Raw genomic sequence first — 57671 nt, 5'->3', positions numbered from 1 at the left:
CGCCGAACCCGGATCGAGCTGGTCAAGGATCCACAGACGCTGCTGCGCCGACGACAGCGGGATGCGTGCGGGACGTTCGCGGCGGGTGATGCCCTGGCGCTTCGTGCCTTGGCGTGCGAGCTGCTGCATCAGCAGTGCGCGCTTCTCCGGCGAGAGGCCGGCCAGGCGGTCGTTCATGTCGCTCATCGGTCGTTCCCTGTCCTTGCGGTGTCGGCCAGCAGGCGGTCGCTGGCTTCCTCATCACTCAACCCTTCCAGGCTCGCGAGCAACGCGTCCAGGTCATCGCCTTCCAGATGCAGCTGTTCGCGCTCCACGGCGATGCGTGCGGCGAGTTGTTCCAGCGTGGGGGCTTCGAACAGGGCCCGCAGCGGCAGTTCTACGGCGAAGGCCTGGTCGATGCGCGCGAGCAGCTGCGTAGCCAGCAGCGAATGGCCGCCGGCATCGAAGAAGTTGTCGCGCACATCCACGGTGGTGGTGCCGAGCAGCTGCTGCCACAGCTGCGCGAGCGTGACTTCTTCCGGTGTGCGCGGCGCGATCGATTCGCGATCGTTGCCGGCGCTGGTTTCCGGCACCGGTAACGCGCGCCGGTCGACCTTGCCGTTGGGCGTGAGCGGGAAACGCTCCAGCACCACGAAGGCGCTGGGCACCATGTAGTCGGGCAGTGCAGCCTTGAGGTGGTCGCGCAGGGCGGCTGCCGTGGGTGCAGTCGTCGTCGGCGCGGAGCCGTCGGCGGTGACGTAGGCCACCAGTCGCTTGTCGCCTGGGCGATCTTCGCGGCAATGCACGACAGCCTGGGTCACGCCGGGATACAGCGCGAGCACGGATTCGATTTCGCCCAGCTCGATGCGGAAACCACGCAGCTTGACCTGGTGGTCGATGCGGCCGATCACCTCGATGGTGCCGTCGCGACGCCACAGCGCCAGGTCGCCGGTGCGGTACAGCCGCGCGCCGGGTTGCGAGGAGAACGGATCGGAAATGAATTTCTCTTCGGTGAGGTCCGGGCGACCGCAATACCCGCGCGCCAGACCCGTGCCGCCGATCAGCAGTTCGCCGGGAACACCGATCGGCATCAACTGCATGTGGCGGTCGACGATGTGGATCTGCGTGTTGTCGACGGGCTTGCCGACCAGGATCGGACCTTCGCCGGCATGGACCTGGCACAACGCGGAGTAGACCGTGGTCTCGGTCGGACCGTAGAGGTTCCACACCTCGTTCGCGCAGGGCAGAAGGCGGTCGGCGAGTTCGCGCGGCAGCGCTTCGCCGGTGGAGATGATCCTGCGCAGGCCCGGCGTCCCGCGCCAGCCCACTTCCAGCAGCATGCGCCAGGTGGCCGGCGTGGCCTGCATGACCGTGAAACGGCTCGCATCGACGAGGCGACGCAGGCGCAGTCCGTCGCGAGCGGTATCGCGATCGACGAGCGCGATGCGTGCGCCGACAGTGAGCGGCAACACCAGTTCGAACAGCGCGATGTCGAAGGATAGGGTGCTGATCGCGCACACCGTGTCGCCCGCCGCGACGCCGGGTTGGCGCGCGACCGAGCGCAGCAGGTTGACCGCCGCCTGGTGCTGGATCTCCACGCCCTTGGGCTTTCCGGTCGAACCGGAAGTGAAGATCACGTAGGCGAGATCGTCGGCGCGCGCACCGCCGTCGGGCGTGGCGTGGGCCGTGTCGCCGAGGACCGCATTCGCGTCGGCCAGCACCACGCGGGAAACGCCGGCGGCGCGGAAGCTTTCCGGCAGCGCATCGGCGAGTTCGCGCTGCGTCACAAGCACACGTGCTTCCGACATCTCCAGCATGTAGGCGAGGCGGTCGGCGGGGTAGGCCGGATCAAGCGGCACGTAACCACCACCGGCCTTGAGGATGGCAAGCAGGCCAACCACCATTTCCACGCTGCGTTCGACGTACAGGCCGACCAGCGCACCGGCGCTGACGCCCGCGTCGCGCAATTCGTGCGCGAGCGCATTGGCGCGCTGGTCCAGTTCGCGGTAGCTCAGCTGGCGTCCGGCGAATTCCAGCGCCACGGCATCGGGCGTGCGCGCGACCTGCGCGGCGATGAATTCCGACAGCGTGCGCTCCTGCGGCAGCTCGCGCTGTGTTGCATCGTTCCACGATGCCAGTTCCTCGCGCTCGGCCCGGGTGAGCAGCGGCAATGTCGCCACGCGTGCGTCGGCATCAGCAGCGACCGCTTCCAGCAACGTGAGCAGGTGGCCGCCGAAGCGCTCGATGGTGGTCTCATCGAACAGGTCGGTGCTGTAGGTGAACTTCACTTCGCGCGGCGCCTGCTGGTTCACCGCGAAGCTGATGTCGGCAGGCGTGGTGCCGGGTGCGAGTTCGACCAGGTCGAGAAATTGCGATTGCAGGCCGGTCAGCCGCGTCTCGTGCCCAGGGTAGTTCTGGAAGAAATACATCGCCTGCGCGAGTGGCGTGTGGCTGGCCGAACGCGGCAGGCGCAGGCCTTCCAGCACGCGGTCCAGCGGCGCATCGGCGTTGTCCATCGCGTCGAGCATGTCGCGGCGAACCTGGTCGAGCAGCGCCGCGAAGCTCGCGTCGCCATCGATCCGCGCGCGCATCGCCAGGGTGTTCACGAAGAAACCAGCGACCTGTTCCAGTTCGATCCGCGCGCGCCCGGCAACACCCATGGCGACGACGACATCGTCCTGGCCGGTGTAGCGCGCCAACAGCGCCTGGTAGGCGGCGAGGAAGACCATGGACAGCGTCGCATTGCGTTCGCGCGCTACGGTCTCCAGGCGTTGATAGAGCGCTTCGGGCACGTACGTGCGCCAGATCGCGCCGTTGAAACCCTGCACCGCCGGACGAGCGCGATCGCAGGGAAGGTCGAGCGTGGCGGGGGCGCCTTCAAGGTGCTGCAGCCAGTGGTCGAGCTGCGGCTGCAGGTTTTCACCACCGAAGGTGTCCTGCTGCCACAAGGCCACGTCGGCGACCTGGAGGCCTGGCGCCGGAAGCACGGTGTGCAGCGACTGTTCCGGTGTGCCCGATTGCAGTGCGTTGTAGAGCGATTGCAGTTCGCCCAGCAGTACCGACGCACCCCAGCCGTCCATCGCAATGTGGTGGAAGGTCAGCAGCAGCACGTGCAGCGGCGCGCCGGTTTCGCCTGCGCCGGCGTCGATCAGGCTGGCCCGCAGCATCGCGTCGCGAGCCAGGTCGAAGGGGCGCCGGGCTTCATCGCGTGCCAGGGACAGCGCGGCAGTGCGCCGCGCGGTGGGCGTGGCGCCACTGACGACATGCTGCGACCAGGGAAGCCCGACGCGATCCAGGATGAACTGCGAAGGTTCGCCCTGGATGCTGCGGAATACCGTGCGCAGGCTTTCGTGGCGATCGACCAGGCACTGCAGTGCGGCCTGGAGGTGGCCGGCGTCAGGCGTCCCTTCCAGCCACAGGCCAACGGGTACGTTGTAGGTATTCAGGCCGGGCGAGAACTGGTCCAGCAGCCACAGCCGGCGCTGGCCGAAGGTTACGGGGATGCGGTCGGGGCGCGGACGCGGCTGGATCCGGTTTTGTCCGGATCGCTGGCGGGCGGCGATCTGGCGCAGGAGCTCGCGTTTGGCAGGCGAAAGAACAGCAATGCGCTGGTCGATATCACTCATTTCGATCTACATCCCTGTAAGAAAAACCGACCCGTCAGGAGCGGCGAACGAACTCAGCCGACTTCCCTGACGACTTCCAATTACGGCGAAAACACCTGATCACCGGCCAACGATGATCAAAATAATTACTTCAACCCATCCAATCGGGTACCAGTCCGTACGCGATGCGGGGCGGATGGTACGGGGGAATAGTGTCATGGGAGTGTGACATATTTGGATTTCATTCAGGAAGCTGGTGGGCCCCTCTCGTGTGTGACGAAGGGCTCAATATGGGGGCAAGGAGGCCGGCGGTGGGAGTGGATACTTCGAAGTTGACATATTTTTCGGCGGAGATTGCCGATTTTGTGCGTCGAAGCTGGTCCGGCATGCGCGGGATGGGAGTCCGGTCGGCGATCCTGTCGCAGTTTCGCAGCAGGCCCGTCAGGCGCGCGGTGCCCCACGAGAGGGATGCCGCCGGTCGTCGGGATTGCAGCCAGACCGCCCGCCTTCCCATTGACCCCAGGAACGGGTTCCTGCCAACCGGAAGTGGCTTCACTCGGGTAACGCAAACCCTGCGGATTCCCGACTCCCGGGCCCGGTGGCGACGCTTGCAAGGTGGGGTCCGGCCCCGGATCCATCGCCGGCGCCCGGTGTGGACGTACGCCGCGGCAGGTTGCGGGCGGCAAGGTCGCTGGCATAAGGTGCTGCCCCGCTGCCGGCAAATGGAGGCAGCCGGGTTTTGCAGTAGCAACCTTCCCACCGCTCGATGCCGCCCAACCGGGTGAAGTCGAGCGCGCGGATCGGGGCGGTCGCATCAAAAGCGGAAACACGGCGCGATCCCGCGTCGAATCAAGGAAGAAAAGATGACTGCTGGTCACGGACGCCTCCACGCGCCCCGCAATCGCTTCGAGTCGTGCCGTGAGCAACGGCGGCATCTGCCGTGCCCGTCACGGCGCGCCCGCATGCGCCGCGGCGCAGACAACTGAACCACGACGTCACCCAGCGAAAGGAATACGCGCGTGGTCTTCAACTCCCTGACCTTCATCCTGTTCTTCGTCGTTGTGCTCGCCCTGCACAACGCGCCGCTGCCGTGGCGGATCAAGAAGTTCAATCTGCTCGTCGCGAGCTACCTCTTCTATGCCGCATGGAATCCGCCGTTCCTGCTGCTGCTGATCGCCTCCACCGTGGTGGACTGGGCGGTCGCCCGCCAGCTGCACCGTGAAACGCAACCGGGCCGACGCAAGGCGTGGCTGCTCATCTCGCTGGTGGTGAACCTGGGTTGCCTGGCGTTCTTCAAGTACGGCGAGTTCCTGACCCAGAACTGGCAGGCGCTGATGGCGCTGATCGGCGTGAAGTACGTGGCGCCGGAGTGGAACATCCTGCTGCCGGTCGGCATCTCGTTCTATACGTTCCATTCGATGTCGTACACGCTCGACATCTACTGGAAGCGCGTGCAGCCGATTCCGAAACTGTTCGACTTCGCCCTATTCGTCGCGTTCTTCACCCAGCTCGTCGCTGGCCCGATCCTGCGCACGTCCGACCTGGTGCCGCAGTTCGCGCGTCCGCGCACTGCCACGCGCGACCAGTTCTGCTGGGGCCTGATGCTGATGACGCTGGGCCTGTTCGAGAAAGTGGTGATCGCCGACGGCGCTTTCGCGCCCGCCGCCGACCTGGTCTTCGGCAACGGCGCGCCGGTGGGCGCGATGGATGCGTGGGTCGGGACACTGGCGTTCTCCGGACAGATCTTCTGCGACTTCGCCGGCTATTCGACTACTGCCATAGGCGCAGCGATGTGCCTGGGCTTCAGCATTCCCAACAACTTCAACTCGCCCTACGGCGCGATTGGCTTTTCGGATTTCTGGCGCCGCTGGCACATCAGCCTGTCGACGTGGCTGCGTGATTACCTCTACATCCCGCTAGGCGGCAACAAGAAGGGCCCGCGCCGCACCTACATCAACCTGATGCTGACGATGCTCCTCGGCGGCCTGTGGCACGGCGCCAACTGGACCTTCGTGGTGTGGGGTGGCTTGCACGGCGCATTCCTCGCCGTCGAGCGCTGGTTGAAGGAAGCTACCGCGCACTGGCGCCTACCCACTGGCGTGGCGTTCCAGCTGTTGCTCATGGTGGTGACCTACATGCTGGTGAATATCGCGTGGGTGTTCTTCCGCGCCGATAGCGTGACCACCGCCATCGGCATCCTCGGCGGCATGATCGGCCTGCACGGCGACGCCACGCCGGTGCTGCCGACGGTAAAGATCATCGAGACGCTACTGTGCGTCGGTGTGCTGTTCGGCGTCCACGCCTACATGCGCAACCGCACCGTCGAGGATGTGGTCGCCAGTGCGCAGCGCTCGCTGCTGCTGCCGGCGACCTGGGCGGCGATGGTGTTCGCTGTCGTGATTACCCAGGGATCGGGCGATGCCTTCATCTATTTCCAGTTCTGACCTCTTCGATCCGCGCAAGGAGCATTCGCGATGACGCAGGCCATGGAAGGAACCGCGACGCATCCTGTCGCGACGGATGCGCCGGCGCACGCCGCCGCGATGCCGGTCGAGGAGCATCGCCTCGACAAAGGCCTCGTCCGTCGCGTCCCGGCGATCGCCTGGCTGCGCACGCTGGTCGTGGCGGTTTCGACCGCGTTCGTCCTGCTGCTGGGTTGGGAAATGGCGATGCGCCACCTGGGCCTGCGTGCGGGCGATCTGGATGACGGTCGCGAATACTGGGTGGAGGAGCGTCGCAAGGTCGACGAGGGCCCGCGTGATGCGGTGGTGCTGATCGGCGACTCGCGCATCCTGTTCGACACCGACCTGGACAAGTGGCAGGCGCTGACCGGACGCCGCCCGATCCAGCTCGCGCTGATGGGATCGAATGCGCAGCCGGTATTGCACGACCTGGCCATGGACGAGCACTTCGCCGGCCTTCTGGTGGTCGGCACCGCGGAGTTCTCGTATTTCAACGATGGCGCCGGCACCGCGGCGGACGCGCTCGACTACAACCAGAAGCAGTCGCCGTCGCAGAAGGTCGGCCACGCGCTGTACAAGTTCGCCTCGCGTCACCTGGCCTTCCTCGACAGCAACGCGACACTGTTCACCCTGCTTGAACGCCGCGACTGGCCCGAGCGCGAGGGCGTCTGGGGGCCGTACAACGACGTGTGGAAGCTCGGCGAAGTCCACGACGATCGCCAGACGCACCTGTGGTCCCAGCTGGAAACCGATCCTTACCTGCGCGAACACGCGCGCCGCGTCTGGCAGAGCATCTACGGTGGCGACGTCGTGACGAAGGAGATGGTCGACAAGGTCATCGCGCAGGCGAAACCCGATGTCGACCGCATCCGCGCCCGCGGCGGCGAAGTGGTGTGGGTGCGCCCGCCGTCCGCGGGCCCGATCCTCGCCACCGAGCAGCAGCGCTTCCCGCGTGCCCAGGCGTGGGATCGCGTGGTGCAGGCGACAGCGTCCACCGGCGTCTACTTCGCCGACTACCCGCAGATGCGGCAGCTGTCGGTTCCCGACTGGTCGCATCTGTCGCACGCATCCGCGGTCGACTTCACCGACGCCTACGTGCACGTGCTGCTCGACCGCGTCGACTGGCTCAAGGACCACAGCCGCGACTGGATCGCGGCCGCGGCCAACGCCCGTGTCCCTGCGCAAGCGGCCCGCGCCGACGCGGAACCGAAAAATTCGTTGGGCAGCATGAAGGCATGCGCCAGCGGCATCCAGTCATATCCCGATGGAACACCGGCCTCGCTGGTGCGGGAAAACATCCACATTTCCGGCACCTCGCGTCATGGCGAAGGTTGCCCGGCTTCGAAGGAACACGAGGGAACATGATGCGCCAGCCAACCTGGGTACGAATCGCCGCCGCTACCGCAGGTGGCCTGACCATCGTGATGCTCGCGGCGTGCGGCGAAAGCCGTTCGCAGGAGGATTCGACGCCGCCGCCGACGCCGGTTGGTGTGGTGACGCTGAAACACCAGCCGGTCACGCTCACGCGTGAGTTGCCTGGGCGCGTGCGTGCGTCGCTGGTGGCGGAAGTGCGGCCACAGGTGGGCGGCATCATCCGCCGCCAGCTCTTTGTCGAAGGCGGTTACGTCAAGGCGGGGCAGGCGCTGTACGAACTGGATGACGCCAGCTACCGCGCCGACTTCGAGAGCGCGCAGGCCGGCCTGCGCAAGGCGCAGGCGACCGCGCATGCCGCGCAACTTGCCGCGCGCCGTGCGCGCGAGCTGGCCGCCAGCAAGCTGCTGAGCGCGCAGGACAACGACAGCGCCATTGCGGCCGAGGCGCAGGCCGCGGCCGAAGTCGGCGTGGCGCGCGCCGCGGTGGACAGTGCGCGGGTCAATCTCGATCGTGCGCGCATCGTGGCGCCGATCAGCGGCCGCATCGGCAAGTCCAGCGTGACCGAAGGCGCGCTGGTCACGGCCAACCAGGACCAGGCGCTGGCGCTGATCCAGCAGCTCGATCCGATGTACGTCGAAGTGAACCAGCCGAGCAGCAACTGGCTCGAACTCAAGCAGGCGATCGAAGCCGGTCGCGTGCGCACCGATGCCGCCGGCGCCGCGGTGACGCTGGTGCTGGAGAACGGGACCACCTACAGCCGAGAAGGCAAGCTGCAGTTCACCGATGTCACCGTCGACCAGGGCACGGGCAACTTCCTGCTGCGCGCGGTCGTCCCCAATCCGGATTCGCTGCTGCTGCCGGGCATGTACGTGCGCGCGGTCGTCAGCGAGGGCGTCTCGCCCGAAGCCGTGCTCGCGCCACAACGTGGCATCACCCGCGATCCGCGTGGCAACGCGACCGCACTGGTCGTCGGCAAGGACGGCAAGGCCGCCACGCGTGACGTGCAGGTCTCGCGCACGATCGGCGACCAATGGCTGGTCGAAGCGGGCCTCGCTGCGGGTGACCGCGTGATCGTCGAAGGCGTGCAGAACGTGCAGCCCGGCGCCCCGGTGCAGGCAACGGAGCAGGGCGCCAAGCCCGTCGCTGCCGCCGCCGGCGCAGCCCCCTGATCCGGACGGCCGCACATGTCACATTTCTTCATCCGACGACCGATCCTCGCGTGCGTGATCGCGATCATGATCATGCTGGTGGGCATCGTCGCGCTCACGCGGTTGCCGGTGTCGCGCTATCCCGACATCGCCCCACCTTCCGTTGATATCTCCGCGTCGTATCCGGGCGCATCGGCCAGGACGGTCGAGGATTCGGTCACCCAGATCATCGAACAGTCCATTACCGGGCTCGACGGCCTGCGCGACATCATTTCCACCAGCGATCACAACGGCAACGTGGTGATCACCGCGACCTTCGGCAACGGCGTCGATCCCGACACCGCCCAGGTGCAGGTGCAGAACCGCCTGCAGCAGGCGATTCCGCTGCTGCCACAGATCGTGCAGCAGCAGGGCATCTCCGCGTCGAAAGCCAGCAGCGCGCGCCAGGCCGTGGTGGGGTTCGTGTCGGAAGACGGCAGCCTCAGCGCCGGCGACATCGACGATTACGTCGCCACCAACGTGTTCGATCCGCTGAGCCGCGTGCCGGGCGTGGGCACGGTGCAGTTGTTCGGTTCGCGCCACGCGATGCGCATCTGGCTCGACGCCGACAAGCTCAACGCCTACGGCCTGACGCCCGCGGACATCACCAGCGCGGTGCAGGCGCAGAACGCGCAGGCGTCGATCGGCCAGATCGGCGACCTGCCATCGGTGCCGGGCCAGCAGCTCAACGCATCGGTGGTCGCGCTGGGACGCCTGTCCACGCCCGAGCAGTTCCGCAACGTCGTCCTGCGCAGCGGCGACGACAACGGCGCGACCCTGCGCCTGGGCGACGTCGCCCGCGTCGAGCTGGGCCAGGCCGACTACAGCACCTCCGCGCGCTACAACGGCAAGCCGGTGTCGGGCCTGGGCCTCACCCTGGCCAAGGGCGCGAACGCGCTGGAGATGGTGGGCGGCGTCAAGGCGTTGCTGGAGAAGCTGAAACCGCAGATGCCGCGCGGCCTGAAGGCAGTGATTCCGTACGACACCACGCCGTACGTGCGCAAGTCGATCAAGGGCGTGGTCGAAACATTGCTGGCCGCCATCGTGCTGGTGTTCGCGGTCATGTTCCTGTTCCTGCAGAACCTGCGCGCCACGCTGATTCCCACCATCGCCGTGCCGGTAGTGCTGCTGGGCACGTTTGCGGTGCTGTCGGTGGCGGGACTGTCGATCAACATGCTGACCATGTTCGCGGTGGTGCTCGCGATCGGCCTGCTGGTGGACGACGCGATCGTGGTGGTGGAGAACGTCGAGCGGCTGATGCGCGAAGAGGGCCTGTCGCCCGCGGAAGCCACGCGCCGCTCGATGAGCCAGATCACCGGCGCGCTGGTCGGCATCGCCACCGTACTGTCGGTGGTGTTCATTCCGATGTCGTTCCTGCAGGGATCGGTCGGCGTGATCTACCGGCAGTTCTCCATCACGATTGTTTCCGCGATGGTGTTGTCGGTGATCGTCGCGATCGTGCTGACGCCGGCCCTGTGCGCGCTGCTGCTCAAGCCCGTGGACAAGCATGCCCACGCACCGCAGCGCGGCTTCTTCCACTGGTTCAACACGAAGTTCGATCGCGCCAGTCAGCGGTACCAGGGCATCGTGGCGCACATGCTGGGTCGCCCGGCGCGCTATCTCGCGGTGTATGTCGCGCTGGCGTCGCTCATGGGCCTGTTGTTCCTGCGGCTGCCCACCGCGTTCCTGCCGGACGAGGACCAGGGCTTCCTGTTCACCCTCGCACAGGGGCCGGTCGGTGCGACCAAGGAGCGCACGGCCAAGGCCCTGGAGCAGGTGGAGGATTACTTCCTCAACAAGGAAAAGGACGTCGTCGCCTCGACGTTCACCGTTGCCGGATTCAGCTTCTCCGGACCCGGACAGAACGCAGGCTTCGGTTTCGTCGAACTGAAGGACTGGAGCGAGCGTCGCCGCGCGGAGCAGAGCGTCGGCGCGCTGCAGGAGCGAGCCGGTGGCGCGCTCGGGGAGATCCGCGACGCGCAGGTGTTCGCCTTCGCGCCGCCGCCGGTGCTCGAACTGGGCATCGCCACGGGCTTCGACTTCTATCTGCAGGACAACTACGGCCAGGGCCACGCGGCGTTGTCCGCGGCGCGGGACAAGTTCACCGAGCTGGCATCCAAGAGCCCGTTGCTGGCCAACGTGCGCGCCAATTCCCAGGACGATACGCCGCAGCTGCACCTGGACATCGATCCGCAGAAGGTCGCCGCGCAGGGTCTGTCGATGGACGACGTCGGCGAGACGCTGTCGATCGCGTGGGGCGGGCGTTACATCGACGACTTCGTCGACCGCGGTCGCATCAAGCGCGTGATCGTGCAGGCCGACGCGCCTTATCGCATGACGCCGGAAGACTTCGGTCGCTGGTCGGTGCGCAACAACCGCGGACAGATGGTGTCGGTGGCGTCCTTCGCGCATCCGCGCTGGGAATACGGTCCGCCGCAACTGGGTCGCTACAACGGTTTCTCGGCGGTCAACTTCAATGGCGAGGGCGCGCCGGGCGTGAGTACCGGCGCGGCGATGGCGGAAGTGGAACGCCTTGTCGCGGAGCTGCCGCCGGGCTTCTCGGCGGAGTTCACCGGCCAGTCCTACCAGGAGCGCAAGGCCGGCCAGCAGACGCCACTGCTGTATGCGGTGTCGCTGATCGTGGTGTTCCTGTGCCTGGCCGCGTTGTACGAGAGCTGGTCGATTCCCACCGCGATCATGCTGGCGGTGCCGCTGGGCATCATCGGTGCGGTGATCGCCACGGTCGTGCGCGGCCTGGAGCGCGACGTGTACTTCCAGGTGGCGATGCTGACGACGATAGGCCTGACGTCGAAGAACGCGATCCTGATCGTTGAATTCGCCCGCGAGAATCTTGCGCGCGGGCTGTCGCTCACCGATGCCACGCTCGCCGCGGTGCGCGGTCGCCTGCGTCCGATCCTGATGACCTCGCTCGCCTTCGGCTTCGGTGTGTTGCCGCTCGCGGTAGCCACCGGCGCCGGTGCCGGCGCGCAGCGTGCGATCGGCACCGGCGTGTTCGGCGGCATGCTCGCCGGCACGTTCCTCGGCATCTTCTTCATCCCGCTGCTGTTCGTGGTGGTGGAGCGGCTGTTCCGGAAGTTCGCCCGCGCGCCGCGTGGTCGCGCGGGTGAACTCGCCGCGGATGCCGTCGACTGAACGCTCGCTCCCCGTTTTTCATGCCACCGCATTTCCCATCAGCAAGGAGCTACCCATGCATTACCTGAGCAAGACCGTGATCGTGTCGGCGTGTGCGGTCGGCCTGTTCGGCGCTGCGGCCATTTCGCACGCCGCTACCATCTCGCATGCGGCCAAATTCGATCGCCTGTACGCGTTTGGCGACAGCTATTCCGACAGCGGCGCGGGCTACCTGGACGGCAACGGCCCCACCGCTGTCGCCTATCTGGCGAAGCAGCTGGACATCCCCTTCACCCACTCGAAGGATCCCAGCGCGAATTCGCAGGGCATCAACTTCGCCGTGACGGCGGCGCCGAGCGGCTCCAACGAAGGCAAGAAGATCGGCGACCTGACGCTGGTCGTTGGCATGCAGAACCAGGTGGAGGATTTCGTGGCGCGCGTGAAGCGCAAGGACATCACCTTCAACCCCGACACCACGCTGTTCTTCATCGAAGGTGGCCTCAACGACAGCGAAGGTCCGGCGAAGGAAACCACCGACAACCTCACCCGCCAGATCGAGCTGCTGAAGAGCGTTGGCGCGCGCCATGTATCGCTCTCGCTGCTGCCGACGAAGATCCCGACCTTCACCGCCGTGGGCGAGAAGCTCAATCCGGCCTACCGCGAGCTGGTCCCGGCCCTGGGCAAGAAGCTGAAGATCGACCTGCAGCTCAACGATTTCGGCGCGTACCTGGACGACATCATCCAGAACCCGGCGAAGTACGGCATCGTCAACACCGACAAGGCCTGTGCAGGCCGCGCGCTGTTCGGTGAAGACACCACGCCGTGCGCCACGCCCGATGCCTACTTCTACTTCCACGGCGACCATCCGTCGACCGCGGTGAACCGCATCGTCGGCGAGAAGCTGCACGCCGAGATCGTGGCGGAAAAGCGCTGATCAATGTGTCCGGCCCGACTCCCGGGCCTGATGATGCGACCCTCCCCTGCAAGCGGGGGAGGGTAGTGGGCTGCTACTTGCCGAAGCCGCCGGGGCTACCCGGAGTTACGGGCACTTCGAAAAACTGCTGTTACGTCGGTCATTTCCGCGAAGCGGCGCTGATTCACAACAGCCGAAGACTGGTCATCCAGTGCCGCTGCCGCCAACAACCTGGAGTCACTGGGTCCCCGCTTTCGCGGGGATGACGGCGAGAACTTCGGGTTCCTGGACGCGCACTTACTTCTCGAAGCTCAACCGCGCATCGCCCGAGAACGACTCCAGGCGGATCTCGCCGTCGCCACTGCCATAGGTGTGCTCGAAGCTGGAGCCGGGGCCGTGCTTGGGGCGATCGATCTGGGTACCGGGCGCGGACAGGTCGCCACTGAAACTCTTGCCGCTGACCTGCGCCGACAGCGTGGCGGGCACGCGCAGGTCGAGGCTGCCGCTGACGCTTTCCAGGCTGATGCGGCCGTGCGGCGCCAATGCGGTGGTGACGTTCATCTCGCCCGATACCGTATTGCCGGAGAGCTTGCGAAGGCTGCTTTCGTGCACCGCCACGTCGACGTCGCCCGATACGGTTTCCACGCTGACTTCGCCGTCGAGGCGGCCACGCAGCTGGATGTCGCCGCTGACGCTTTCGGTACGCACGCTGGAACTGTTGAGGGTCAGGCGCAGGTCGCCGCTGACGCTGTCGATGCGGGCATCCTTCGGCGCGCCGATGACGTCGATGTCGCCGCTGACGCTGTCGATGGACAGGTCCGCGGGCGCAACGCCGTTGACATCGACGTCGGCGGAGACCGCATCGACCTCGAGATCCGCGCGTCGCGGCACCATCAGCTTCAACTGCGACGGCTCGCTCTTGTCGCTGCCAGTGAAAAAGCCCATGCCGCCGCTCTTCGGGTACTTCACTTTAACGACCAGATGATTGCGGTCGCCGCTGATTTCCAGCTTCTCCACGCCGGCGCCGAGGCTACCTTCGATCTTCACTTCGTCGCGGTCCCATGCGGTCACGTCGATGCGACCTTTCACGTTTTCCACTTGGAGGTGTCCGCTCGCGTCGAGTGGCCGGGTTTCGTTGATCGGCGTCGCCGCCTGCGCAGGAATTGCGAAAAGCGCGGCGGCAACTGCGATGGCGAGGCGGGCGTGGGTACGGGTCATGATGTTCTCCACTGATGCGTCTTCAGTAATCAGCTGTAGGCCACGCGCTGTGCAAGCGCGAGGCGATGGGCGTAAGTGCGGCGCAGCTGTTCGAGCAGTCGCACCGAATCGGGGTTGTGGGCCAGCGCTTCGCGGATCGTCGCGACATCGCGATCGAGTTCGGCGACGGTGGTTTCCAGGCTGGCCGGCACCGGTGCCTGCATCTCGTCCAGCGCGGCCTGGTACTCGGCAGTGAGTCCCTGCGCTTCGCGCTGCACGAAGGTGGATGCCTGTGCGTTGTCGGCGGCGGGGGCCGTCATCGTGTCGTCGGAGCGTTGACTCCAGACGACCGTGCCGACAACCAGCGCCAGGCTGGCCGCCATCGCAAGTGGCCTGAACGCCATCGGCATGAGCCGGCGCGACGCATGGGGTGCCGCAGGCACCGTCGTGGAAGCTGATTGCGCGGACAGGCGCGTGGCGATGCCGATCCACAGTTCTCGGTCCGGCTCCACGTCGCGGCGCAGTGCGCGCAGCTGCCAGCGCAACGCGTCGGGCAGGCGCGCGTCGTCGTCGGAATGGGCGTCGTGATCGTGCATGCCGTTGTCGTTGGTGCCATGGGTGTTCATGCGTGTGCCTCCAACCGCGACCGCAACAAAGTGCGGGCACGATGCAATTGCGCTTTCGAGCTGCCGACGGCCATGCCCAGCTGCGCGGCGATCTCTTCGTGCTGCCAGCCCTCCACGTCGTACAGCACCAGCACCGCGCGGGCGCGCGGCGGCAGGCTGGCAACGGCGCGTTCCAGGTCCATCGACAGCGCGGTGGTGTGGCCGGCCGAATCGGTGGTGCCGACCAGGTCGAAGACCTCGTCATCGCCGTCGCCTTCGTCCTGGGGCCGGCTCTTGCGGCTGCGCAGGTCCATCAGTGCGGTGTTGACCGCCAGCCGGTGCAGCCAGGTGCCGAATGCGGACTCGAACCGGAACGCCGGCAGCGCCTGCCAGGCGCGGACGAAGGCGTCCTGGGTCAGGTCCTCCGCCCGCGATCCCTTGCCGCCGACCAGCCGGCTGATCACGCCGTGGACCCGGCCGGCGTGGCGGCGGTATAGCGCTTCGAAGGCCGCCACCTCGCCCCGTGACGCCGCGCCGACCAGGGTGTGGTCGTCGTCGGCCCCGGTGGGCGGGGTGTCGTCGGAGGGAGTCGTGGTGGTCACGGCGGCGAGCATAGCCATACAGATGCGGCGGCGGCCTCGGCGGTTTAAGGCGGAGTCGGGCTTGGGTGTGTGGATCGGACACGGTCGGGCCCGGGCATGGCGTTTGCCGTGACGTCCGGCGGTGGCGCCGCGCCGCTTTTCGGCAGAGCATTGATTCTGAAGCGAATCTTCAGCGCGATCGGCCGGGACGCTGTGGTCGCATGGCCGCAGCCCTTGAAATGCCCCGAACCGGCACGATTGCTCTGGGTTCTGACCCGAACTCCGTTCGTTCCTGAACGGATTTCGACCCACTTTGGATCCATCAATGCAACAGTCTGGAACTCCCCGGGGCTTTAGCAGTCCCAGGACCCGACTGCTAAGATCACATCCATGACCCAGAACTCCTCCACCGCCCTCGTCGCCAATAACCTGCCGATTCCAGCCTTCAACGGCTTGGCGGCATTGGGTTCGCTGGAAGCCTACGTCGGCGCCGTGCACCAGATCCCGGTCCTCACCGCCGAGGACGAGCAGGCGCTCGCCCGCCGCTTCCGCGATGAAGAAGACCTCGACGCCGCCCGCGACCTGGTGCACTCGCACCTGCGCTTCGTCGTCCACGTGGCCCGCGGCTACAACGGCTACGGCCTGCAGCTGGGCGACCTGATCCAGGAAGGCAACATCGGCCTGATGAAGGCGGTCAAGCGCTTCGATCCCGAACAGGGCGTGCGCCTGGTCTCCTTCGCGGTGCATTGGATCCGCGCCGAGATGCACGAGTTCATCCTCAAGAACTGGCGCATCGTGAAGGTCGCCACGACCAAGGCGCAGCGCAAGCTGTTCTTCAACCTGCGCAAGTCCAAGACCCGCCTGGGCTGGATGAACGCCGAGGAAGTGCGCGCCGTCGCCGCCGACCTCAATGTCTCCGAACGCGAAGTGCTGGAGATGGAATCGCGCCTGTCCGGTCGCGACATCGGTTTCGACGCGCCCACCGACGAGGACAACGAACACGCCCCGCCGTCGCCGGCCGCCTACCTGCGCGCCGAAGCCGAGGACCCCGCCCAGGCCTACGAACGCGCCGATGGCGAGGACAACCAGCTCGAGCTGCTGCGCGAAGGCCTCGCGGGCCTGGATGCGCGCTCGCGCGACATCATCAAGCGCCGCTGGCTCGACGCCGACAGCAAGATCACGCTGCAGGAACTGGCCGACGAATACGGCGTCTCCGCCGAACGCATCCGCCAGGTCGAGGCGAACGCGCTGAAGAAGATGAAGGCGCTGTTCGCGGCGTAAGCATTGCTCCAGCGATGAATTGAAACGGCCCGGGAAACCGGGCCGTTTTCGTTTCTCCGGGCCTGTCGCGAGTCAGCGCACGACGCAGAAGCAAGGAACCGCCGTCAGTGCTCGCGCGCCCGCGCCACCGGCAGGTGCCAGCCATGGCGGATCGCCATGAAGCGCAGCCCGAAGCACAGCAACGCGCCGATCGCCAGCACTGGCACGTCAGGCAGCTGCCACGCCTTGCCCAGCACCACCACGCCCGCGCCGGCCAGCGCCGCGACCGCATAGAGTTCCGCCTGCAGCACCACCGGCGTGCGCGCCACCAGCACGTCGCGCGCGATGCCACCGCCGATGCCGCTGAGCATGCCCAGCACCGTCGCACTCACCGGCCCCAATCCGAACGCCAGCGCCTTGGTCGCGCCGGACACGGCGAACAGCGCCAGTCCGGCGGCATCGAACACCTGCACCGGATTGCGCATGCGTTCGACCTGCCCGTAGCGGTAGAACGTGAGCAGTCCGGCCAGGCACGAGACACCCAGGTAGCGCCAGTCGCCGAGCGCCGCGGGCGGCGTCGCGCCGATCAGCACGTCGCGCACGATCCCGCCCGAGTTGGCCGCGGCGAACGACAGCACCAGCACGCCGAACAGATCGAGTCGGTGACGCACGCCGACCGTTGCTCCGCTGATGGCGAAGACGAAGGTGCCGATGAAGTCGAGGGCAAGCAGCAGGGTGTCCATGGGTGGCGTCGGTGGTTGTGGCGTCGACAGGATGGCAGTGGGCAAGGCGTCAGGGAATTCCGACCGGGCCGGCACGATTCATCGGCTACCTGGACGAAGCCTGCGTCGCGTCTCGCGCGGTCGCTGCGGGGTTGCGGGCCCACCGGAAGGCGCAAGGAGATTCCTGAAAGGCTGACGTGCCTTTGCGCAAGGGCGAAAAAGAGATTCCGGAAGGCTGACGAGTCCTTCCGGAAGGGAGAAATGCGATTCCGGAAGGCCGGCGAATCCTTCTCTAAGAGTCAGAACGGATTCCGGAAGGCTGGTAAGTCCTTCCGGAAGGGTGAAAAGAGATTCCGGAACGCTGACGAGTCCTTCCGGAAGGGTTGGAACGGATTGCGGAAGGCCGGCAACTCCTTCCGGAAGGGAGAAATGCGATTCCGGAAGGGTGATGAGTCTTTCGGGCGGGGCAAAAGATGATTCCGGTCGCCCCGCGCACATGGCTGGCGGCCTGCCCGGGACTTATCCGGCGTCGTCGCCGTCGCCCAGGATGATCCGCGCGTGCCGCTGGTAGCTCCAGTACGCCCACGTCCAGTTGATCATCACGATCAGGCGGTTGCGGAAACCGATCAGGAACGCGATGTGGATCAGCAGCCAGAACCACCACGCCAGCAATCCCGACAGGCGCAACCGGCCCAGGTGCACGACGGCGGCCATGCGGCCGATCGTGGCGAGGTTGCCGAAGTCGCGATAACGGAATGGCGTTCCCGCCTTGCCCTGCAGCCGTGCGCGGATCGCGCCGGCGACGTGCGCACCCATCTGCTTCGCGGCGGGCGCGACGCCGGGTACCGGCGTGTCGCCGCTGCGCACGCTGGCGAGGTCGCCGGCGATGAACACGTCGGCGTGACCGGGCACGCTGAGATCGGCTTCCACCCGCACGCGGCCGGCGCGATCGCGCGGCGCGTCGAGCAACGCACCCAGCGGCGAAGCGGCCACGCCCGCGGCCCATAGCACCGTGCGCGCGGCGACGCGCTGCGTGCCCAGCGTGTAACCCTCGCCATCGATCGCCGCGACCGGTGTGCCGGTGACGACTTCCACGCCCAGCTTCGCCAGTTGCGCGCGCGCCTTGTCCGAGAGCGATTCCGGGAACGTGGACAGCACCCGCGGGCCGGCTTCGACCAGTCGCACCTTCGCTTCGGCCGGATCGATGTGGCGGAACTCGTTGCGCAGCGTGTGGCGCGCGATCTCCGCCAGCGTGCCGGCCAGTTCCACGCCGGTGGGGCCGCCGCCAACGACGGCGAAGTTCAGCCACGCCGCGCGTTCCTCGGTGCTGCCGGCCGCTTCGGCGCGCTCGAAGGCGAGCAGCAGGCGACGTCGTATCGCCAGGGCATCGTCGAGCGTCTTCAGTCCGGGCGCGTGCGCGGCCCAGTCGTCGTGGCCGAAGTACGCGTGCGTCGCGCCGCTCGCGAGCAGCAGGTAGTCGTAGTCGATGCGTTCGCCGTCGGCGAGGGTGACGTGGCGCGCGGCGGTGTCGATGCCGGTGACGTCGCCCAGTCGCACGTCCACGTTGCGTTGCCCGCGCAGGATGTGGCGCAACGGCGCGGCGATATCGGGCGCCGACAATCCCGCCGTGGCGACCTGGTAGAGCAGTGGCTGGAACAGGTGGTGGTTGTGGCGGTCGACGAGGGTGATGCGGACCCGGTCGCGTGCCAGTGCACGCGTGGCCCACAATCCCGCGAAGCCGCCGCCGACGATCACTACATGCTGCTGGGAAGCCGGCGGAAGATCCATGGCGACATTGTCCCAGAGTGGCGCGCGCGGGTCATGGGCCGGGCGGGCAGGTCGCGCAACGACCGGTACGCGTGCGGATTGGCTATGGCACGGAAATCGGCGAGGCTGCTCCAGTGGATGCCTCCCAGCTGGGTGTCCAGTACGGCGTCCAACAGGGGAGATAACGGATGAGTGCGCAACCGGCCGCCATGGAGGGCGCGTTGCCGACGCGACGGCAGGCAGTGGTCTTTGCGGGCAAGGCGTGGCTGCTGCGTGTTCAACGCGCCGTCCGCGATGCAGTCGACGCGAAGCGACCACGCCGGCACGCGCGTGGCGATGTGCTGGGTTGCGCCCCGGTGCTGGCCGAATTCGAGGCCGCCCTGTGGCCGCGCGAGGACAGCGACGCCGCCTTCGTGGCGGGCAAGATCCACAACCTGCGCGTGGCGCTGCGTTCCCTGCATGGGATTGAAATGCCAGCAGGCGCGGTATTCGGTTTCTGGCGACACGTCGGACGAGCGACACGCCGTCGCGGCTACGTGGTCGGACGCGAACTACGCGAAGGCTGCCTGATCCCGTCCGTCGGTGGAGGCCTGTGCCTGCTGTCGAACGCGATCCACGACTGCGCGGTACGCGCGGGGTTGCAGGTGACGGAGCGGCATCGCCATTCGCGCGTGTTGCCCGGATCGCTGGCGCAGCACGATCGCGATGCCACCGTGTTCTGGAATTACATCGACCTGCGCCTGTGCGCGCCGTTCGCGTGGCGGCTGGAGGTGACGATGGACGCGCGCCGGCTACGCGTGCGCATCCGCGGCGAGCATCCGCGCGGCGCGGTGGCGATGCCAGTGGCGTTGTCGGCGCGCAACGGCGAGGCGGATGCGGTCAACGACTGCCATTCCTGTGGCCAGGATGAATGCCATCGCCGTGTCGGGCCGCAGCCGGATGCCACCACGCGGTTGTGGTGGCTGTCGTCGTCGTGGCCGGAATTCGACGCGTATCTGGCGAGCGAGCGTGTGGACGGTGATCGCGTGATCGGCGCAGGCGGCGAACGCCTGCCATTGCGCACTGGCTGGCGTCGCTGGCGCGAAGCCTTGCTGTGGCGCATCGCGCGCTGGCGTGGCGATGCACTGCCGCAGGTCATGTACGCGCAAGCGCGACGCGAGGCGCGGCTGTTGGCCGCGCGCTTGCGGCCGTCGGACGTGCACGTGGTGGTGCCGCAGCATTTGTTGCCTTTCCTGTGGGGCGATGGCCACCTGGCCGGCCGGCGCTTTGACGTGCTGATGACCGCGCTGCCGATGCCGATGCTGCAGGAACAGCTGGATGCGGCGATGACGCGGCATCGCGGCTGCCATTCGCTCGGCGACTTCCGCGCGCCGGCGGACCTCGTCGACGCGGAAAGTGAAGCGCTGGCCGCTGCCGATGCATGGTTGAGCCCGCATGTCCAGGTGTGCGCCGCAGCCGGCGCGAAGGCGGTGCGGTTGCCGTGGGTGCTGCCTGATGTGTCCGCGCCGCGCGCGCCGCGTGGCCAACGTCCGCGCGTGTTCCTGGCGTCGTCGCCGCTGGCGCGCAAGGGCGTATTCGAGCTGCTTGCGGCGCTGGATGAGGAGGACGTGGAGATCCTGCTGCCGCCGGGCGATGGCGAACCGGTGCTTGAACCCGGTCGCGCGTCGCTGCGGCGCGTTGCGACGTACAACCAGGGCCTCGCGCAGGCCGACGTGGTGGTGTTGCCCGCGTGGGTCGAACACCAGCCGCGCGCGCTACTGGCGGCGATCGCGGCCGGCGTGCCTGTCGTTGCGACGGGCGCATGCGGATTGCCCGATGACCTGGCGTGGCGACGCGTGGTGGCGGGGGATATCCACGGTTTGCGCGACGCGATCCTGGATGGTGTTGCGCCGCCAAGGTAAGCGCCTGGCGGGAGAGCCGGAGGAGGCGCGGCGTGCTGAGGTTCTCGCGGCGTTGCCCGCGCAGCCTGTCGATGTGCGTTAACCAGTCCAGGCGTCGCGGCATTGGGGGAACGAATGCGTACCGGGATCGTGCTTGGAGCGGTGCTGTTGTGGGGCGGCAGTGTCGTGCACGCCGCGGAGCCGCGCGAATGGCCCCAGGGGCAGGCCGCGTTCCGCAATGATCCGCGCTGGCTCGGTGGGGACGGCGCATCTTCGGTCGATCTCGGCGACGGTCGGGTGCTGTGGCTGTTCGGCGACAGCTTCGTCGCCCCCGCTGCTGGCGCGACCCGGCGCGAATCGACGATGGTGCGCAACAGTGTCGCGATCCAGCGCGGCCACGACCTGGCATCGGCCCCGTTGCAGTTCGCCTGGCGTAGCCGCGAAGGCAGGCCGGATGCGTTCTTCCCTTCGATCAACGATGCGTGGTTCTGGCCGGTCAGCGCGCGGGTCGAAGGCAAGGCGCTGCTCATCGCGTTGCTGCAGGTGCAGGCGAGCGGGCAGGGGCTGGGTTTCGCGATCACCGGGACGCGGATCGTGCGCGTCGCCGATTTCTCCGCGGCGCCCGACGCCTGGGTGCTGGCGCCGGTGACGCTGCCGGAGGGTGGCGCCGGATTGGCGATCGGCGGCGGCGGACTGGTTCGCGACGGACGCCACGTGGTGGCGGTGTCGGTGCGCGAGGACGGCTCACACGACGTGGTGCTGCTGCGCTGGAAGCGGCGCGACTTCGCACGCGGCCGGCTCGCGACGCCGGCGTGGTGGGACGGTCGTGGCTGGACGAAAACGCGCATACCCCAGGCAGTGATGCGCGATGTGCAGACCGAGTTCAGCGTGTCGTTCGACGCGCGTTGCCGGCGCTGGCTTGCAGTCAGCACCCGGGGTTTCGGCGCGGCGGATGTGGTCGTGCGCACCGCGCCGCGTCTGACCGGTCCCTGGTCGGCGCCGGTCCTGCTCTATCGGCCGCCGGAATCGGCGGACCACGACCTGATGACCTATCAGGGAAAGGCGCACCCGGAACAGTTCGGGCCGGCACTGACGCTTACCTACATGGTCAACCATGCCGCGTTTGCCGGGCTGCTTGCCGACACCGATCGCCGCATCTACTACCCGCGCGTGCTGCGGTGGCAACCGCAATGCGCGACGCGGCGCCTGACGACCACTGAGCTGCAACCGTAGGGCGGGTCTCGACCCGCCATCGTGGATCCGGTGCGTGTGTGAGAGGCGACGAAGGACAGCCGCGATGGGCGTTGCCACGGCGGGTGAATACCCGACCTGATCAATAGAGATCCATCGGATCCACATCCAGCGACCAGCGCACGCGCCGCGCTTCGGGCGATGCGTGAATGACCGGCAGCGCCGCATCCAGCGCCGCGTGCAACGCACGGCGTTCGGGCGACGACAGCAGCAGTTGCGCGCGCTGGTAACCGGCGCGGCGCGGCATCGGTGCGGGCAACGGCCCGTGCAGTTCGACGGCCTGGCCGTCGCGCTGCAGTTCCGCGCGGGCGGCGCTTAGGAACGCATGCGCCGCCTCGACCTGCTGCGCTTCCGCGCGCAGCAACGCCATGTGTGCGAAGGGTGGGAAGCCGGCGGCCTCGCGCTGGGCCAGTTCGGCGTCGGCAAAGGCGTGGTAGCCGCCGTTGAGCAGCGTCTCGAGCAGCGGGTGCTGCGGATGGTGGGTCTGCAGCAGCACTTCGCCCGGGCGCGAGGCACGACCGGCGCGCCCGGCGACCTGGATCAGCAGCTGCGCGAGTTTTTCCGGCGCGCGGAAGTCGGCGCTGAACAATCCTTCGTCCACGCCGACGACGGCGACCAGCGCGAGGTTCGGCAGGTCGTGGCCCTTGGCCAGCATCTGCGTGCCGACCAGCACGCCTGGCGCATCGCCGAAATCGCGCAGCTGCTGTTCCAGCGCGTCGCGACGCTGCGTGGTGCCGCGGTCGATGCGCACCACCGGCACGTCGGGGAAACGTTTGGCCAGCGCCTCCTCGATACGCTCGGTGCCGGCGCCCTGCGACTGCAGCGCCAGCCCGCCGCAATCCGGGCAGGCATCCGGAGCGGGCCGGCGCGCGCCGCAGTGGTGGCATTGCAGGCGGCGTCCGCCGGCGTGCACGGTCATCGGTGTGCCCTGCAACGGCGTGCTGCAACGCGTGCATTGCGCGCTCCAGCCGCAGTCGTGGCACAGCAGCACGGGGGCGTAGCCGCGCCGGTTCTTGAAGACGAGCGCCTGCCCGCCACTGCGCAACGTCGCGGCGACGGCGTCGAACAGTTCCGGCGACAGTCCGGCATCGAGCGGGCGCTTGCGCACGTCGCACACGCGCACGCGCGGCGGCTGCGCCACGCCCGCACGCTGGCGCAGCCGCAGGTGGGCGTAGCGGCCGGCCTGCGCGTTGCGCAGCGACTCCAGCGACGGTGTCGCGCTGCCCAGTACGATGGGGACGCCGAGCGACTTCGCCCGCACCAGGGCGAAATCGCGGGCGTGGTAACGCAGGCCGTCGAGCTGCTTGAAGCTGCCGTCGTGTTCCTCGTCGATCACGATCAGTCCGGCCTGCGGCAGCGGCAGGAACACCGCCGAACGCGTGCCCACGACCACGCGCGCCTGGCCACGTACGCAGGCAGCCCAGGTGCGCGCGCGCTCGCCATCGGACAGGCCCGAGTGCAGCGCGTGCACCGGCACGCCCAGGCGCTCGCGGAAGCGCCGCAGCGTCTGCGGGGTCAGGCCGATCTCCGGCACCAGCACCAGCGCCTGCCGGCCGCGCGCGAGGCAGTCGGCAATCGCGTGCAGGTAGACCTCGGTCTTGCCGCTGCCGGTGATGCCGTCGAGCAGGATCGGGGCGAAGGTGTCGCGGACGGACAGGATCGTGTCGATGGCGGCCTGCTGCTCGTCGTTCGGCCGCGGCGCGGTGGACGTCGCCAGCGCGGCGACGTGTGTGCCGCTGTCGGCCGGCTCGACTACCACCCGCTCGACCAGCTCGCGCTTGAGCAGGGCGCGCGCAGCGCTGCGCCAGTCTTCCAGCGTGCTCGCCAGGGCGTCCTCGTCGACGGCGCCACCGCGCAGGACTTCGGCCAGCTGGCGCGGGCGGCCGCGCAGGCGTTCGCGACCGGTCTGGCCGGCTTGCGTCAGCTGCCACGCCCAGCGGTCGGTGTCGGCCAGCGGTTCTCCCTGGCGCAGCGGCGCGGGCAGCGCGGCTGCGAAGACCTCGCCCAGCGGCGCGTGGGTGTAGCGGGCGAGCCAGCGCAGGGACTCCAGCAGCTCGCCGTGGAACAGCGGTTGGGCGTCCAGCGACTCGGCGGTCTTCAGTTCGCCAGTGCCGGTGGCGTCGCCCAGGCCGGCGATCACTCCGACCAGCGCGCGCGGGCCGAACGGGACCCGCACCCGGCAGCCGATGTCCGCCGCCGTGGCGACCGTGCCCGCCGGCGGGCGGTAGTCGAACAGGCGTGGCAGCGGAACGGGCAGTGCGACGCGCCAGGTGGCGTCGCCCGCGGCGGCGGGATCGGTCATCGGCAGCAGTGTAGGGGCGGGGTAGCGGGCGCGGGCCGAACGGGCTGCCCAGTGGCGGGCCTGGAGGGAGTCGGCTCCACCGTCATTGCTTCATTGCAGTTGCACGTCATTGTTCCGCGATTTCTGATCAAGGCGATGCAACTGTCGGAAATGAAAGGGAAATCCGGCTTATCCACACCAACTGTGGATAAGTCTGTGGAAGTCGCCGCCACAGAACTGCGCAAACGGCTGAACCTGAGCGCTTTTGACGCGTTGGCGAAAAAAGTGCCAACGCCTAAATTACTTGTTTTATCAATAAGTTAAGCGTGAAACATGGGTGTGGCATCGGCTCAAAAAAAGATCAAACGACCCCGGGTGACGGATTTCTTACTGCTGTGCACAACCGATTTGGCCCGGACCCGCATCACGCTTGGGCGGAACAGCAAATCGCGGGGTGTCAAGGGGGAATTTCCCCGGGCGGGCCCGGGGAAAATGACGCTCGGTGTCAATCCCTCGATCTGGACTGAATACGTATTCAGTCGGCCGATCAGTCCAGCGGACGCAGTACCCGGCGCGTCGCCCGGAAACGCTCGCCGAACCTCGCCACGCCATCGGCCCGCAGGCGTGGGGCGTGGTCGCGGAAGTAGGCCTCCAGCGCGTCCATGCCGATCAGGTGGTACTGCATGCTCAAGCTGGCGCGCCCGGCCGCGGCGGGCGGGTCGGCGACTTCAAGGATCGTCGCGCCGGTGAAGCCGGGCAGGGCCAGGATCTCCTCGACGTGGCCCGCCAGCCAGGCCAGGTAGTCGGCGCGGATGGCTTCGTCCAGGTCGACGTTGACCTCGTAGGTCACGCCGGGGCCGGTCGCGGCGCTCAATGCGTGATCCCCGCGAGGATCGCGAACAGCGTCGCGAACGTCACCAGCACCAGGTAGACGCTGCCGATGACCGCGTAGCGCAGCGTGGTCACCAGCCAGCGCTGGCCGTAGACGCGCTTCTGGGTCAGCAACAGGTACACCGGGATCCACAGCCAGAGCCCGATCATGAGCACGGTGATGGCGATATCCAGCGAAGGCAGGGCATCGGCCAGCGAACTGAGCAGGAACAGCGCCAGCAGCGTGATCAGCAGGTAGGCGTGGCTGTAGAGCGCGACCACCAGGTGCTCCAGGTAGCCGCGCCCGGTGCCCAGGTAGCAGACCTTCAGCAGCAGCGCGAACACCGGCATCAGCAGGAACAGCGTGGTCGGCACCGCGCCGAGGAAGGCCTCCAGGTAGGCGTCCGGATCGCCTTCCATGTGGCGGATGTTGTCCTGCATGCGCCCGATCTTGCGGTTGACCCAGCGGTTGACGAAGCCGGGCAGCCACTTGGCCTCGAGCGGGTTGGTCTTTTCGTTCCACGGCTTGCCGTCGTGGGAGAAGACCACGTTGCCCTCCTGGTCCAACGGGCTGTTGGCGTAGGACGGGTCGGGCGCGGCTGTTTCCTTCTGCGCGGGCGATGTCGCCTTGGATGGCGGGGCGTTGCCGGCGTGAGCGTCGACGGGAGTGTCGACGTGCGCGCCCTGGGGGTGCTTCTTCGCCTCGCGAAGATCGGCGATACGCGTCGCGGCGCTGCCTTCGATGCGAGCGCGCAGCGCGATCAGGCTGGCATCCACGCCGGGGGCCTTTGCGGCTTCGTGCTCACGGACGGCGAGCTTGGCCAGCGCTTTGTCGCGGATGCGGATCACTTCGGCCTCGGACTGCGCCTGGCTGATCGCCGAATCGCCTTCGAAGCGGATGGCGTTGTTGTCCAGGTGCACGGTGAGCCGCGCGACGAAGAAGGTCAGCACGCTCAGGATCAGGAACAGCCGCACCGGCGGCAGGTAGCGCACGCGCTGGCCGGCAAGGTAGTTGAGCGCGACGCGGCCGGGCGCCAGCAGGTCGCGCAGGGTGCGGAAGACGCGGCCGTCGAGGTGCCAGAACGACTCGAACACTTCTTCCAGCGCGTGGCCGAAATGACGCGTCGGGCTGTGCACCGACTGCCCGCAGGCATGGCAGTAGTGGCCCTGCAGGCGGGTGCCGCAGTTCTCGCAGTTCCCGCTGTTGTCGGGTGCGGGTGCGGCTGCGTGCGGCTCGTCCGTTTCGGACATTGTGCTGATCCTGCAAATCTGCCGGCGTTGGCAGGCCGCTAAGATAGCGAGCCGTCGTGACCCGGCGCCAGCGCGCGACATCGGCCCGCGGCTCAGTCAGGCCACCGGACTGTTGCTGCCGCGCCCACGGCCGATAACCGCAGGTCACGGACACAGCCAGGTTCTCGCTCGTCGAGATGGCACGTTGCTGTATGGAGCTTCCGTTTTCCCATGTCCATCGAAACCACGTTGCCGGCCCTGCCGCGCCTGTCCAGCGAAGTGCGCACCACCGCGGTGCTCGCGGCGCCACTGGTGGCCGGGCATGTGTCGACCGGCATGATTGGTTTCGTCGACAGCGTGATCGCCGGCCACCACGGCACCGCGACACTGGCGGCAGTGGCGGTCGGCACGGCGCTGTTCTGGCTGCCGATGATGATTCCGATGGGCACGCTGATGTCGCTGCCGCCGGCAGTGTCGCAACTGGATGGCGCCGGACGTCGCAACGAAATCGGTCCGCTGTTCCGCCAGGCCCTGTACCTGGCGGCGACGCTGGGCGTGGTGTTGTTCGGGTTCCTGACGGTGATCGTGCACGCGCTGGCACCGATGGGGATTGCCGCGGAGATCCGTCCGGGTGCCATCGCTTTCCTGCACGGCATCCGTTGGGGCGTGCCCGGGCTGACGCTGTACCTGACCATGCGCTACCTCAGCGACGGCCTGCACTGGACGCTGCCGACGATGCTGCTCGGCTTCGGCGGCCTGCTGGTGCTGGTGCCATTGGGCTACGCGATGACTTACGGCGTCGGTGGTTTTCCCGAGCTGGGCGCCGGCGGCCTGGGCGTGGCCTCCGCGATCATGATGTGGTCGCAGGCGATCGTGTTCGCGCTGTACCTGTCGCGCGCGCGGCGGTTCGCCGACCTGCAGCTGTTCGTGCGTTTCGATCGCCTGCACGGCCCGACCCTGCGCACGCTGCTGCGCACCGGCCTGCCGATCGGGGTGACGGTGACGATGGAAGGCGGATTGTTCATCGCTACCGCGCTACTGATCGGTCGCCTGGGCGACGTGCCGGTCGCCGCCCACCAGATCGCGATCAATGTCTCTAGCCTGTGTTTCATGGTGCCGATGGGACTGGCCGAAGCCACCACCGTGCGCATCGGCCACGCGATGGGTCGCAACGATCCCGCCGGACTGCGTCGCGCCGCCATGGCCGGCTACGCGATCGTGCTGGGCACCCAGGCGCTGTCGGCGCTGGCGCTGATGCTGGGCAACGACTTCATCGTGGGTTTCTACACGGCGGACGCGACCGTGGCCGGGCTGGCGGCGGGGTTGCTGCTGTACGCGGCGGCGTTCCAGTTCCCCGACGGCGTACAGGTGCTTTCTGCCGGCGCGCTGCGCGGCCTCAAGGACACCCGCATGCCGATGCTGCTCGCCGCGCTGGCGTACTGGGGCGTGGGAATGCCGGTCGGCGCCGGGCTCGGCCTGGGGCTCGGCTGGGGCCCGAAGGGCATGTGGGTCGGCCTGATTGCGGGCCTCAGCGTGGCGGCGGTGCTGCTGTGCGCGCGGTTCTGGCGATCCAGCGGCAAGGTGCCCGGTGCGGTGTAGGGACGGGCTTGGCCTGGTGCCCCGGCGCCACCATCTGTACGACAGGCACGCCCGAGCCGCTGATCCGTTTGCCGCTTGAGGTCACGATGACCTGTGGCGGGTGAAACCGTGACGGCGGGCGGGTAACCTGCCGTCATCGCTCCGGAGTCCCCGTACATGAATACCGTTTCCCGTCGCGGCCCCGTCGCCGAGTTCTTCATCGGCCTGTGGAATGCGATGAATTTCACCCGCCGGCTGATCCTCAACTTCGTGTTCTTCGGCCTGCTGCTGCTGTTCCTGATGTTCGTGCTGTCGCTGCTGTTCGGCGGCGGTGCCCGACCCATCGTCGACCAGACCGCGCTTGTGATTGAACCGCGCGGCCCGCTGGTCGAGCAGTTCAGCCTCGATCCGGCCACGCGCGCATTCAACCAGGTCACCGGCAAGCGCGATGGCGAGGAAATCCAGCTGCGCGATCTGCTGCGCGTACTCGACGCCGCGAAGAACGACAAGCGCATCGAGCGCGTCGTGCTCAAGCTCGACGGCCTGCAGGCCAGCGGCATGGCATCGCTGCGCGAAGTCGCCGCCGCGATCGCCAAGGTCAAGGCCAGTGGCAAGGAAGTGATCGCCATCAGCCAGTCGATGGACCAGAAGCAGTACCTGCTGGCCGCGCAGGCCGGTGAGATCTACCTGGATCCGATGGCGTCCGGTGGCGTGCTGCTGGAAGGCCTCGGCCGCTATCGCCAGTACTACCGCCAGGGCCTGCAGGAAAAGCTCGGTGTCGACGTGCACCTGTTCAAGGTCGGCGAATACAAATCCGCGGCCGAACCCTACGTGCTCGATGCTGCTTCGCCCGCTGCGAAGGAAGCCGACCTGTTCTGGATGAACGACGTGTGGCAGCGCTACCTGGGCGACATCGCCCGTGCCCGCAAGCTCGACGCCGCCAAGTTGGCCGAAGGCATCGACCAGATGCCCGCGGGCATTGCCGCCGCACAGGGCGACGTGGCGAAGTTCGCGCTGTCGCAGAAGCTGGTCGACGGCCTGAAGACGCAGGAAGAAGTCGACGACATGCTGGTCGAGCGCGGCGCCTTTGATGATGACGCCGAAGGCGGCTTCCGCCAGGTGTCCTTCGACGAATACCTGGCCCACCTCAATGCACGGATGAGCCCGGTCGACCCGCGCCCGCAAGTGGCCGTGGTCGTGGCCGAAGGCGAGATCGGCGGTGGCGAACAGCCGCCGGGTGCGATCGGTGGCGAATCCACCGCCTCGCTGCTGCGCGAGGCGCGCGACGACGAGAAGGTGAAGGCCGTGGTGCTGCGCGTGAATTCGCCTGGTGGCGAAGTGTTCGCCAGCGAGCAGATCCGCCGCGAGATCGTCGGCCTGAAGGAAGCCGGCAAGCCCGTCGTCGTCTCGATGGGCGACCTGGCCGCGTCAGGTGGCTACTGGATCTCGATGAACGCCGACCGCATCTACGCGGACGAATCCACCATCACCGGTTCGATCGGCATCTTCGGCCTGATCCCGACCTTCCCGCGTGCGCTGGAGAAGATTGGCGTGCACAGCGACGGCGTGGGCACGACGCGCTTCGCCGGTGCCTTCGACGTGACCCGTCCGCTGCAGCCGGAAGTCGGCCAGGTGATCCAGTCGGTGATCGACAAGGGGTATCGCGATTTCACCGGCCGCGTCGCGCAGGCACGCCACCGCAGCGTCGAGCAGATCGACGCGATCGCGCGCGGCCGCGTCTGGAGCGGTGCACAGGCGAAGGAGCGTGGGTTGGTCGATGCCTTCGGTGGCACCGACGTCGCGATCGAGGACGTCGCCAAGCGCGCCAAGCTGGGCAAAGCCGACGACTACGGCGTGCACTACATCGAACGCTCAGTGCCGCCGTTCGCGCAGTTGTTCTCGGACTTCGTCAGCAGCCGCATCGGCGCCTACTGGATGAGCGAATCCGACGTCGCCCAGGGCCTGGCGCAAGCGGTGTTGCCGCGCGCACTGCCACACGCGGGCGACGACCTGCGCTTCCTGCACAACGTGCTGCAACCCACCAGCGGCGTGCCGGTGAAGTCGCTCGCGTACTGCTTCTGCAACCTGTAGTCGTGCAACGGCTGGACCAAGGGTTCAGTCGCTGAACGCACAACGCCCGGCCAGGCCGGGCGTTGTCGTATCGGGTCTTCGCGGCCGAACTTTCGTAGTCGCGCTCTTCGCAGACGAGTCCTTCGCCACGGATACGAAACGGTCGCGACGGCGACGCTCGTGCGAAGGCGGCTGGCACGCTGACGCCGTGCCGCGTTCTCGCCATGGCGCGCGACCGCGCGCGGCTGCTATTGGCCGGTCGCCGCGTCGATTTCCTTTTGCTGCTTGTCGGCCGCTTCCTGCATCTGGTCCTCGACGCCGCGCGCCTTGTCCATCGGGGCCTTGATCGCCTGCGTAACCGCCGCGGCCTGGGGATCGACGGGCTGCTCCTTCTCCGGAGGCTTGGGCGCGGAACAGCCGGCCAGCACCAGCAACGCACAGCACGACAGCAGTCGGATCATCGCGGCATCCTCGGTTGGGCTGCGGCTATGCTACGCCGGTCGCGCCATCGCGCAGAAGCATCGATCGGAGGAAGCATGGACCCCAAGCGCTGGCGGCTGGATGGACAGCTGGCCCTGGTCACCGGCGGCAGTGCCGGCATCGGTCGTGCGATCGCACGCGAACTGCTGGGCTTCGGCGCGGACGTGCTGCTGGCCGCACGCGACGCGCGGGGACTGGAAACGGCGCGCGCCGAGCTGCTCGAAGACTATCCCGACCGCGACATCAGCACCTTCGTCGCCGACGTCGCCGACGACGAGCAGCGCCGCGAGCTGCTGGACTGGGTGGAGGACTATGGGGACGGCAGCCTGCACATCCTGGTCAACAATGCGGGCGGCAACATCACCAAGGCCGCCAACGACTACACCGAGGACGAGTGGCGGCAGATCTTCGAGATCAACCTGTTTTCCGCCTTCGAACTCTCGCGCTATGCCCATCCGCTGCTGACGAAGCACGCGGCTTCCAGCATCGTCAATGTCGGCAGCGTGTCCGGCGTGACCCACGTGCGCAGCGGCGCGCCCTACGGCATGAGCAAGGCGGCGATGCACCAGATGACCCGCAACCTGGCCGTTGAGTGGGCCGAGGACGGCGTGCGCGTGAACTGCGTGGCGCCGTGGTACATCCGCACGCGCCGCACCTCCGACAAGCTGGCCGATCCGGACTACCTGGACGAAGTGCTGCTGCGCACGCCGCTGGGCCGCATCGGTGAGCCGGAGGAAGTCGCTGGCGCCGTCGCCTTCCTGTGCCTGCCTGCGTCGAGCTATGTCACCGGTGAATGCATCGCGGTGGATGGCGGGTTCCTGCGTTACGGGTTCTGATCGCAGTCGACCGCTTTGTCAGCCTGCCTGGGCGTCCGCACTGCGAGATGCCGCCATCGTCGTAGTCGACACCGTGGAAGGCGATGTGAGTGGGCGTCCGGCGCGCATGCGCTCCGATCCTTGGCGACCTGGCTATCGGCTCGTGTTCCCGCACGTGGTGTCGCGGACGATGCGGCGCAACCGCTGGATCTCCTCCTGCGCCTGGTCGCGGTTCGCGCTGGTGCCGAACTGCAGCGCCGACTCCGCTTCGCGCAGGCGCCTGCGCCAGCTGTCACAGGCAGCACCGTCGGGCACGCGCTGGCAATGGTCGTCCTTCATCTCGCACGCCATTCCTGAGCCGCCTGCGACCACGCCACCGATGCCGGTGGTGGTCAGCGTCACGCAGCGTTGCGGCGGATTGCCGTCCTCGCTGAGGTAACTGTCGTTGTCGTAGGTGTGGCATTCGAACAGCACCGGTGGCGGCAGGCGATCGGCATCCGCGATGGTGGGCTCCTCCGGGGCGGGCGGCGGCGGAGGCGGTGGTGTGGGACGTGGCGCCATTGGCGGTGGTGGCGCTGGTACCGCGGCTGGCGATGCGACTGGCGCCGCAGGCGCGGGAGTGGCGGCGAACGGCGGCGCAGGCGATGCGGGCGCGGCCTCCATCACCTTGCGTTGCTGCTTGTTGCCTTTCGGGCAGGGCGTGTTGTTCTGGATGGTGAGGTTGCCGGCGGCATCGGTGCAGCGATAGATCACAACGCTGTCCTGCGCGGCCGCGGGCGACAGTGCCGCGATGGCCAGGATCGCCATCAGTGCCGCGGTGGCCATGGCGCTCCGGTAATTACCGACGCGTGAGGGAATGAAGTCCCGGGAAAGCCGCTCCTGCGGCGCGTACATCGATCTGCAGTCCTGCAACCCGGCGCTCCGGCGCATCAGCGTCCTCCGCAATCGTTGTTGAGCTGTGCGTCGATGCCGCGGGTGTCGCGGTCGATCTGCGCGCGTTCGCTGGGCTGGGCGATGTTCCAGCGGCGATTGAGTTCGTACCGCTGGTCGCGCAGGCGATCACAGACTTCGGCCTGCGGCAGCGGGTTGCATTCGTCGCGGACCCAGGTGCCGCCGGCGTAGACCGGAACGGGATAGGTCGGCACGGGCGCCGGCATGGGGCGCGGATACGGTTCACCGATGCGGATGTTGCCCCTGACGTGGTTGCCGCGATAGCCGATGTTCGCGCTGTAGCCACCGGAGTACGGATCGCGCGGGTACGGCCAGGCAAGACCTGGGGACAGATAGGGTTCCCAACGCGGCGGGCGGCCTTCGGCGGTCTGGCTGGTGTAGCGCTCGCCGTCGGGGCTGATGCATTCGTACAACGGACGCGGCGGGGTGAGGACGATGTAGCGCGGTGCGGGTTCGCGTGGTGCGGCAGGCACGGCGGCTTCGACCACCGGGCGCGGCGGCGCGTCTTGCGGCCGCACCATCGCGCGGGTTTCCTGCTTCTCGCCGCTGCGACAAGGGGTGTCGCGCAGGGTGAGGTGGTTCTTCGCGTCGGTGCAGCGGTAGATGGTGACTTCCGCTGCGTGCGCCGACGCCGACAGCGCGCCGATGGCGAGGGCGGACACAAGCAGCTGGCGCAGTCGGCTCATGGCGGCATCTTGCGCCCGCGCGTGAGGCGTTGGAAGCCGGTCGCAGCGCGGTGCCGCCGGGCTTTCGTTGCTATTCAGCGGGAGACGACGGGTCCGATGGCATCGGTGGGCGTTGCGCGAATGGCCATCGTGTTGCGAGCGCGGAGTAGGCGGCGGTTGCCCGTCTGTGCCGCCAGCGGGAGCAGGCGCTTCGCGTTGCTCTGCAAGACGTCGGGAAATCCGAGCGAATGCACCGTGCCCTGGATCCAGAAACCCGTCTTCGGGGAACCTCTGAACAAGTCTCGCCCTGTCATCCCGAGCGCAGCGAGGGATCTGCTGCTTCGCCGCGAAAACAGGTCCCTCGCTGCGCTCGGGACGACATTTGACTTTGTTCAGGCCCTGGGCGGAGAACCCGCCAACCGGGAATCCGGAATCAGAGTCGCAACGTGGCACCGCTGAGTGCGTCGCGGATCGCAGTCGGCGCGGCAAGGCCACCGGTTTCGCCGGAACTGACACCGTCCAGGCGCGCGAGCAGCGCGGGGTCGAGCTGCGCCCGGGTGAAAGCCGGCGGTTCGCCGGACAGGTTGGCACTGGTGGACACCAGCGGACCGCCGAAGTGTTCGCACAGCCGCGCGACCGTCGGATGCGCGCTCACGCGCGCCGCGACGCCGGCGTGGTTGCCGGTGATCCAGCGCGGCACGCGCGCGGTGGTCGGCACGATCCAGGTGTTCGGCCCCGGCCAGCTGGCATGGACCGCGCGCAGGCGATCGGCGGAGAGTTTGCTCCAGTCGAGCAGGTCGTCGAACTGCTGCAGCGAGCCGGCGACCAGGATCAGGCCCTTGGCGACGTCGCGCTGCTTGATCGCCAGCAGGCGCATGACGGCGGCTTCGTTGAAGGGGTCGCAACCCAGGCCCCACACGGCCTCGGTGGGGTAGGCGATGACCCCGCCTTCGCGCAGCGTGTTTGCGGCGAGGGTGGGCGATTGCGTGAGTGATTGCGCAGGCGACATGGCGAAGAAGCATAGCCGCCAAGTTGTGCTGGGTGTGCGCCGGATTGAACGGTTCCGGCATGGCGTGTGCTTCTCATGCCCGGACGGCATGACGCGCGATTGCGGATATGGATTGCCAGTGAGCGGGAATCGCGCCGCCGTGAAGCGGCATCGCCGTTGGCGCCGCGCGGATCGCGCGACACCCATCTGTTCGATGACGGACAGACAGGGCATCGTTTGATGCCCTGGTGCCTTCACGACGAAAGTGGACGCCGCCTTACTTCGCGGCCTTCTTCACCACCGACTTGGTCGCCTTCTTTGCCGCGGTCTTCTTCACGGCTTTCTTGGCGACTTTCTTCGTTGCCTTCTTGGCGACCGGCTTGTCGGCTGCTTTCTTCGCCGCCGCCTTCTTGGCCGGTTCCTTCTTGGCGGCGGCCTTCTTGCCGAAGCCGCGACGCATCGGCTTGCCGGTGGTCTCCATCAGCTCCTGCGCTTCTTCCAGCGTCAGCGACGCCGGCTCGCGATCCTTGGGGATGCGGCCATTGAGCTTGCCGTCCGACAGGTACGGGCCAAAGCGGCCGTTGAGCACCTGGATGTCACTGCCGGGGAACTCCTTGATGATCCGGTTGCGCGCGATCTCTTCCTTCTCGTCGATCAGGAACACCGCGCGGGCCAGGTCGATCGTGTAGGGATCGTCTTCCTTTTTCAGCGACGCATACACGCTGCCGCGCTTGGCGAACGGACCAAAGCGACCGATGCCGACGCTGACTTCGTCGCCATTGCTCTCGCCCAGCTTGCGCGGCAGCTTGAACAGCTCCAGCGCGTCGGCCAGTTCGATGGTGTGCATCGACTGGCCGGGGCGCAGCGAGGCGAATTCCAGCTTCTCGTCGGTGTCCTTGTCGCCGATCTGCGCATACGGCCCGTAGCGGCCCAGGCGCACGCTCACCGGCTTGCCGGACTTGGGATCGGTGCCGAGCTCGCGCGCGCCGGTGGCTTCGCTGCGATCGACCGATTCGGTCTTGTCGTCGACCAGTTCCTTGAACGGGCCCCAGAACTTCTCCATCAGCGGAACCCACTCTTCCTCACCGCGCGAGACGGCGTCGAGCTCGTCTTCCATCTTCGCGGTGAAGTCGTAGTCGACGTAGCGGGTGAAGTGGCTGCTGAGGAAGTTGGACACCGCGCGACCCACGTCGGACGGGCGGAAGCTGCGGCCTTCCATCTCGACGTACTTGCGGAACAGCAGGGTCTGGATGATCGACGCATACGTCGACGGCCGGCCGATGCCGTATTCCTCCAGCGCCTTGACCAGTGCCGCTTCGGTGAAGCGCGGCGGCGGCTGGGTGAAGTGCTGGTCGGCGTGGATGCGGTCGAGCGGGATGCGGTCGCCGGTCTTCATCGCGGGCAGCTTGCGGCCTTCGTCCTCGTCTTCCGACGTCTTGGTGTCCTTGCCTTCCTCGTACACGGCGAGGAAGCCGGGATCGACGACCGTGGTGCCCGACGCGCGGAAACTGTGCTCGCTGCCCGCGGCGAGATCGACGCTGACGGTGTTGAGGGTCGCCGGCACCATCTGCGATGCCACGGCGCGTTTCCACACCAGCTCATACAGCTTGCGTTCGTCGTCGCTGAGGAAGCGCGCGACCTGCGACGGGGTGCGCAACGCCGAGGTCGGGCGGACGGCTTCGTGGGCTTCCTGCGCGTTCTTCGACTTGGTGGTGTAGGTGTTGGGCTTGTCGGGCAGCGCACGGGTGCCGTAATCGCGCGCGATCACGTCGCGGATTTCGGTCAATGCATCGACCGACAGATTGACCGAGTCGGTACGCATGTAGCTGATCAGGCCGACGGTGCCTTCCTCGCCGATCGCCACGCCTTCGTACAGCTTCTGCGCGACCTGCATGGTCTTGCGCGTGGTGAAGCCGAGCTTGCGCGACGCTTCCTGCTGCAGGGTCGAGGTGGTGAACGGCGGCGACGGACGGCGCTTGCGTTCCTTGCTGGCGACGTCGGTGACGTGCAGCGCACCGGCAGCGGCCTTGACCAGGCGCTGGCGGGCGGCGTCGGCGTCCTCGCCATTGGTGATGGTGAACTGTTCGAACTTCTTGCCGTCCAGCTTCGTCAGCTTGGCGGTGAACGCCTGCGACGGATGCAGGCACTCGGCTTCGACCGACCAGTATTCGCGGGCGATGAAGGCTTCGATCTCCTCCTCGCGCTCGACGATCATGCGCAGCGCCGGCGACTGCACGCGGCCGGCGGACAGGCCGCGCTGCACCTTGCGCCACAGCACCGGCGACAGGTTGAAGCCGACCAGGTAATCGAGGGCGCGACGCGCCTGCTGCGCATCGACCAGGTCGCTGGCGATGTCGCGCGGCTGGGTCATCGCTTCCTTGATCGCGCGCGGCGTGATCTCGGTAAAGACCACGCGCTGCAGGGTGCGGTCCTTGAGCAGGCCGCGTTCGCGCAGGATCTCGGCGATGTGCCAGCTGATGGCTTCACCTTCGCGGTCCGGGTCGGTCGCCAGGTACAGGTGTTCGGCGGCCTTGGCGGCCTTGGCGATGGCGTCGACGTGTTTCTCGTTCTTCTCGATCAGGTCGTAGCGCATCGCGAAGCCGTTCGCCGGATCGACCGCGCCCTCCTTGGGGACCAGGTCGCGGACGTGGCCGTAGGAGGCCAGGACGATGAAGTCCTTGCCGAGGTACTTGTTGATCGTCTTGGCCTTGGCGGGCGATTCGACGATGAGGAGGTTCTTGGCCATGGGGGGGCGGGGGTTTCCGTGCGGGCCCGGGGGCAATACCCAATGGGAACGCCAAACGCAGCTGGAGAAGGCAACGCCCACGGCCTGGGGCCGTGGGCGTGGCGGTGTTGTTCTTTTTTTAGTGGAATCACGAGCCGACCCGCGCTGTCAAGCACGGTCGGCCCGAACTGCGGCGCCAGCCCCCGGCCTGGGATCGGATCCGGCCGGGGTTCGGGCTGGGTTCGCCGGGGTTTCCGGCTGGAGTTTCCGGTCCGGGATCTCCAGCCTGAAACTCAGCCGCCGCGACCGGCGAAGGCCGGCACCATGACCGCGGCAATGATCGCGAAGTAACCCAGGATCGCCAGCACACTCAGGCAGATGAGCACGATCGCGACCGCGCCGAGTTCGCGCCGCTGCCTTTCGGGGTGGGCAGTGTAGGCCCACTTGTCCACCACCAGGGTGCCCGCGACCATGTCGTGCAGCCCGCGTTTGCGATCGGTAAAGCCGGCCATGATGTAGCCGATGTACAGGGTGAAGTAGCACAGCAGGTGCGAAGCCCAGCGTCCCAGCGCCTGGCCGCGGGCCAGCCGGTGGCCGTCCGAGTCCGTCACCTTGATGCCGACGGCGAGCTTGCCGAGCGTGGCCTGCAGCGACGAGGACTCCATGCTGATGTAGTAGAGGCCGCTGATCAGCGGATACATCAGGTAGGCGCCGATCATCAGCGCGGCGAAGCCCAGGCCCATGCCGTCCGCACCGGCTCCGGAGAGCCCGACCACGCCGAACCCGGCGATCATCGCCACGATCATCACGATGTAGAAGGCGATGCCGACCAGGAAGCCATCGATGCACAGTGCCGCGTAGCGCTTCCAGAAGCCCGCATACACCACCTCGCCACCGCCGACGTAGTTGCCGTCGGATTCCTGCACGCTCGCGCGTGGCGGCGCATAGGGCGAATACGGCTGCGTGGCGGATGGATCGGCGCTTGATGCGGCGCTGGCGGTAACGGGCCGGACCACCGGTTCGGCGATGGCGTAGGGATTCACGCCCGCGGAGAGGGTGCTGCTCGACGGCGCAGTGTCCGCGACCGTCGTGGTCTTCGCTTCGGGGAGGTCCGCTTTGGGAAGGTCCGCTTCGGGAAGGGGTGCCAGGCCCTGCGCTTCACCCAGTACCTCGCCCATCACGTCCTGCCACGGCTGCCATTGCAGCAGGCCTTCGCGCCACACCAATGTGTCGAGTCGCAACTGGCCAGAGGCGTGCAGCTGCGCGAGGTCGCTGGCGGCGACCGGGCCGTGGCGGTTGCGGTCGTAGTCGCTGTAATACCACTGGGTCATCGGTCGATCCTCTGCATCGTCATGCGTGTCGGTTGCAGCGTGTCAGTTGCACTGTGGCGGTCGCAGCGACGGCGGCAGGTCAGGCGCGGAGCAGCGCACCTGGGCATCGCCGTCGGGCGACAGCGTTACTTCATAGCGGAACGATTTGCCGTCGAGCTGCGGACCCTGTCGCAGGAACGCGACGTCATACGTGCAGCGCTGTTCGCCGGCTTCGCGCAGGTTCGTGGTGTAGTAACCGGACAGGCCGGAGTCGCGCACTTCCACCGACTCCAGCTCGAAGGTGTCGGGGCAATAGCCGTTCTTCAGGTAGTAGGTCGACATCGCGCGTTGCAGCAGGGTGCGGACCTTGCCGTCCGATTCGGCCATGGCATCGGCATCGAACGCCGGTGGCGCGGCGGCCGCGGCTTTTTTCGCACGCTCGACGTAGTCGTGGTACGCGGGCAAGGCAATCGCGGCGAGGATGCCAACCAGCACCACGAACGCCACCGCGCCGATGATCAGGGCGAGCAGGCAGCCCGACATCCGTTTCTCCGGCTGCGCGGACGAAGCCTGCGTCGCCCGCATGGCTGGAGTCGTCGGCATTGGAGCCACGCGTGGCGGCAAGGGCGGCGGGCGGGTCGTGTCGGGGGTGACCGAGTCCAGGTCCAGTTCGACGGCCAGCATGCGCAGTGGCATCCACTCGCGCATGCCTTCGCACCACACCAGGGTGTCGGATTCGATCTGCCGGTCGCGGAAGCGCTCGCGCAATGTACTGGCCGAAAAAGGCCCGACGCGGCCCGCGCCCGGGTCGTGGTAGTACCAGTCGTTCATTGCATCCCCTTGGCGCGCGGGAGGGCCGGCGCCGTCGGGCAGCGTAATGGATTACGCGCCGGAAAGAGGCGTTTGGTGCGAAGGCGTCAAAGCCGGGATTGCAGCAGCGGGTCGACCGGTGCGGGTCAGTGCACCGGCTCGGGTTCGTCGATGAACATCTGCGTTTCCATCCAGGCGTAGGCCGCTTCGCTGCCCGGCTGGTTGAACAGCACCATCAGCACGACCCACTTGAGGTCGTCCAGGTCGAGCTGGTCCTGGTCGAGCGCCATGGCCCGGTCGAGGACCAGTTCGCGCTGGCCGGCGTCGAGGATGCCGTGTTGCTCCAGGAACAGCAGGAAGCCGCGGCATTCCACGTCCAGCTTGTCCAGTTCCGGGCCGAAATAGACGCGGGTGGGCCCGTCCGCACGCGGCGTGGAAGCGCTGGGCCGCTGCGACGCCAGGGCGTCCAGCCATTCGAACGCCTTGTTGATTTCGGCGGGACTGAAGCCGGCCTGGCCGAGTTCGTCGAAGAGGGGGCCGCTGCGGAGCGAATCGTGGTCGCGGACGAGGTCGGCGTCCTCGGTGAAGTAGTGCTCGAACAGGTACAGCAGGACGTCCAGGATGCTCTCTTTCATTTCCCTCGGCCTGCGCCGCAAGCGGCGCGATGGGCGGGTTGGGGCTTACTTTGGGTGCCGCAGGAACCGTGCCACTTTCAGCGCTGTTCACCGACTCCGGTAATAGCGGCCGTGTTGTGTTGCCACGCGGCCGTCAAGCTCCATGAGCAGCAGCATGGAGGACAGTTCGGCGGGCGTCAATCCGGTCCGATCGACCAGCTGATCCATACCTGTTGGGTCATGGCCGAGTGCAGTCCACAACTTGTGGTAGTCCGGGTCGGCTGGTTCGTCCCCGGGTTTAACCCCGGCCAAAACATCCTGAACCGGGTTTGTGACCGCTTCAGGCGTACAGATGGGGCCGCCCAACCGCCGCCGCAAGTCGGCCGCCAACGCCTGGGCCTGCGATGCCAGGGCAGCGGTGACCTCCTGCGGCGTCTCGACCAGGGCGGCGCCGTCGCGGATGAGGCGATGGCAGCCGCGCGCCATCGGGTTGTGGATCGAGCCGGGCAGGGCGAAGACCTCGCGCCCCATCTCGGCAGCCAGCCGGGCGGTGATCAGCGCGCCGGAGCGCTCGGCGGCTTCGATGACCACCGTGCCCAGCGACAGCCCGGCGAGGATGCGGTTGCGGCTGGGGAAGTGTTCCGGTCGCGCGGTGGTGCCCGGCAGGTGCTCGCTGACCACCGCGCCGGCGTGCTGGATGCGCGCATGCAGGTCGGCATTGCCGCGCGGGTAAGCCACGTCCGGACCGGTGCCGAGGACGGCGACGGTCAGGCCACCTTCGATCGCCAGGGTGGCTTCGTGGGCCGCGGTGTCGATTCCCGCAGCTAGGCCACTCACCACGCACAGGCCGGTTGCCGCGATGGCGCGTGCGAATAGCGCGGCGTTGTCGCGCCCGCTTGGCGTAGGGGCGCGACTGCCGACCAGTGCGACCGACGGACGCCACAACACCGACGGGTCGCCGGCGACGAACAGTGCGAGCGGCGCGCCCGGCGTGCGCTTGAGTTGCGGTGGGTAGTCCGGATCAGTCCAGGCGAGCAGGTGGTGGCCGGGTTGCGCCAGCCATTGCCGTGCCTGCGTGAATTGCTGGATGTCGGGTCGTAGCAACGCTGAAACCTGGGCGTCCTTCAGCTCGCAGCCGCGCCATGCCGTGGCGCCCGCTGCCAGCGCGACGGCTGGCGACGCGTGGTGTTCGAGCAAGGCCTTGCGCGGGGCCGTGGCGCCGCCTGCGGCGACAAGGCGCAGGAGGGCATCGATATCGTTGTCGTGCATCGCTGCAGGCTACGGGGCCGGCAGTTGGTGCGAAGCCGGCGAACATCGCACCTGCGCGTAGGACTTTTCCGAACGCGCCCTAGCGCCGCGATGGTGGTTGTTACGGTCGGCTGTCAATGCGCCGAGAGGGACCCTAAAACAGTGACGGCGCCCTGGGGCGCCGTCGTGTATTGCAACTCAATGGACGAATCAGTTCGTCGCGTCGGGATGCTTGGCTTCGTAACCCACGCGGGTCGGCCGTACGCTATCCATCACCAGCGCGTAGCTGACCTTTTCGAAGGTGCGGAACACCATCATGTGGCCCGAGAATTCGTCCGGCAGGCGCACCTTGTTGCCGCTACCTACGGTGTCCTCGCTGCGATCACCGACCACCACGCGGTCGGCGACGTTGCTGCCGACGCGCCAGCTGGAGAACACGGTGCCGTTGTCGATGCCGTCGCGGGAGCCAACCGACAGGGCGACCACGTCGCGCGGGCCGCCGGTGCTGAGCATGTCGGCCACGGCGAGCACCTTGGCCTTGCCGTAAGCGAATTCCTGCTTGGGCGGGTGCGGGATGAACTGCAGGTCGTAGGGCTGCGCTTGGACCGGGATCAGCCGGTCGCCGACGCGCACTTCGCGACCGGTGCTGTCGATTACCAGGGTGCTGGCCTCGTATTGGCCGACTTCGCCGCGACTGACGGTGCCCGTAGCCAGCTGCATCAGCTCATAGCCGAGGAATTCGCCCTTGCCCGCCGGGATCTGATGGTTCCACAGCTGCTCGGTGAACTTGGTGGTGCGGCCGCGGTAGTCCAGGTCCTCGCCCTTGGTAGTGGTCACGTCGCAGCAACGCTTCGGGTTGATCGCGTTGTAGCGCACGGTCGGACGCACGATCGCGTAGCGCTGGCCTGCCTGGGCGTTGGCGAGGCCGCGGATGTAGGCGACCTGGCCCGACACGCTGCGCAGGCGGTCTTCTTCAAGCCCGACCACATAGGGCAGGTCCTCGAAGCTGTCGACCACGCGCAGGTTCTTGAGGAATGGCTCGACCTGCGACAGCGGGATGGCGTTGATCGGTGCATCGTTGCGCGGACCTTCCTGCACCGCGACGCGGTCCAGGTAGGCCAGCGAGATCACGTCACCCGGATAGATCAGGTGCGGATTCTTGATCTGCGGATTGGCTTGCCAGATTTCCGGCCACAGCCACGGTCGCTTGAGGAAGCGGCCGGCGATGTCCCACAGCGTGTCGCCTCGCTTCACCGTGTAGGTGTCGGGGTGGTCGCCGCGCATCTCGGCGGCTACGCCCACGGTAGCGATGGTCAGGAACGCAGCGGTAAGAACCGTGCGGATCGGTTTAAGCATGGCGGCCATGTGTCTGATTCCCCTTGCCAAAGTTTTCCCCACAGGCGCAGGCACTATAGCCCAGAAGATGCGCGCGGATGCAAGCGTTGACCGCGTCTGCCGGGGTTACAATTGCACTGGTGGTCGGCGATGTGACAGTCGCCCCCATTTGAAGGTGGGCGCCAGCACCGTTTCACCGACCCTCTTTGAATATCCCGCGCCGATTGTCTGATTTCACGCAATCTGGCCGCCCAACCGGTCTTCCCCAACAGGTTGTGGCCCATCCAGGCACCGAACCCATGGCATTGCTCCCTATCCTCGAATTCCCCGACCCCCGCCTGCGCACCCAGGCTGCCGCGGTCGATCCGGCCCGGATTGCTGATCCGGCGTTCCAGCAGCTGCTCGACGACATGTTCGAAAGCATGTACGACGCCCCGGGCATCGGCCTCGCCGCCAGCCAGGTGGACGTCCACCAGCGCTTCATGGTGATCGATACCAGCGAAGAGAAGAACGAGCCGCTGGTCTTCATCAACCCGGTCATCACTGCCCGCGACGGCGACCAGGTCTACCAGGAAGGCTGTCTCTCGGTGCCCGGCATCTTTGCCGACGTGACCCGCTCCAACCAGATCACGGTGCAGGCGCTGGACCGTAATGGCCAGCCATTCGAGATGCACGTCGACGGCCTGCTCGCGGTGTGCATCCAGCACGAGATGGATCACCTGGTTGGCAAGCTGTTCGTCGACTATCTCTCGCCGCTCAAGCGCGAGATGGTGCGCAAGAAGCTGGCCAAGCAGCGTCGCGCGGCGGCGGCGTAAGGCGACCGATCACCGGGGCACACGCCGCCGTCGTGTGGTGGCTGGTGAGCGGTCCGATGCGCGACACGTGTTCCCGATTCCGCATTTCGCTGCGCCGTGATGCGCGGCGACTGCTTTCCACGATCCCCCATCCAGGTCGCGCATCCGTCCCATGAGAATAGTGTTCGCAGGCACCCCGGACTTCGCCGTGCCCAGCCTGCGCGCCGCCGCGCAGCGCAATGAAGTCGTCGCCGTCTACACGCAACCTGACCGTCCCGCGGGGCGCGGGCGCGAACTGACGCCTTCGCCGGTCAAGCGCGAGGCGCTGCTGCGCGGCATCGAGGTCGTGCAGCCGGAGAACTTCCGCTCCGCGGTATCGAAGGCGGCGCTGCGCGCGCTGAAGCCCGACGTGATGATCGTGGTCGCCTACGGCCTGATCCTGCCGCAGTCGGTACTCGACATCCCGACCCATGGCTGCTGGAACGTGCATGCCTCGCTGCTGCCGCGCTGGCGCGGCGCGGCACCGATCCAGCGCGCCATCGAAGCGGGCGACCGCGAAAGCGGCGTGTGCCTGATGCAGATGGAAAAGGGCCTGGATACCGGGCCGGTGCTGCTTTCGCAGAAACTCGATGTCGGCGACAACGACACAGGCGGACAGCTTCACGATCGCCTCGCGGCGCTGGGCGCGCAGACGTTGGCGGACGGATTGGGCCTGCTGCGTGCCGGCATCCTGCCCGTTCCCACGCTGCAGCCGAACGCCGGCGTGACCTATGCGCACAAGCTCGACAAGGCCGAAGCACGGCTCGACTGGTCGCAGCCGGCCATCGTGCTCGCCAACAAGGTGCGCGCGTTCAACCCCTGGCCGATGGCCGAGGCCATGGTGTCGGGCGAACGCCTGCGCATCCACGGCGCGGTCGCTCTGCCGCTGGCGCACGACGCCGCGCCCGGCACGGTGCTGCTGGCCGGACGTGAAGGCATCGACATCGCGTGCGGCGAAGGTGCCCTGCGCATCCGCGTACTGCAGCGCGAAGGCGGCAAGGCGATCACGGCGGCGGACTATCTCAATGCGCGCCGTTCATCGTGATGTTCGTCGTAACGCTCGTCGAAGCGCGCGTGGTTGCTTGCAGCCATGAGCGGTAGCCAATCCCGCGTCGTCGCCGCGCACGTGCTCGATGCCGTGTTGCACCGCGGCCGCTCGCTCAAGGCCGAACTCGCCACCGCGTTGCCGCAGTTGCCCGATTCGCGCGACCGCGCCCTGGTCGAGGCGATCTGCTTTGCCGTGCTGCGCCAGCCGTTCCGCTTCGATGCCGCGCTGAAGGCGTGGATGCCCAAGCCGCTGGGCGCGCGCGACAACGAGTTGCGCGCGCTGTTGTTCGCCGGCTTCGCGCAATTGGATCCGCTCGGACTGCCGGCGCACGCCGCGGTGGCCGCGACGGTGGAAGCCGCGCGTGGACTCAACCGCACGCACCAGACCGGACTGGTCAATGCGCTGCTGCGGCGCGCGCAGCGCGATGGACTGCCTGCCGGCGACCCGGCCGCGCACTGGCCCCGCTGGCTGCGCACGCGGCTGCAGCAGGACTGGGGCGACGACCTGGCGGCGATCCTGTCCGCCAGCGCACAGACACCGCCGTTGTGGCTGCGGGTCAATCGCCGGCAGCAGTCGCGCGCGGTGTACCGACAGCGATTGCACGACGCCGGTATCGAAGCCCACGAGGATCCCGCGCTGCCCGATGCCTTGCGCCTGGACGCCAGCATCGCGGTGGCCGCACTGCCGGGCTTTTCCGACGGCGCGGCATCGGTGCAGGACGCCGCTGCGCAGGGCGTCGCCGATGCACTGGTGCCGACGCCGGGTGCGCGCGTGCTCGATGCCTGCGCGGCGCCGGGCGGCAAGGCCGCACACCTGCTCGAACGCGACGCATCGCTGCGACTGACCGCGATCGATGTCGACGCGAAGCGGCTGGATCGCGTGCGCGGCACGTTCGCGCGCCTGCATGTCGGCGAAAGCGCGCGCCTGCTCGCCGCCGACGCCGCGCGGCTCGACTGGTGGGATGGCATTCCATTCGACGCGGTGCTGGTGGATGCGCCGTGCTCGGCCACCGGGATCGTGCGCCGGCAGCCGGACGTCCTGCTGCATCGGCGCGAATCCGACCTGTCCGCGCTGGTCGCCACGCAGGCTGCGCTGCTGGACAACCTGTGGAAGGTGGTCGTGCCCGGTGGCGTGCTGCTGTATGCAACGTGCTCGATCCTCAAGGACGAGAACGAACGGCAGGTCCACGCCTTCCTCGCGCGTACGCCGACGGCGAAGCTGGAGCCGCTGGGTGCGCAGTTCGGCCGCGATACCGGTGCCGGTTCGCAGCGGCTGCCGGGCGAGGGCGGTGGCGACGGATTCTTCTACGCCCGGCTGCGCAAGGCGTCGTAATCCGGCTTGCCATGCCGGTGTCGCTCCGCTGCCCTTCGCGGACAAGCGAGCGATCCGGTCAATTCAGGGTCCGAGCCTCGCGGGAAGGACCTAACGTCTTTCCCTGAAGATGCCGAGTCATTCCCGAAGGATCCAACGTCGTTCCCGAAGGACGCCGAGCCATTCCGGAAGGACCAAAAGTCTCTCCCGAAGGACGCCGAGCCATTCCTGAAGGATCCAAAGTCGTTCCCGAAGGACGCCGACCTTTTCCGGAAGGGCTGAATGTCTTTGCCGAAGGATTCCGAGCCTTTCCGGAAGGGCCAGAAGACTTGTCTGAAAGATTCTCGAGCCTTGCGGAAAGGCAAAAAAGACCCACCCGAGAAGCTCAGAGCCTTTCCGGAAGGGAAAAAAGACTTCCCCGAAAGACCCGGATGCTTGGCGGAATGGCAAAAAGCCTCTTCGACAAGCATCGGGAATGCCGACGCTGCCCAACCAGCGCCCTGACACCCCGCTATCATCCGCGCATGCTGAAAACCAACGCCTCCCGCGACACCTGGCTGTTCTGGATCCTTGCCGTGCTGGTGCTCGGTGCCGGCCTGGGGCTGCGCGATCCCTGGCCCGCCGACGAGCCGCGTTTCGCCCTCGTTGCCAAGCACATGATCGAAAGCGGCGACTGGCTGTTCCCGCATCGCGGCGCGGAGCTCTATTCGGACAAGCCGCCGACCTTCATGTGGCTGCAGGCGGCGGCCTACACCGTGGTCGGCAACTGGCGCGTCGCGTTCCTGCTGCCGTGCCTGCTCGCGGCGCTGGGCACGCTGTGGTGCGTCGTCGACCTGGGCAAGCGGCTGTGGACGCGCCAGATCGGCCTGTACGCCGGCTACGCGCTGCTGTTCACCCTGCACTTCACCTACCAGGCGAAGAAGGCGCAGATCGATCCGGTGGTCGTGTTCTGGATCACGCTGGCCAACTACGGCCTGCTGCGGCACCTGCTGCGCGGGCCTGACTGGAAGATGTGGCTGCTGGGCTGGTTCGCGGCCGGCATCGGCACGATCACCAAGGGGGTCGGCGGACTGGCGCTGGTGATGCTGGTTCCGGCGGCGTTCGCAGCCTGGCGCGGCTGGCCCGGTGTGCGCCTGCCATTGCGCGACTGGCGCGTGCTGCTCGGGCCCGTGGTGCTGGTCGCGGCGATGGCGCTGTGGCTGGTGCCGATGATCACGACCGTGCTGCACCAGACCGACCCGTCCTACCGCGCCTACATGGACGACATCCTGTTCCGCCAGACCGCCGGCCGTTACACGCGATCCTGGGACCATCAGCAGCCAGCCTGGTATCACCTGGGCGTGATGCTGAGCATGTGGCTGCCACTGATGCTGGCGTTGCCCTGGGCGTTGCCGGCGTGGAAGCGGCGCCTGCAGCGGCGCGATCCGCGCTACCTGTTGCCGCTGGTGTGGTGGGCGCTGATCGTGCTGTTCTTCTCGATTCCGCACGGCAAGCGCGATGTCTACATCCTGCCGGCGCTGCCGATGGCTTGCCTCGCATTCGCGCCGTTGCTGCCGGGCATCCTGCGTCGTGCGTGGCCGCGGCGTCTGGCGCTGGGGGTTGCGATCGCCCTGACGCTGGCGACCACCGGCATGGGCCTGGCGATGCTGCTGGGCAATCCCGGCTTCGAGAAGCAGTTCAACGAAGCCCGTGGCCTGGGCGATGCCGCCGCGCCGCTGACCTACCTGCTGCTGGCGATGGGCGGTGGTGGCCTCGGCAGCCTGCTGTGGTTCGGTCGAACGCGCCCGGTCATGGCGATGCTGTCCGCGCTCACCTGCACCTGGATCCTCTACGGTCTGGTCGCCTATCCGCTGCTCAACGATTCCAGTTCAGCGCGCGGCCTGATGACGCAGCTGGACCGGCAGATTGGCGACCACGAACTGGGGCTGGTCGCGTGGAAGGAGCAGAACCTGCTGATGGCGCAGCGGCCGGTAGCGACGTTCGGTTTCGTCGCGCCGTGGGGCGAGCAGCTCAGGCGCGGCCTGGCCTGGCAGGCGCAGGCGCCGCACAAGCGCCTGCTGCTGGTGCAGGAACCGGCGCTGTCGCAATGCATCGATCGCGACAAGGCGACGATCGCCGGTCGTTCCAATCGCCGCGTGTTCTGGCTGGTGCCGGCGGATGCGGTGATTGCCGGCTGCGTGCCGGCCGGCAAGGAACTGGAGAGCGGGACCGACCTCAACTGAGGTTGCGTTGGCGTGGGCGAAGCGCACGTCAGCGGCGAAGCCGGTCAGCTGTCGAAGGCGATTCCGCCGTCACGACACTTGTCCGCCGATCGACGGAGTCGTCATCGGCGTCGAGTCGTCGAATGACGCTTCGCCTACACCGGCCGCCCGTTCTGCAGCAGCCACAGCATGATGGTCTTCTGCCGCACGTAATTGGCGCGCACGTAGGCATAGACGAGCCCGTGCCAGCCGTCGAGGAACCCCAGGCGGAACACGTAACCGCGCCAGAACCGCCACGCCGGCGCCAGCACCAGCTTGGCCAGCGTCGCGCGCTTGCCGCGGGCGAAGTCATGCTCCGCCATCATCCTTGCGTAGCGCTGGGTCTTGCTCAGTTGCTGCTCCAGCGAGCGGTACGGATGGTGGATCAGGTCGCCGCGCAGGGTGGCGACGCTGCCGTCGACGCTGGCGGCTTCATGTACCTCGCGCGTACCGCGCCAACCGCCGCGACGACGGTCGAACAGGCGCAGCACGTGGTCCGGGTAGGCGTTGCCATGGCGCAGGAACTTGCCGAAATACTCCGACAGCCGCGGAAACCGGTAGCCCGCGGCGTCCGCGAAACCACGGCCGCGCCGATCGAGGATCGAAGCCCGCAGGACGTCGCTCACCCGTTCGTCGGCATCCAGGCACAGGACCCAGTCGTGCGTGGCCTGCTCGATGGCGAACTGCTTCTGGCTGCGGAAGCCGTCAAAGGTGCGTTCCAGGACCCGTGCGCCGGCCGCCGCGGCGATCTCCCGGGTAGCATCGGTGGAGTGCGAGTCCACGACGACGATCTCGTCACAGAAAGCCAGCGACGCGAGGCAGTCGCCGATGCGGTCGGCCTCGTTGAACGCGATAATGACCGCTGAGATCGGTTGCGCCTTTTGTGGGCGGACCGACACCGGTGAAGGGGACTGGGAAGCAGTAATGGCGGATTACCTGTTGTTCGCGACCGAGCGCTACGCGCTGCCCATCCTGCAACCGCTGGCGGAGGCACTGCAAGCCAAGGGTCATCGGGTGCATGCGCTGTTCGTCGATGGCGCCGCGGGATTGCGCCTGCCCGAGCCGGTGAACATGGTCAACGTGCGCCAGGCGGTGGCAGCCCAGCCGCGTGCGGTGTTCAGCGCCGCCAACTGGGTGCCGACCTTCATCAGTGGTACCAAGGTGCAGGTGTTTCACGGTTTCAACGTCGAGAAGCGCGGCGACCAGCGCGGTCACTTCCGCCTGCGCGGCATGTTCGACCTGTACTGCACGCAGGGCCCGGCCACCACGCAACCGTTCCAGGCGCTGGCGCAGAAGTACGGCTACTTCAAGGTGGTCGAAACCGGTTGGCCCAAGCTCGATCCGCTGTTCCGTCCGGACGATGGCGCCGCCGAAGCGTTGCGTGCGCCTGCGCGCGGTCGCCCCATCGTGTTGTTCGCATCGACCTTCACCGAGCGCCTGAGCGCCGCGCCGCACCTGTTCGACGCGATCGCCGCGGACATCGCGCACGGCGAGCGTTACTGGCTGCTCACCCTGCATCCGAAGTGCCCGCCGGCGCTGGTCGAACGCTATCGCAGCCTCGCGGGCGACAACGCGGCGTTCGTCGAAACCGAACAGCTCGTCACCGCGGAACGTGCGGCCGACGTGCTGGTGGCCGACACGACGTCGGTGGTGTCCGAGTTCGTCGTCCAGTGCAAGCCGGTGGTGACGTTCCGCAATCGCGCACCGAAGCCGCACATGCTGGATTTCGACGATCCCGCGCGCCTGCCGGAGATGCTGGCGCAGGCGTTCGCGCCCAGCGATGCGTTGCGCGCGGAACTGGCGGCGTATGCCGATGCCATCCATCCATTGCGCGATGGCAACGCGTCCTACCGCGTGCTCGCCGCGGCGCAGGCGCTGGTGCAGGGAAGGTTGGGACGACTGCGCCGGCAGCCTTTCATGACCAGGCTGCGCGGCCTGCAGATCCGCAAGTCGCTGGGTTACTGGCGGCTTTGGTAGGAGCGGTCTGGTATGGCGGGTCTTGACCCGCCATCGCGAATGCCGAATCGCCGGCGGTTCGCGACACCATCCGTCGCGGAGGGGTGGCGTTCGCGGCGCGCCGACGGCGGGTCAAGACCCGCCCTACGCAGCCAACAGGACAATCATCGTCACCAGTGCAGCGGTCGCCGCGCCAGCGTGCGGGCCAGCCGTTCGTGCAGCCTGCGTGCTTGTTCCTCCGGCAGGAAACGGATCCGCAGCGGTGGGGCCATCGGATTGGCGCCGGCGGTGTCCAGCCATAACGTGGCCGTGCCGCAGCGACGATCGACCGGATTGCGCGTCAGCTGCAGCGTCTGCAGCTTGTCGATTTCAGCGAAGCGCCAATGGCGACGCAGCCAGCCTTCGCGCACGCCGACCAGGCGCGCATCGTGCACGTAGGCCGCGTGCGCGAGGCGGTGCCTGGCCTTGAACGCGGCCCACGGGAGCCACAGGAGCAACGCCAGCGGGTACGCGCCCAGTTCCAGTTGCCACGACAGCAGCGGCACGGCGACCACTACCGCAGCGGTTTCGAACAGCATCAGCCGCCACCACTGGCGCTGCGGCAGCGACTGCCACGCCAGCTGCGACCAGCCCGAGCGCGGCAACAGGTGTTCGATCAGCGCATCGCAGGTGGCCGGCGATGCGACCGGCGCGATGTCGTGCAGCGCGCGGCGTTGGTCATTCCGGCCGTGTCCGGCGCCGGCCGTGTCCACTTCGAGCGTGCGCCGGCGCAGCAGGCGATGCATCAGGCCTTCGTGCAGCGTCCATGCCTGGATGCGCCGTCGTGGCGAGGTGGTGCGCCAGCGCCCGAGCAGGCCGCGCTCGACGGTGAGGCGCCGGCCTTCTTCGTTGAGTACGAAGCCGTGGTACTGCAGCAATGCCAGCAGCATCGAGAACACGCGCAGCAGTGCCATCACGGTGCCGACGACCAGCAGTCCGGCCAGCGCGTACTGGATCGCGCCGAAGTGCTGCTGCGTGCTGTAGCCGTTGAACTTCTCCACCCACTGCTGCAGGAAGTCCTGCACCAGGCGCGACGCCAGCTTGTCGCCACCGAACTGCCAGGTGCCGGCAACACCCGCCGCCGCAACGACCAGGCCGCGGTTCGATACCAGGCCCTGGCGCAGGACTTCGCTGGTCGGAAGCTGCAGCAACACCTGGACGGCGGGTGCCTGTTCCGCCGCCGCGGTATCGGCGGTGCTGGCGCGTCCGCGCCGGCGCACCAGGGCATCCAGCGCCAGCGCATCGCTGAGCTTGAGCACGCGCATCTCGGCTTCGGGTTTTTCGCCGCCGGCCGATTCCAGCCGCACTTCGGCCACGCCGAACAAGCGGTGCAGCGCCGACTGCTGAAGCGCCACGTTGTGGATGCGCGCGAAGGGAATCACCCGCAGGCTGCGCTCCAGCAGTCCGCTTCGCACCACCAGCGTTTCGTCCACCACGCCGTAGTGGTAGGTGTAGTAGCGCCACACCGACAGCAACGCGAGCGCGCCGACGCCGATCAACGGCCACAGCTCGTTGCGGTCGCCGCCGAAGAAGAACGCAGCGACCAGCGGCAGGATGAACTGCTTGAGCTGCTGCAGCAGCACGAACAACCACGACATCGGGTGCAGGCGCTGGTTGGCTTGGCTGGCTTCCGTCATCCCGCGTGTCCCCTGTCATTGCGAGCCTGGTTCGCGATCGCTGCGGTGTTGGTCATTGCGTTGGATCCGCCGCCGTCGCGGCTGCATTCGCGTTCATGGCGCCGTGCCGGCACGTCACGCTTCGTCGTCGTGGTCGATCTGTCGCCCGAGGACATCGCGCAATCGTTGCGCGTCGTCCGCATCCAGGTGCGGCAGCGTGACCGCGCTGTTGCGCGTGCCGGCGGTATGCACGACGAGCGTGGCGAGGTCGCGCCGGCGTTGCCACGGGCCGCGCTTGAGGTCCAGGTGCTGCACGCGCGTGGCGGGGACGCGGACTTCGCGCTGGAACATCCGTCCGCGCCGGATCGCCAGGCCATCGCCGTCCAGCCGCCAGGCGATGTGCCGGAACTGCCGGTTGCCGATCCAGAAGCCCAGCGCGGCACCGAGCATCGCCCCGAAGACCGCGCCGAGTACCGGCGTGCCATCGAGCAGGCGGAAGGCGACGAAGCCCAGCGCGCTCGCCGGCACGAGCAGGGGAAAGGCGCGACTGGCGGCGAAGAGGTCGCGGGCGCGCGCCGGCAGCGGGTGCCAGTCGTCGCTGGCCAGGTAGGGGAGGGTGGAGTCACTCATGGCGTCAGCGGATGCCCTCGTAGGGGTTGTCGTCCCAGCTGCGCGAAGGCTGGTGGGTGTAGCGCTTGTAGGTCCACTGGTACTGCGCCAGGTCGCGTCGGGCGATGTGTTCCAGCGCGGTGTTGAGCGCGGCCACGGCGATTTTCGGATCGGCGTCGCCGATGCCCTGCGGTGCGGGTTCGATGTGCAGGGCGAAGCCGGGTGCGCCGGCTTCGCCACCAATGCGCTCGCAGTACGCGAACACCACGGCCGCGCCGCTGCGCTGGGCAAGCCGGCCGATCAGGGTCATGGTCAGCGCGGGCACGCCGAAGAACGGCGCGAACTCGCCCTCGCCCTGCTTGGGCTGCTGGTCCGGCAGGATCCCGACCACGCCGCCGTCCTTGAGCAGCTTGAAGAGCTGGCGCACGCCCGGGCCTTCCGCGCGCACCTGGGTGACGCGCTGCGCGCTGGCGTCGTCCGCGCGCACGCGGCGCAGGAAGGCGTCGCCGACCTTCGATTCCGGTGGCGCGTACAGAATCGCCAGCGGCGTGTGGTGTGCGAGCCACTGGTTCAGCAGCTCCCAATTGCCGTAGTGCGGTGCGGCCACGATCACGCCACGGCCGGCGCGGATCGCCGCGTCGAACGCGTCGATACCGTGTTCCTCGCGGATCAGGGCGAGGTTCTGTTGGTGCGGCCGGGTCCACAGGCGCAGGGTCTCGATCGCCTGGCGCGCGGTCGTGCGCAGGATGCGGCGGTGCTGCTCCTCGCGCTGCGCCGGGGTGGCATTGGGCTGGATCAGCTCGAGGTTGCGCCACGCCACCCGCGACTCGCGCGTGTTCCGCCGCAACATCAGCGCGGCGATGCCGTCCGCCAGGCGCAGCAGCCAGGACCAGGGCAGGCGGGAAAGCAGGGCGGCAAGGAAATAGAGGAGGCGGGCGATCAACTCGGGCATGCATCGAGTGTAGCGGGCGTTCAAATTAAGCTGCGGACCTCCCCGTTGATCTTGAACACGCCATGCTCGCCCTCATCCAACGCGTCACCCAGGCCCGCGTCACCATCGATGGCGAAACCGCCGGCGCCATCGGTCCGGGCCTGCTGGCGCTGGTCGGGGTCGAGCCTGGCGACGGCGAAGCCCAGGTCCAGCGGATGGCCGAGCGGTTGCTGGGCTACCGCGTCTTCGCCGATGCGCAGGGTCGGATGAATCTCGGTCTGGCCGACACCGGCGGCGGCTTGTTGCTGGTCAGTCAATTCACCCTGGCGGCCGACACCAGCAGCGGCATGCGCCCCGGGTTCTCCACCGCCGCGCCGCCCGGGGAGGCTGAACCCGTATTCAACCGCTTGCTGGAAACGTGCCGCCAAAAGCACGCCCCGGGGGTGGAAACCGGGCGGTTCGGTGCCCATATGGTCATCAGCCTGGTCAACGACGGGCCGGTGACCTTCCTGCTGAAAGCGTAGGGCGGGCCCGGATCCGCCGGCGGGCGGGGCGAATCCAATCGCCTCCGCCCCGCATCTGTTGGACAGGCGCTTTGCTTCAGGCAGCGCCAGCAACCGCTGGTATAATGCTTGGTTCCCTAAGTCCCCACCCGGTGTCCAGTCCATGGCCAACGAACGTCCGGCTCCCCAGTCCGACATCAAGCAGCTCATCAGCAAGGGCCTGGAGCAGGGCTACCTGACCTATGCCGAGGTCAACGATCACCTGCCCGACGATCTCGTCGACGCGGAACAGATCGAAGACATCATCGGCATGATCAACGGCATGGGCATCGAGGTGCACGAAGTCGCACCCGACGCCGAAACCCTGTTGCTCGCCGGCGAAGCCGCCAGCGGCCGCGAAGTCGATGACACCGCGGCCGAAGAAGCCGCCGCCGCGCTGACCTCGCTCGATGGCGAAGGCGGCCGCACCACCGACCCCGTGCGCATGTACATGCGCGAGATGGGTACGGTCGAGCTGCTGACCCGCGAAGGCGAAATCGCCATCGCCAAGCGCATCGAGGAAGGCCTGAACCAGATGCAGGCCGCGCTGGCCTCGTTCCCGGGCACCATCGCGCACATCCTCAACGATTACGAAACCCACAAGACCGGCAAGAAGCGCCTGGCCGAAATCGTTGTTGGCTTCCTCGACGCCGAACCCGAGCCCGAGCCGGTGCCGGTTGTTGCGGCTGAAGTCGATGCCGACGAGGAAGACGAAGACGTCGAAGTCGCCGGTGCCGATGACGAAGCCGAGGAAGCGGGCCCGACCGGTCCGGATCCGATCGAAGTCGCTGATCGCATGGGCAAGATCGCCGAGGCCTACGGCCGCTTCGAGAAGTCCTACGCCAAGCACGGTCCGACCCACAAGGCGACGCTCAAGGCGCGCGAGGACATGGCGGAAGTCTTCGTCACCCTCAAGTTGCCGCTGGGCCTGACCGACACGCTGGTCCGCAACCTGCGCGAAGTCGTCAACGGCGTGAAGGACCACGAGCGCCGCATCCTCGACCTGTCCACCCGCGTCGCCAAGATGCCGCGCAAGGATTTCATCCGCGCGTGGGAAGGCAACCAGACCAACCTGGGCTGGGTCGACGACGTGCTCAAGCGCAAGCAGAAGTGGTCGTCGGGCCTGCGTGACGTCAAGGACCAGATCGTTTCCGAGCAGGAAGCGACCATCGCCATCGAGCAGTCCAGCTTCCTGACCCTGGCCGACATCAAGGAAATCAGCCGCGCGATGGCCTATGGCGAAGCCAAGGCACGCAAGGCGAAGAAGGAAATGGTCGAGGCCAACCTGCGCCTCGTCATCTCCATCGCCAAGAAGTACACCAACCGCGGCCTGCAGTTCCTCGACCTGATCCAGGAAGGCAACATCGGCCTGATGAAGGCCGTCGACAAGTTCGAATACCGCCGCGGCTACAAGTTCTCGACCTATGCGACCTGGTGGATCCGCCAGGCGATCACCCGCTCGATCGCCGACCAGGCGCGCACCATCCGCATCCCGGTGCACATGATCGAGACGATCAACAAGCTCAACCGCATTTCCCGCCAGATGCTCCAGCAGTACGGCCGCGAGGCCACGCCGGAGGAGCTGGCCAAGGAAATGGACATGCCGGAAGACAAGATCCGCAAGGTCATGAAGATCGCGAAGGAACCGATCTCCATGGAGACGCCGATCGGCGACGACGAGGATTCGCACCTGGGCGACTTCATCGAGGACACCAATGTGGAGTCCCCGGTGGATGCGACGACCAACATCAACCTCTCGGAAACAGTGCGCGACGTGCTCGCCGGACTGACTCCGCGCGAGGCGAAGGTGCTGCGCATGCGCTTCGGTATCGACATGAACACCGACCACACGCTGGAAGAAGTCGGCAAGCAGTTCGACGTCACCCGCGAGCGCATCCGCCAGATCGAAGCCAAGGCGCTGCGCAAGCTGCGTCACCCGTCGCGTTCGGAACAGCTGCGTTCGTTCCTCGACATCGACTGATCCGCGGCAATCGGATCGAAAACACGAAGCCCCGCCTTGAGCGGGGCTTCTGTTTTTGTGGCGTTGGTAGGGCGGGTTTTAACCCGCCATCGGATTGCCGGCGGGTTAAAACCCGCCCTACGCTCAGCCGACGTTGTAGAAGAACTGCTCATGCACGATCTTCCCGTCGCGCACCTTGTACACGCAGATCTCTTCCATCGGCGCGCGGCCCATGTCCTTGTAAGTGGCGTCGATGCCCATGGCGAGGCTGAACCAGTCGCCGGCTACCACCGGATCGCCGACGCTGCCGCCGTGGACCTCGACGATGTTCTCGCCCCACTTGCGTCCTTTTTCCCGGATCTCGTCCATGCCGCTGGCGTTGCCGAGTGCACCCACTGGCAATCCGGGCATCTCGATGCTCACGGCGTCGTCGGCATACAGCTCCGTCTGGGCCTGCTCGTATTTGCCCTGGCGGCACAGCTCAACCAGGCGGGCGGCGACTTGCTGGGTGTTCATGCGCATTCTCCTTGATGGGAAGCCCAGCTTGCGCCTTTGCTGCTGACAACGTGGTGGCAGTGGCTGGCGGCAGCACGGTAGCCCTGCAACCCTGCAACCCTGTTGGGCGCTCACGTGGACCGTTAAGATGCGCGCTCGGGCCTATAGCTCAATGGTTAGAGCAGAGGACTCATAATCCTTTGGTTCCAGGTTCGAGTCCTGGTGGGCCCACCAAGAAAGTCATCCACTTTTGCGTCCCGTTTGTCTGATCGGCGGTCGTCGCCATGAACCCGCAACTCGCAGGGTTTCCTGTTCGCTATCGTCCTGACTGTTCATTGGGTCCGAAGTAAAAGTCGCGCCGCAGTCACCGCGCCGGCCCGCGGTCGGCCACTTGCGAACGATGGGACTCACGTGTTCGCCGCCCAGGTTGCGCACGCTCGTGATGTACGCACGGATCGTAGACGCCAATGGTCTATGCATAGTTTGGCGGCCACTCGCGATGGCGATATGGCGTCCCCAACAAAGAGCCCCGCGTCGACGGGGCTTTTTCTTTTCCGACGCTGGGTGGCTGCGGGTGGGCTCGATTGCCGGCGTGGGGTTCGTTGTAAGCTGGGGACGAAGCACTTCGTGCACTGCCATGTGCAGTCGATCAACGGCGAGCGTATGCGCCCCAAGTATCTGTTCGGAGAATTCGAGCTTAATCCGGCGTCGCGGGAACTCCTGCGCAACGGAAAGCCGATTGCGCTGCGTCCAAAATCGCTGGAGTGCCTGGTCTACCTGATCGAGCATCGCGATCGTGCAGTCGGGCGCGATGAACTGATTTCGGCGGTGTGGGGGCGTGTCGATGCCAGCGATACGGTCGTGGCCCAGACGCTGCTGCGTGCGCGCAAGGCGCTGGACGACACCGGCAACCAGCAGGTGATGATCCGCACGTTGCCGCGATTCGGTTATCGCTGGGTTGCGCCGATCAGGGAGGTGGCGGTCCCTTCGGATGCCAGCATGGCCGAAGCGGGTGACGCGGGGGGGCGCGGTGCCATGCATTCGGCTTCGGCTTCGGCGCATTACGTCGAAGCCGATAGCGAAATCGAATCGGATATCGAAGGGGAGGCTCTGGATGTCGATGTGGCCTTGGAGGCCGAGCTGCCGGAGACTATCGGGGCGGGCGTCGAAGAGGCGACAGAAGTTTCATCGGCGATCGGAAAGCGACGCCGTCTGCTGCGCATTGGCCTGCCTCTACTGATCGCACTGATCGTGGCGGTCGGCCTTGGTTTCCTCGTCTATTCGCGTTATCGGGGCGAAGGTCCGACGCAGGCGGCGGATGACGCGGTGCTGGTCATGCCGGTGGCTGTCGTTCCGATGGATTCCGAGAATGCGTGGGCCCGACTGGGCGCCATGGACTATATGGCGGCACGCCTGCGTGCCAGCGGCGTCAATGTGCTCCCCAGCGAACAGGCCATGCGTCTGAGCACGGCGATCGAAGGCGATGCGCCCGCGGTTGCTCGAAAGAAACTGCGCTCTCTCAGCGGCGCGCGCTGGATTGTCCTGCCGCAAATGCAGCGGGAGGGCAACGGCTGGCGGGTCGTCCTGCGCCTATTTGAAGGCGGCCGGGAGCAACGACTCCAGGCGCGAGGCAATACGGCGTTGGCGGCCGTCGCCGAAGTGGCCGACGTGTGGCTACGGCAACTGGGTGGGCAGGGCGAATCGGGGCCGCCGCCGAGTCCTGTAGCCGAGCGTCTGCAGCGGCTCGATGCGGAAATCCTGGCGGGCCGGCTGCAGGAAGCGACCCGCCTGCTCAGGACCTCGTTGCCAGCCGAACGTCGCGATCCCCGCTTTCTCTATCGCGAGGCCAAGCTCGAGTTTCGCGCTGGGCATGTCGACGTGGCCGCGACCTTGTTTCAACAGGCCCTGGACCAGGCGACGGACGCTGACACGCCCACGAAGATTGGCGCGCTGCAGGGATTGGCCGGAGCGGAACGCGCCCGGAACAACGTGGACGCAGCTGAGCTCCGCTTTACCCAGGCGTTGAAGCTCCTGCAGTCGTTGCCATCCGACCGCATCAATTCGCGACTGACCGGGCTCGTCTATCAAGGGCTGGGCATCATCCGCGCCCAGCGCGGCGACGTCGGCGGCGGCATGGAGTACCTGGGCCAGTCCCGTGTCTGGATCCAGCGCTCCGGAGATCTCGTTTTGTTGGGGGCGATTGGAC

General features: G+C 67.3%; 45 protein-coding genes and 1 tRNA gene (2 of these 46 cut by a window edge). 21 read left to right on the top strand and 25 right to left on the bottom strand.

Annotated elements, in window-relative coordinates:
• Together ACYVD7_RS14225 and ACYVD7_RS14220 are read right to left on the bottom strand one after the other, a co-directional pair.
• Positions 1-186: the start of a non-ribosomal peptide synthetase gene (locus ACYVD7_RS14225; protein WP_460764512.1), read on the bottom strand. It extends 3159 nt beyond the left edge of the window; only the first 186 of its 3345 coding nucleotides appear in the window; it begins with the start codon at positions 184-186; its stop codon lies beyond the left edge, outside the window.
• Entirely contained in the window at positions 183-3605 is a 3423-nt protein-coding gene (locus ACYVD7_RS14220) for a non-ribosomal peptide synthetase (protein WP_460764510.1), read from the bottom strand. The genes ACYVD7_RS14225 and ACYVD7_RS14220 overlap by 4 nt, the downstream gene beginning before the upstream one ends.
• A gap of 998 nt (positions 3606-4603) precedes the next feature.
• Between ACYVD7_RS14220 and ACYVD7_RS14215 the strand changes: the two genes are divergently transcribed.
• From ACYVD7_RS14215 to ACYVD7_RS14195, 5 genes are read left to right on the top strand one after another with little or no spacing between them, the layout of a single operon-like run.
• A complete protein-coding gene (locus ACYVD7_RS14215; RefSeq protein ID WP_460764508.1) occupies positions 4604-6028 on the top strand; it encodes an MBOAT family O-acyltransferase in 1425 nt (474 codons plus the stop codon).
• A 30-nt stretch (positions 6029-6058) separates the two neighbouring features.
• On the top strand, positions 6059-7411 hold the full coding sequence (locus tag ACYVD7_RS14210; protein WP_460764506.1) for a hypothetical protein: 1353 nt from the start codon (positions 6059-6061) through the stop codon (positions 7409-7411).
• A 59-nt stretch (positions 7412-7470) separates the two neighbouring features.
• A complete protein-coding gene (locus ACYVD7_RS14205; RefSeq protein ID WP_460764551.1) occupies positions 7471-8589 on the top strand; it encodes an efflux RND transporter periplasmic adaptor subunit in 1119 nt (372 codons plus the stop codon).
• A 15-nt stretch (positions 8590-8604) separates the two neighbouring features.
• On the top strand, positions 8605-11760 hold the full coding sequence (locus tag ACYVD7_RS14200) for an efflux RND transporter permease subunit (protein ID WP_460764504.1): 3156 nt from the start codon (positions 8605-8607) through the stop codon (positions 11758-11760).
• 55 nt (positions 11761-11815) lie between these two features.
• On the top strand, positions 11816-12673 hold the full coding sequence (locus tag ACYVD7_RS14195) for an SGNH/GDSL hydrolase family protein (RefSeq protein ID WP_460764502.1): 858 nt from the start codon (positions 11816-11818) through the stop codon (positions 12671-12673).
• A 276-nt stretch (positions 12674-12949) separates the two neighbouring features.
• Here the strand turns inward: ACYVD7_RS14195 and ACYVD7_RS14190 are convergent, their stop codons facing one another.
• Genes ACYVD7_RS14190 through ACYVD7_RS14180 form a run of 3 tightly spaced genes read right to left on the bottom strand, consistent with a single transcriptional unit; the run spans position 12950 to position 15068 of the window.
• On the bottom strand, positions 12950-13870 hold the full coding sequence (locus ACYVD7_RS14190) for a DUF4097 family beta strand repeat-containing protein (RefSeq protein ID WP_460764500.1): 921 nt from the start codon (positions 13868-13870) through the stop codon (positions 12950-12952).
• Positions 13871-13899: 29 nt separating this feature from the next.
• Positions 13900-14475, bottom strand: coding sequence for a hypothetical protein (locus tag ACYVD7_RS14185; RefSeq protein ID WP_460764498.1), 576 nt, complete (start codon positions 14473-14475; stop codon positions 13900-13902).
• Positions 14472-15068 (bottom strand): RNA polymerase sigma factor, encoded by a 597-nt coding sequence (locus ACYVD7_RS14180; RefSeq protein WP_460764549.1) that lies wholly within the window; start codon positions 15066-15068, stop codon positions 14472-14474. The genes ACYVD7_RS14185 and ACYVD7_RS14180 overlap by 4 nt, the downstream gene beginning before the upstream one ends.
• 357 nt (positions 15069-15425) lie before the next feature.
• Between ACYVD7_RS14180 and rpoH the strand changes: the two genes are divergently transcribed.
• Entirely contained in the window at positions 15426-16316 is an 891-nt protein-coding gene (gene rpoH, locus ACYVD7_RS14175) for an RNA polymerase sigma factor RpoH (protein WP_460764496.1), read from the top strand.
• Between the two features lie 104 nt (positions 16317-16420).
• On the opposite strand, the gene ACYVD7_RS14170 is transcribed toward rpoH, so the two are convergent.
• Positions 16421-17038, bottom strand: coding sequence for a trimeric intracellular cation channel family protein (locus ACYVD7_RS14170; protein ID WP_460764547.1), 618 nt, complete (start codon positions 17036-17038; stop codon positions 16421-16423).
• A 498-nt stretch (positions 17039-17536) separates the two neighbouring features.
• Entirely contained in the window at positions 17537-18805 is a 1269-nt protein-coding gene (locus tag ACYVD7_RS14165) for an NAD(P)/FAD-dependent oxidoreductase (protein ID WP_460764494.1), read from the bottom strand.
• Positions 18806-18972: 167 nt separating this feature from the next.
• Between ACYVD7_RS14165 and ACYVD7_RS14160 the strand changes: the two genes are divergently transcribed.
• Both ACYVD7_RS14160 and ACYVD7_RS14155 read left to right on the top strand, forming a co-directional pair.
• Entirely contained in the window at positions 18973-20685 is a 1713-nt protein-coding gene (locus ACYVD7_RS14160) for a VanW family protein (protein WP_460764491.1), read from the top strand.
• 114 nt (positions 20686-20799) lie between these two features.
• Complete coding sequence (locus tag ACYVD7_RS14155) at positions 20800-21897, top strand: DUF4185 domain-containing protein (RefSeq protein WP_460764489.1); 1098 nt, start codon at positions 20800-20802, stop codon at positions 21895-21897.
• 100 nt (positions 21898-21997) lie between these two features.
• Here ACYVD7_RS14155 and ACYVD7_RS14150 read toward each other — a convergent pair whose 3' ends face one another.
• Positions 21998-24217 carry a primosomal protein N' gene (locus tag ACYVD7_RS14150; protein WP_460764487.1) on the bottom strand — a complete coding sequence of 740 codons (2220 nt, stop codon included), beginning with the start codon at positions 24215-24217 and terminating at the stop codon, positions 21998-22000.
• Between the two features lie 51 nt (positions 24218-24268).
• On the opposite strand from ACYVD7_RS14150, the gene ACYVD7_RS14145 reads away from it, so the two are divergent.
• Positions 24269-24520, top strand: coding sequence for a hypothetical protein (locus tag ACYVD7_RS14145; protein WP_460764485.1), 252 nt, complete (start codon positions 24269-24271; stop codon positions 24518-24520).
• Between the two features lie 223 nt (positions 24521-24743).
• Here the strand turns inward: ACYVD7_RS14145 and ACYVD7_RS14140 are convergent, their stop codons facing one another.
• Both ACYVD7_RS14140 and ACYVD7_RS14135 read right to left on the bottom strand, forming a co-directional pair.
• Positions 24744-25070 (bottom strand): DUF4286 family protein, encoded by a 327-nt coding sequence (locus ACYVD7_RS14140; RefSeq protein ID WP_460764483.1) that lies wholly within the window; start codon positions 25068-25070, stop codon positions 24744-24746.
• Positions 25067-26317, bottom strand: a complete 1251-nt coding sequence (locus tag ACYVD7_RS14135) for a DUF3667 domain-containing protein (protein ID WP_460764481.1) — start codon at positions 26315-26317, stop codon at positions 25067-25069. The genes ACYVD7_RS14140 and ACYVD7_RS14135 overlap by 4 nt, the downstream gene beginning before the upstream one ends.
• Before the next feature lie 210 nt (positions 26318-26527).
• Between ACYVD7_RS14135 and ACYVD7_RS14130 the strand changes: the two genes are divergently transcribed.
• The gene (locus ACYVD7_RS14130; protein WP_460764479.1) at positions 26528-27895 is read left to right on the top strand and encodes an MATE family efflux transporter; all 1368 of its coding nucleotides are present in this window, start codon (positions 26528-26530) and stop codon (positions 27893-27895) included.
• Between the two features lie 156 nt (positions 27896-28051).
• A complete protein-coding gene (gene sppA, locus ACYVD7_RS14125) occupies positions 28052-29965 on the top strand; it encodes a signal peptide peptidase SppA (protein WP_460764477.1) in 1914 nt (637 codons plus the stop codon).
• A 227-nt stretch (positions 29966-30192) separates the two neighbouring features.
• On the opposite strand, the gene ACYVD7_RS14120 is transcribed toward sppA, so the two are convergent.
• Positions 30193-30405 carry a hypothetical protein gene (locus ACYVD7_RS14120; protein ID WP_460764475.1) on the bottom strand — a complete coding sequence of 71 codons (213 nt, stop codon included), beginning with the start codon at positions 30403-30405 and terminating at the stop codon, positions 30193-30195.
• A gap of 75 nt (positions 30406-30480) precedes the next feature.
• Here ACYVD7_RS14120 and ACYVD7_RS14115 point away from each other — a divergent pair, with 75 nt between their 5' ends.
• Positions 30481-31260 carry an SDR family oxidoreductase gene (locus ACYVD7_RS14115; protein WP_460764473.1) on the top strand — a complete coding sequence of 260 codons (780 nt, stop codon included), beginning with the start codon at positions 30481-30483 and terminating at the stop codon, positions 31258-31260.
• A gap of 132 nt (positions 31261-31392) precedes the next feature.
• Here the strand turns inward: ACYVD7_RS14115 and ACYVD7_RS14110 are convergent, their stop codons facing one another.
• The 9 genes from ACYVD7_RS14110 to ACYVD7_RS14070 form a co-directional block, all read right to left on the bottom strand.
• A complete protein-coding gene (locus tag ACYVD7_RS14110; RefSeq protein WP_460764471.1) occupies positions 31393-32133 on the bottom strand; it encodes a DUF4124 domain-containing protein in 741 nt (246 codons plus the stop codon).
• A 35-nt stretch (positions 32134-32168) separates the two neighbouring features.
• Positions 32169-32876 (bottom strand): DUF4124 domain-containing protein, encoded by a 708-nt coding sequence (locus ACYVD7_RS14105; protein ID WP_460764469.1) that lies wholly within the window; start codon positions 32874-32876, stop codon positions 32169-32171.
• A gap of 412 nt (positions 32877-33288) precedes the next feature.
• Complete coding sequence (locus tag ACYVD7_RS14100; RefSeq protein ID WP_460764467.1) at positions 33289-33864, bottom strand: L-threonylcarbamoyladenylate synthase; 576 nt, start codon at positions 33862-33864, stop codon at positions 33289-33291.
• A gap of 256 nt (positions 33865-34120) precedes the next feature.
• On the bottom strand, positions 34121-36589 hold the full coding sequence (locus ACYVD7_RS14095) for a DNA topoisomerase I (protein ID WP_460764465.1): 2469 nt from the start codon (positions 36587-36589) through the stop codon (positions 34121-34123).
• Positions 36590-36861: 272 nt separating this feature from the next.
• Complete coding sequence (locus ACYVD7_RS14090; protein WP_460764463.1) at positions 36862-37899, bottom strand: RDD family protein; 1038 nt, start codon at positions 37897-37899, stop codon at positions 36862-36864.
• A 42-nt stretch (positions 37900-37941) separates the two neighbouring features.
• Positions 37942-38709, bottom strand: a complete 768-nt coding sequence (locus ACYVD7_RS14085; RefSeq protein ID WP_460764461.1) for a GYF domain-containing protein — start codon at positions 38707-38709, stop codon at positions 37942-37944.
• 125 nt (positions 38710-38834) lie between these two features.
• Positions 38835-39323: a DUF494 family protein gene (locus tag ACYVD7_RS14080; RefSeq protein WP_460764459.1), complete on the bottom strand. Its 489-nt coding sequence runs from the start codon at positions 39321-39323 to the stop codon at positions 38835-38837.
• Positions 39324-39410: 87 nt separating this feature from the next.
• Positions 39411-40571, bottom strand: coding sequence for a DNA-processing protein DprA (gene dprA, locus ACYVD7_RS14075; protein ID WP_460764457.1), 1161 nt, complete (start codon positions 40569-40571; stop codon positions 39411-39413).
• Between the two features lie 189 nt (positions 40572-40760).
• Positions 40761-41906, bottom strand: a complete 1146-nt coding sequence (locus ACYVD7_RS14070; protein ID WP_460764545.1) for a LysM peptidoglycan-binding domain-containing protein — start codon at positions 41904-41906, stop codon at positions 40761-40763.
• Positions 41907-42184: 278 nt separating this feature from the next.
• On the opposite strand from ACYVD7_RS14070, the gene def reads away from it, so the two are divergent.
• The 4 genes from def (at position 42185) to ACYVD7_RS14050 (ending at position 47299) form a co-directional block, all read left to right on the top strand.
• Positions 42185-42700, top strand: a complete 516-nt coding sequence (gene def, locus ACYVD7_RS14065) for a peptide deformylase (RefSeq protein WP_460764455.1) — start codon at positions 42185-42187, stop codon at positions 42698-42700.
• A 151-nt stretch (positions 42701-42851) separates the two neighbouring features.
• Positions 42852-43763, top strand: coding sequence for a methionyl-tRNA formyltransferase (fmt, locus tag ACYVD7_RS14060; protein ID WP_460764453.1), 912 nt, complete (start codon positions 42852-42854; stop codon positions 43761-43763).
• 45 nt (positions 43764-43808) lie between these two features.
• On the top strand, positions 43809-45098 hold the full coding sequence (gene rsmB / locus ACYVD7_RS14055) for a 16S rRNA (cytosine(967)-C(5))-methyltransferase RsmB (RefSeq protein WP_460764451.1): 1290 nt from the start codon (positions 43809-43811) through the stop codon (positions 45096-45098).
• 503 nt (positions 45099-45601) lie between these two features.
• On the top strand, positions 45602-47299 hold the full coding sequence (locus ACYVD7_RS14050) for an ArnT family glycosyltransferase (protein WP_460764449.1): 1698 nt from the start codon (positions 45602-45604) through the stop codon (positions 47297-47299).
• A 134-nt stretch (positions 47300-47433) separates the two neighbouring features.
• On the opposite strand, the gene ACYVD7_RS14045 is transcribed toward ACYVD7_RS14050, so the two are convergent.
• The gene (locus tag ACYVD7_RS14045; protein ID WP_460764447.1) at positions 47434-48216 is read right to left on the bottom strand and encodes a glycosyltransferase family 2 protein; all 783 of its coding nucleotides are present in this window, start codon (positions 48214-48216) and stop codon (positions 47434-47436) included.
• A gap of 25 nt (positions 48217-48241) precedes the next feature.
• Between ACYVD7_RS14045 and ACYVD7_RS14040 the strand changes: the two genes are divergently transcribed.
• Positions 48242-49294: a CDP-glycerol glycerophosphotransferase family protein gene (locus tag ACYVD7_RS14040; RefSeq protein ID WP_460764445.1), complete on the top strand. Its 1053-nt coding sequence runs from the start codon at positions 48242-48244 to the stop codon at positions 49292-49294.
• A 149-nt stretch (positions 49295-49443) separates the two neighbouring features.
• On the opposite strand, the gene ACYVD7_RS14035 is transcribed toward ACYVD7_RS14040, so the two are convergent.
• The 3 genes from ACYVD7_RS14035 to ACYVD7_RS14025 all read right to left on the bottom strand — a co-directional run bounded on the left by ACYVD7_RS14035 (position 49444) and on the right by ACYVD7_RS14025 (position 52489).
• A complete protein-coding gene (locus ACYVD7_RS14035; RefSeq protein WP_460764443.1) occupies positions 49444-50949 on the bottom strand; it encodes a PH domain-containing protein in 1506 nt (501 codons plus the stop codon).
• Positions 50950-51063: 114 nt separating this feature from the next.
• On the bottom strand, positions 51064-51558 hold the full coding sequence (locus ACYVD7_RS14030) for a PH domain-containing protein (protein ID WP_460764441.1): 495 nt from the start codon (positions 51556-51558) through the stop codon (positions 51064-51066).
• Positions 51559-51562: 4 nt separating this feature from the next.
• Positions 51563-52489, bottom strand: coding sequence for a lauroyl acyltransferase (locus tag ACYVD7_RS14025; RefSeq protein ID WP_460764439.1), 927 nt, complete (start codon positions 52487-52489; stop codon positions 51563-51565).
• A 62-nt stretch (positions 52490-52551) separates the two neighbouring features.
• Between ACYVD7_RS14025 and dtd the strand changes: the two genes are divergently transcribed.
• A complete protein-coding gene (dtd, locus tag ACYVD7_RS14020) occupies positions 52552-52992 on the top strand; it encodes a D-aminoacyl-tRNA deacylase (protein WP_460764437.1) in 441 nt (146 codons plus the stop codon).
• 142 nt (positions 52993-53134) lie between these two features.
• Positions 53135-54991: an RNA polymerase sigma factor RpoD gene (gene rpoD / locus ACYVD7_RS14015; RefSeq protein WP_460764435.1), complete on the top strand. Its 1857-nt coding sequence runs from the start codon at positions 53135-53137 to the stop codon at positions 54989-54991.
• Positions 54992-55114: 123 nt separating this feature from the next.
• Here rpoD and ACYVD7_RS14010 read toward each other — a convergent pair whose 3' ends face one another.
• Entirely contained in the window at positions 55115-55486 is a 372-nt protein-coding gene (locus tag ACYVD7_RS14010; RefSeq protein ID WP_460764433.1) for a SnoaL-like domain-containing protein, read from the bottom strand.
• Positions 55487-55623: 137 nt separating this feature from the next.
• Between ACYVD7_RS14010 and ACYVD7_RS14005 the strand changes: the two genes are divergently transcribed.
• Positions 55624-55699 (top strand) — tRNA-Ile (locus ACYVD7_RS14005).
• A gap of 405 nt (positions 55700-56104) precedes the next feature.
• Positions 56105-57671, top strand: partial view of a winged helix-turn-helix domain-containing protein gene (locus ACYVD7_RS14000; RefSeq protein ID WP_460764431.1) — the 5' portion only. 899 nt of this gene lie beyond the right edge of the window; the window shows 1567 of its 2466 coding nt (coding positions 1-1567); it begins with the start codon at positions 56105-56107; the stop codon falls past the right edge of the window.

The organism is Lysobacter fragariae (genome assembly GCF_054779775.1).
Note: the sequence above shows the minus strand (reverse complement) of the source record. Positions and strands in the feature narration are given on the sequence as shown.

Excerpts from the sequence above, each read along its gene's own strand:
- dtd (WP_460764437.1), top strand. The coding sequence starts at position 52,552 with ATGCTCGCCCTCATCCAACGCGTCACCCAGGCCCGCGTCACCATCGAT.
- ACYVD7_RS14220 (WP_460764510.1), bottom strand. The coding sequence starts at position 3,605 with ATGAGTGATATCGACCAGCGCATTGCTGTTCTTTCGCCTGCCAAACGC.
- ACYVD7_RS14210 (WP_460764506.1), top strand. The coding sequence starts at position 6,059 with ATGACGCAGGCCATGGAAGGAACCGCGACGCATCCTGTCGCGACGGAT.
- ACYVD7_RS14100 (WP_460764467.1), bottom strand. The coding sequence starts at position 33,864 with ATGTCGCCTGCGCAATCACTCACGCAATCGCCCACCCTCGCCGCAAAC.
- ACYVD7_RS14185 (WP_460764498.1), bottom strand. The coding sequence starts at position 14,475 with ATGAACACCCATGGCACCAACGACAACGGCATGCACGATCACGACGCC.
- ACYVD7_RS14165 (WP_460764494.1), bottom strand. The coding sequence starts at position 18,805 with ATGGATCTTCCGCCGGCTTCCCAGCAGCATGTAGTGATCGTCGGCGGC.
- ACYVD7_RS14155 (WP_460764489.1), top strand. The coding sequence starts at position 20,800 with ATGCGTACCGGGATCGTGCTTGGAGCGGTGCTGTTGTGGGGCGGCAGT.
- ACYVD7_RS14180 (WP_460764549.1), bottom strand. The coding sequence starts at position 15,068 with ATGCTCGCCGCCGTGACCACCACGACTCCCTCCGACGACACCCCGCCC.
- ACYVD7_RS14150 (WP_460764487.1), bottom strand. The coding sequence starts at position 24,217 with ATGACCGATCCCGCCGCCGCGGGCGACGCCACCTGGCGCGTCGCACTG.
- ACYVD7_RS14170 (WP_460764547.1), bottom strand. The coding sequence starts at position 17,038 with ATGGACACCCTGCTGCTTGCCCTCGACTTCATCGGCACCTTCGTCTTC.
- ACYVD7_RS14085 (WP_460764461.1), bottom strand. The coding sequence starts at position 38,709 with ATGAACGACTGGTACTACCACGACCCGGGCGCGGGCCGCGTCGGGCCT.
- ACYVD7_RS14095 (WP_460764465.1), bottom strand. The coding sequence starts at position 36,589 with ATGGCCAAGAACCTCCTCATCGTCGAATCGCCCGCCAAGGCCAAGACG.
- ACYVD7_RS14105 (WP_460764469.1), bottom strand. The coding sequence starts at position 32,876 with ATGAGCCGACTGCGCCAGCTGCTTGTGTCCGCCCTCGCCATCGGCGCG.
- ACYVD7_RS14110 (WP_460764471.1), bottom strand. The coding sequence starts at position 32,133 with ATGTACGCGCCGCAGGAGCGGCTTTCCCGGGACTTCATTCCCTCACGC.
- rpoH (WP_460764496.1), top strand. The coding sequence starts at position 15,426 with ATGACCCAGAACTCCTCCACCGCCCTCGTCGCCAATAACCTGCCGATT.
- ACYVD7_RS14030 (WP_460764441.1), bottom strand. The coding sequence starts at position 51,558 with ATGAGTGACTCCACCCTCCCCTACCTGGCCAGCGACGACTGGCACCCG.
- ACYVD7_RS14115 (WP_460764473.1), top strand. The coding sequence starts at position 30,481 with ATGGACCCCAAGCGCTGGCGGCTGGATGGACAGCTGGCCCTGGTCACC.
- dprA (WP_460764457.1), bottom strand. The coding sequence starts at position 40,571 with ATGCACGACAACGATATCGATGCCCTCCTGCGCCTTGTCGCCGCAGGC.
- fmt (WP_460764453.1), top strand. The coding sequence starts at position 42,852 with ATGAGAATAGTGTTCGCAGGCACCCCGGACTTCGCCGTGCCCAGCCTG.
- ACYVD7_RS14040 (WP_460764445.1), top strand. The coding sequence starts at position 48,242 with ATGGCGGATTACCTGTTGTTCGCGACCGAGCGCTACGCGCTGCCCATC.
- ACYVD7_RS14090 (WP_460764463.1), bottom strand. The coding sequence starts at position 37,899 with ATGACCCAGTGGTATTACAGCGACTACGACCGCAACCGCCACGGCCCG.
- sppA (WP_460764477.1), top strand. The coding sequence starts at position 28,052 with ATGAATACCGTTTCCCGTCGCGGCCCCGTCGCCGAGTTCTTCATCGGC.
- rsmB (WP_460764451.1), top strand. The coding sequence starts at position 43,809 with ATGAGCGGTAGCCAATCCCGCGTCGTCGCCGCGCACGTGCTCGATGCC.
- ACYVD7_RS14190 (WP_460764500.1), bottom strand. The coding sequence starts at position 13,870 with ATGACCCGTACCCACGCCCGCCTCGCCATCGCAGTTGCCGCCGCGCTT.
- ACYVD7_RS14135 (WP_460764481.1), bottom strand. The coding sequence starts at position 26,317 with ATGTCCGAAACGGACGAGCCGCACGCAGCCGCACCCGCACCCGACAAC.
- ACYVD7_RS14080 (WP_460764459.1), bottom strand. The coding sequence starts at position 39,323 with ATGAAAGAGAGCATCCTGGACGTCCTGCTGTACCTGTTCGAGCACTAC.
- ACYVD7_RS14205 (WP_460764551.1), top strand. The coding sequence starts at position 7,471 with ATGCTCGCGGCGTGCGGCGAAAGCCGTTCGCAGGAGGATTCGACGCCG.
- ACYVD7_RS14195 (WP_460764502.1), top strand. The coding sequence starts at position 11,816 with ATGCATTACCTGAGCAAGACCGTGATCGTGTCGGCGTGTGCGGTCGGC.
- def (WP_460764455.1), top strand. The coding sequence starts at position 42,185 with ATGGCATTGCTCCCTATCCTCGAATTCCCCGACCCCCGCCTGCGCACC.
- rpoD (WP_460764435.1), top strand. The coding sequence starts at position 53,135 with ATGGCCAACGAACGTCCGGCTCCCCAGTCCGACATCAAGCAGCTCATC.
- ACYVD7_RS14035 (WP_460764443.1), bottom strand. The coding sequence starts at position 50,949 with ATGACGGAAGCCAGCCAAGCCAACCAGCGCCTGCACCCGATGTCGTGG.
- ACYVD7_RS14070 (WP_460764545.1), bottom strand. The coding sequence starts at position 41,906 with ATGCTTAAACCGATCCGCACGGTTCTTACCGCTGCGTTCCTGACCATC.
- ACYVD7_RS14130 (WP_460764479.1), top strand. The coding sequence starts at position 26,528 with ATGTCCATCGAAACCACGTTGCCGGCCCTGCCGCGCCTGTCCAGCGAA.
- ACYVD7_RS14200 (WP_460764504.1), top strand. The coding sequence starts at position 8,605 with ATGTCACATTTCTTCATCCGACGACCGATCCTCGCGTGCGTGATCGCG.
- ACYVD7_RS14050 (WP_460764449.1), top strand. The coding sequence starts at position 45,602 with ATGCTGAAAACCAACGCCTCCCGCGACACCTGGCTGTTCTGGATCCTT.
- ACYVD7_RS14120 (WP_460764475.1), bottom strand. The coding sequence starts at position 30,405 with ATGATCCGACTGCTGTCGTGCTGTGCGTTGCTGGTGCTGGCCGGCTGT.
- ACYVD7_RS14010 (WP_460764433.1), bottom strand. The coding sequence starts at position 55,486 with ATGAACACCCAGCAAGTCGCCGCCCGCCTGGTTGAGCTGTGCCGCCAG.
- ACYVD7_RS14025 (WP_460764439.1), bottom strand. The coding sequence starts at position 52,489 with ATGCCCGAGTTGATCGCCCGCCTCCTCTATTTCCTTGCCGCCCTGCTT.
- ACYVD7_RS14160 (WP_460764491.1), top strand. The coding sequence starts at position 18,973 with ATGAGTGCGCAACCGGCCGCCATGGAGGGCGCGTTGCCGACGCGACGG.